The sequence below is a fragment of the Marinobacter sp. NP-4(2019) genome (assembly GCF_003994855.1).
In the GTDB taxonomy this organism is placed as follows: domain Bacteria; phylum Pseudomonadota; class Gammaproteobacteria; order Pseudomonadales; family Oleiphilaceae; genus Marinobacter.
Genome location: NZ_CP034142.1, coordinates 1,787,134 through 1,844,804, shown reverse-complemented (window position 1 = coordinate 1,844,804; position 57,671 = coordinate 1,787,134). Strand labels below are relative to the sequence as shown.

Here is a 57,671-nt window from a genome sequence, read left to right as displayed (position 1 = left end):
GGTGTCGTATACCGCGGAGTCACCGTGAGGGTGATATTTACCGATAACGTCACCCACCACACGGGCGGACTTCTTGTAGGCCTTGTTCCAGTCATTGCCCAGTTCGGACATGGCGAACAGAACACGACGGTGGACCGGCTTGAGGCCGTCACGAACATCCGGAAGGGCCCGTCCGACGATAACGCTCATGGCGTAATCAAGGTAAGACTGTTTCAACTCATCTTCAATATTTACCGGCAGGATCTCTTTGGCTAACTCACCCATCGAGAAAGGTTCCTTTGCGTTTGCTGGAAGTCGTTTCAGGGCTATTTCTATGCCCCATAGTTATTCTTTAACAAGCGGCCAATACTAACACAGTCAGCCCCTTACCGGGGCATACAGCGACCTGGCGTTAGTTAAAAACCACTGTCTTGTTTTCGTAGGTGATGACCCGATCCTCAATATGAGACCGCAAACCGCGGGCCAGAACGTTCTTTTCCACGTCCTTGCCGAGGCGGACCATGTCCTCAATGGAGTCGCTATGGCTGATGCGGATGACGTCCTGCTCAATGATCGGGCCTTCGTCCAGATCCTGGGTCACGTAATGGCAGGTCGCACCGATAAGTTTGACCCCACGACTGTAGGCCTGATGATACGGCCGCGCACCAGCGAAAGACGGCAGGAAGCTGTGGTGAATGTTGATCACCTTACCGGCGTACTTTTCACACAGACTCGCCGGCAGGATCTGCATGTAGCGGGCAAGCACCACTACATCGGCGTCATACCCCTCGACCAGCCCCTCGATTTCACCAAAGGCCTCGTCACGATTGTCCCGGGAAACCGGGATATGGTGATAAGGTATCTCATGCCATTCGACCATGCGGCGCAGGTCCTCATGGTTGGAGATCACCGCAACAATCTCGGCATTGATCTCGCGGCTGTGCCAGCGATGCAGCAGGTCTGCCACACAATGTGATTCCTTGCTGCACATCAGGACCACCTTCTTGGGTCGGGCCGAATCTGCAATGTGCCAGTTCATGCTGAACTCGCGGGCAATCGGCTCAAAGGCTGTCCGGAACTGGTCCAGGCCGAAGGGAATCGAGCTGGCCTTGATCTCGTGGCGCATGAAAAACCAGCCGGTCTGTGTATCCGAGTGGTGGCTCGCCTCGGTAATCCAGCCATTGTAGGTGGATAGAAAGTTACTCACCTTGGCGACAATTCCGACCCGGTCCGGGCAGGAAATCACAAGACGATAAGTATGCTCCATGAAAGCCTTTCCTTAACTGAAATACGGGAAAGCAGGTGCGCCGGGGAATCACCACCGACATTAACGGCACGCACCTATTAAAATGACCGGCTATCATAGCCTATCTGAACGCCAGAAACGAGGAATGGAGATATGGACAGAGGCCTCTACCACCACACAAAACAAAACCTCGCCAGTGCGCGCTCAGGCCGCCTTTCGGTTGTGGCAGCCCTGGCTTTTCTGATGGCCATCGGGCCCGCATTCGGGCAAGCCATTCTCGAGGGCGAACGTTTTCATCCGGTCACTGCAAAACAGGGCATGGTAGCCACCAGCCACACCCTTGCCACCGAAGTCGCCCTTGAGGTATTGAAAAACGGCGGCAATGCCGTGGATGCGGCCGTGACGGCCGGTTTTGCCCTGGCGGTCACTCAACCCCGCTCCGGCAACATTGGCGGTGGCGGTTTCATGCTGATTTCCAAAGGGGATGGCTCGGAGCCAGAAGCCATTGATTACCGTGAGAAAGCGCCCGCCGCAGCCACGGAAACAATGTTTCAGGATGAATCCGGAGACGTCGTCCGTGACCGCAGCCGCTTTACCCACCTGGCTGCCGGCGTACCAGGAACCGTGGCGGGCCTCGCCCTGGCGCTGGAGCGTCATGGCAGCATCTCCCTGAAACAGGCACTGGCACCCGCTATCCAACTGGCCCGGGAAGGTTTTATTGTGCCCCTGCGCTTCACAGAAGGTCTGGAACAGGCCCGGGAAAGGCTTCAACACTGGCCTGCCACCCGCAACACCTTTTATAAAGAGAATGGCGGTGCCTGGCAACCCGGCGAGCGGTTTCGCCAACCCGAACTGGCAGCCACTCTTCAGCGGATTGCCGATAACGGTGTGAAGGGCTTTTACGAGGGCGAAACCGCCACGCTCATTGCTGAAGAAATGGCCCGGCACGGCGGCTTGATCACCCGGGAAGATCTTAAAGACTACCGCCCGGTGGTCCGTACGCCGGTCCAGGGTAGCTATCGGGGCTATGACATCTTTTCCATGTCTCCGCCCTCCTCCGGCGGCACCCACATTGTCCAGATCCTCAACATCCTGGAAGGCTTCCCCATGGCTGACTACGGGCACAACTCGGCCGAGGCGATTCATCACATGGCGGAAGCCATGAAACTGGCCTACGCAGACCGATCCCGCTACCTGGGCGACACCGATTATGTGGATGTGCCGCTGAAAGGGCTCACCAGCAAAGGCTACGCCGAAGAACTCCGTAAAGGTATTGATCCCGACAAAGCCCGCCCCGCCAGTGACATCAACCCCGGCCAGCCGGCTGCCTGGGAGAGCCCGGAAACCACCCACTTCTCGGTGGTGGATAAATGGGGCAATGCGGTGTCCAACACTTACACCATCAACTTCAGTTACGGCTCCGGTATCACGGTGGAAGGCGCCGGCTTCCTGCTCAACAATGAAATGGACGACTTCAGCGCCAAGCCCGGAGTACCCAACGCTTACGGGTTGATCGGCGGTGAAGCCAACAAGGTGGAGCCGGGCAAACGGATGCTAAGCTCGATGTCGCCAACCATTGTCAGAAAAAATGGTCAAAATGTTCTGGTAACAGGCAGCCCGGGTGGCTCACGAATCATTACCACGACCTTGCAGGTTATCCTGAATGTGATTGATCATGGCATGAACATCCAGACCGCAGTGAGTGCACCACGCATGCACCATCAGTGGCTGCCGGACGAGATTCGGATTGAACAGGGCATCAGCCCGGACACAATCCGCCTGCTGGAAGATCGGGGCCACAAAGTGGTCCAGGGTTCGGCCATGGGGGCCATCCAGAGTATTATGGTGGGTGAAGATGGCGTTTTGCATGGTGGCGCAGATCCGAGGCGAAGCACATCATCAGCCATGGGCTATTGATAACGGTAATTGACCAGGATCACTGACCGGACCGGAGGCATTATGTACCTTTCTGTACAACTGAGCTGTTATCCACTGAAAGACGACTACAAACAGCCCATATGGGATCTCATTACCCGACTGGAGCAAACCGGGCTGGAAGTCCACCCGGGGCGTATGAGCACGGAAATTTTTGGCGACTATGATGAGGTTATGAAGGTACTATCGGATACCATGAAGTGGTCATTCGAGACGTACGGTAAATCCGTCTTCGTGGCGAAGATCATGGAGGGAGACCGGAGACCCAAATGACAGCACCGAACGGGCCAGGCAACCAGCAAAAGCCGGAGAACAATCCACAACCGACTCTTCCCGACCGGTACTCGTTCCTGTGGCTCAGCGCCGCCATATTCCTGATGATGCTCTGGCTACAGGACAACGGGCAGCCCCAGCTTCAGGACCTGGCCTATTCCGACTTCAAGACGGCGGTGGAGAACAATCAGGTCGCAGAGGTCACGCTCAAGGAAGAATCGGTTACCGGCCTGTTCACAGACAGTGGCGCTGCATCGTTCAGCTCGGACAGCGCTGCCCGGCCCGGCAGTCCAGGGTTCCGCACCATACTTCCGCCCATGGAAGATCCGTCATTGCTGACTCTGCTGGAAGAACACGAAGTGACCATCAAGGCCACGCCCTCGGGGCTGCCCTGGTGGCAGGAGATGATTCGGGGCTTCCTGCCCTGGCTCCTGTTACTGGCGTTGATGTTCTGGTTCTGGGGTGCGGCGCAAAAGAAGATGATCCAGGGTGGCGGCGTCTTCGATTTCAGTCGCTCGAAAGCCCGGAGGGCCCGCAGGGAAACCTCCACGACCACACTGGACGATGTGGCCGGCATTGAGTCCGCCAAACGTGAAATTGCCGAGATCATCGATTTCCTCAAATCCCCCCAAAAGTACCGGGCCCTGGGTGCTGTGATGCCCAAAGGAGTCCTGCTGGTTGGTCCGCCGGGAACCGGCAAGACCCTCTTGGCCCGGGCCATTGCCGGTGAAGCGGAAGTGCCCTTTTACAGCATCAGCGCGTCGGAATTTATCGAAATGTTTGTGGGTGTCGGCGCTGCCCGGGTGCGGGATATGTTCCAGGAGGCACGCAAGGAAGCACCTGCGCTGATCTTCATCGACGAACTGGATGCCATTGGTCGCTCACGGGGTGCCGGCTTGGGTGGTGGCCACGATGAACGGGAACAGACCCTGAACCAGATCCTCACCGAGATGGATGGCTTCGAAGCCCATGAAAATGTCCTGGTGCTGGCCGCCACCAACCGGCCGGATGTTCTGGACAGCGCCCTGCTCCGCCCAGGACGGTTCGACCGAAAAATTACCCTGGACCGTCCCCACAAGGATGCACGCACGGCCATCCTGCAAGTCCATGTGCGCAAGGTACCACTGGCCGAGGATGTGGACCTGGAGCAACTGGCGGCCCGGACTATCGGATTCTCCGGCGCGGACCTGAAAAACCTGGTGAATGAGGCAGCACTGACAGCGGCCCGGGAAAATCTCCATGAGGTGAATGCACACTGTTTTGAACTTGCCCGGGACCGAATTATTCTTGGCGAAGAGCGGGATGCCCACCTCACTCCGAAGGAGCGGGAAGCCGTGGCATACCATGAATGCGGCCACGCCATCATGGCCTACTACATGCCGAATGCGGATCCGCTGACCAAAGTGACCATCATCCCCCACGGCATGGCTATGGGCGTGACCGAACAAACCCCGAGAGAAGATCATTACACTTACACGGAAAGCTACCTGAAGGACCGTATCAAGGTGATGCTCGGTGGGCGGTGTTCCGAAAAGCTTATCTACGGCGAAGTAAGCACCGGAGCCCAGAACGATCTGAAGGAAGCCACGACCCTGGTGCGCCGGATGATTGGTCAGTGGGGCATGAGCGAAAAAATCGGCCCCCTGGGCCTGAGCATTGGCGAGGAGCATGTGTTTCTTGGTCGGGAAATGGGGCTGCCAAGGGAATTCAGCGAAAAGATGGCCGAACTGATCGATGCGGAAATACAGTCCCAACTGTTGGCACTGGAGAAAGAAACCCGTGACTTCCTGAGTGAACACCGTAACCAGTTGGAAGCTCTGGCAAAGGCTGTACTGAAGAAGGAAACCCTGTCAGCCGAGGAAATCGATGAAATTCTGCGTAAGGAAGACAGCCGTAAAATTGCCTGACCAGTTCAGCCCCCTGCCCCTCAGGGAGTGATGGTAATGGGTAAGTTGAGGGCAATCAGCAACTGGTCTGCTTCCGGATTACTAAACAGCGAACATTCCCGGCTGACCACCAGTTGGGCGGCGCATTCTTCGCGCAACACTCTGGCGACAGTGGCCGGATCCGTAGCAGGCAATACCCTTAATCGGGTGCCCGCGCCAGAAAAATCCAGATCTTGCCTGATCGTCTCAAGCTGCACCGCCGATACATCGCCCTCAGAGCGCAACAACACAGTGACCGGCAAATGATGATAACGGGAGGCTTCTGTGGCTGCCTGGATAGCCCGGCGATTGGCATCGGCATGATCATTCAGCAGCACAACAATCCGATTTTTGTCCGATACGGCACCTTCAGACCATAGCAGAACCCTGGAGGGCGACTTGCGAATCAATCCCCGGGCAGTGGATCCAAGACGAGATCCTGGTACCGACGACCAGCCGACACGACCAAGCACGAGCAGATCCTGCGGGCTTACCAGAGTGAGCACTTCATCCACGACCCGACCTCGGGCAACGCTCAGTTCGTGAGATCTGCCACGGCTGCTTACCGCACGTGCCAGTGCTTCTTTCACTTCCATTGCCAGGCGTTGCATGCGGCGCTCCAGTATGGTGACATCCAAAGGCCGGCTGATACCTGAGGCTGCGCCTACTTCCCTGGCAAATCCATAGCCCGCACTGCGTAACAGGTTCTGCTCTTCAACGAAAACACCCAGCACATCCGCTCCTGTGCACGCTGCAATATCTGCGGCCGCATTCAATGCGGCGTAACTCATTCTGGAGCCATCCAAAAGCACCAATACGCGTCCCGCTGGTGTGTCTGAGCCGACCTGCTTTTCGGGTGCGTCAGCCACTGTCACCGCTCCCGCTGTTATTGTTCGCTTTTCCGTTGTCATCCTGCTTCTTGCTGGCCTCGGCGAACTGCTTTAATCGCTCGGCAACCTTCCGGTTAAAGCTGTTTTCCGGGAACTCACCATTGCTGTCAGGTTCGCCAGCTTCAAGCCCCGTTAAAAGCTCAATAGCCTGATTGATATCTGACACCGGATAAATCCGGAACCGGTCGTCAACGATGGCCTGACGCACATCGGTTCTGAGCATGAGGTGTTCCACGTTGCTGGCCGGCATTAGTACTCCCTGCTCCCGCACTTCACCAGCCTCCCGGCAAACATCAAAGAAGCCCTCTATTTTTTCGTTGACCCCACCTACCGCCTGAACCTCACCATGTTGATTCATCGAACCGGTAACGGCAAACGACTGTTTCAGTGGAATCCGGGCAATCGCCGAAAGCAGCACGCAGGTCTCTGCAACTGAAGCAGAATCACCTTCAACGCCGCCGTAAGACTGCTCAAAAGCCAGACTTGCAGACAGGGACAACTCCCCTTCTCCTGCATAACGACTTGCCAGAAATCGGGAGAGAATCATTACAGCCTTGCTATGTATGGGGCCACCAAGTTTGGCCTCACGTTCGATATCCACGACCTGCCCCTTGCCCGGACGAGCTGTCGCGGTAATCCGCGTAGGCTGCCCGAACATAGAGGCGCCAAGCCTTAGCACCGACAAGCCGTTAACCTGCGCCACTTCCTCACCTTCCGTGGCAATCATCACAACGCCCCGGCTGATCTGTTCCCGACTTTGCTCTCGAACCCGGCTGGCACGGTATTCCCGCTCATTGATGGCCTGTTGGATGTGTTCGGCTTCAACCGTATCCGCGCCGGACTGACCAGCCCAGTGATCTGCCTCGCTCAGAATATCCCGGAGCACGCGATCATGGGCGGTCAACTTGCGCTGGTCCGCCGCCAGGCGGCTGGCATGTTCAATTAGCCGGGCCACCGCATCACGTTCCAACGGGCGCATTTTCAGAGCCCTGGCCATGGTAGCGATCATCCGGGAGTAGAGTTCGTAGCAGTCGTCATTTCGGTCGAGATCATCCTCGAAGTCCGCTTCTACCTTGAACAGGTCCAGAAAGTCAGGATCGTAATGGGAAAGGAGGTAATACAGCATTCGATCCCCGAGCAACACCACCTTGACCGATACCGGTATCGGCTCCGGCTGTAGACTCACCGTACTGACCAGACCATAAAGATGCTCCAGCGACTCAATGCGGATCTCACCTGAAAACAGAATCCGTTTAAGGCTCTCCCACGCCATTGGCTGGGTCAGCACCCGCCGGGCATCAATAATCAGGTAACCTCCGTTCGCCCTGTGCATGGAACCACCACGAATAAGGGTGAAATCGGTGTAGAGATTGCCCTGGTGGGCCCGGTGCTCAATTTGCCCCGCCAGATGCTGGTGATTGGGTAGATCCTCGTAGATCACTGGTGCACCCACGGTATCCGCGTTATCGACCAGCAAGTTGGCCCTGTAGCGGGCCAGCAAACCAACAGGGGGGCCGTTATCGCTGTCCTGGAAAGCCTCCGCGTGTTCAACCACGTCTTCACGAACCGCATCCAGATAGTCGACAACGTGCGAAAGGTGCAACCACTTTTCCCGCAGCTCACCAATGGGGCCACCGAGGGTCAACTGCACCATTTCCTCATTCAGGGCGTGAATCCGTTCCCGTACTTCCTTCCGCAACCTGGGAATCTGCTGGATAGTTTGTTGGAGTTTCTTCTGCAGGTCTTCGACCTTGGACTCAATCAGTTGCTTCTCTTCATCAGAGAAGTTTTTGTATTCCTCAGGGTCGATCACTTCACCTTTTCGCATGGGTGCAAAGGTAAAGCCGGCCGGCGTGGTGATCATCGCTATATTATTGCGGTTCGCCTCTTCCTGGATATCAGACAGGCCCTGGTGCTGGCGCTTAGTCATTTCTTCCTGCAGCTCTTGGAGCCGGGCCTGGTACTCCTCACTCTCAAAAGTCGCCGGGATGGCCGTGCGAAGCTCCTCGGCCAAATCACTCAGGTCTTTCTTGAACTGCCGTCCTTCACCCGCCGGCAGTCGTATGGCCTTCGGACGATCTGAGAACCGGAAGTTATAAACGTGGCACCAGTCGGGGGGTTCTGGCTGTCGGGCAGCGTGTTGAGACAGGAAGCGTTCGACCAACTCGTGTTTGCCTGCACCGGATGGCCCCAGTACAAAGAGATTGAAGCCGCCAGCCTGTACACTTGCCCCGAACTCCAGGGCTCTCAGAACACGGTCCTGACCGCAAGGCCGCTCCAGGTCTTTGAGGTCGTCCGTGGTAACAAAATCCAGCCTTTCGACTGGACAACCGTGGTAGACCTGGGCTTCTGTTAAAGGGGCAGGTAACGGCATTACATCCTCCTGACGGCTTCAATGGCATAGCGAAATGTCTTGATGCCAGACCAATTGATAAGCTCTCATGAGGAAACTATAGATTATCCCGTGCACATCTAAAGCGAATTTGCGGAATCACTTTGTCTGTAACAAGTTATGCGCACGTCCACGGTGACTGTCAGGGAATCCAGCGCAGAAGCCCGCTCAATTCCTTCCGCACTGGCCCGGTACAGGTGTGGCGTCATTGCCAGAAGGTTGGCAATCTGAGCCTGACTTGTCAGCACCAGAGGAAAGCGCTCCATGGTGATCGTCAGGGCGGTAAATCCGCCAGGGGTGACGGTTCCCTCATTTTTTTCTGGTTTCAGCGCAGGGTAGATAATTTCACGCAACTCCTGCAGGTGCCGGGGGCCGGCATCCACCTGCAATAGCTGCCCCCCCGGTTTCAGAACCCGGGCAAACTCGGAATACACCGGAAACCCGAACAAGCATAGTACCCGATCTACCGAGCCGGACAGCACCGGCAGCCTGGCGTTGGTGCCCACCGCCCAGGCCGGCCGTTTATCCTGTTTTGCCGCTGCCAGCACCGCCCACTTGGAAATATCCACCCCCAGAAGCTCCAGGGTTTGCCGCTCTCCGGCGGCATTCGCTAGCTGCCTCAGGTAATACCCTTCGCCACATCCGGCGTCCAGGCAGCTGAGCACTCCCTCACCGGGTGCATCCGCCAGAATAAGCCGATTCACCGCATCAGCGATGGGTTGATAAAACCCGGCGTTCAGGAACGTGCGGCGCGCCGCAACCATATCCTTGCTGTCACCAGGATTGCGGGAACGCTTGTTCTGCACCGGTAGCAAGTGTGTATACCCCTGGCGGGCGATATCAAAACTGTGACCCACAGGGCAGCGCCAGACTCTGCTGTCACAAGTCAACGGATCACCGTCCAGTGGGCAGGCCAGGGCCTGAAACGGAGTAATGGGCATACAGTATCCGCCTGAGTTCATCTATTTACGGGGATGCAAGGCTAACCCAAACGCTCCCAATGGTCTAAATTGAAGGCCATATGCCTCATGAAACCAGCCCGTTGCCTGTTTATGAGCAACCCATTCGCCAAGCTGTTTAACATCCACCGCGACGAAATCATCCCGGTCATGCTTGCGGTGTTCTTCTTTTTCTGTGTACTGACCGCACTGATGGTACTGCGTCCCGCGCGGGAAGCCCTTGGTATCCAGGGTGGCATCGACACAGTGCGCTGGCTGTTTATCGGCACAGCGGTTATTACCCTGCTGGTTAACCCGGTGTTCGGATTACTGGTCAGCCGCTTGCGCCGTCTGACCTTCATCACCACAACCTACGCTTTTTTCGGGATCAGTCTGATGACATTCTATCTGGTCATGACGCAGGCCCCCAGTGTCATTGGTGTCACCACCGGACAAATATTCTATGTCTGGTTCAGTGTGTTCAATCTGTTCATTACCATGGTCTTCTGGGCGGTGATGGCGGATCGCTTCACCCTCGATCAGGGCAAACGCTTTTTCGGTGTGATCGCCGTGGGTGGCACCTGCGGGGCCATATTCGGGCCATGGTTAAGCTCCGTATTGGCTGAACCATTGGGAACCCCGGCACTGCTTCTTGTCAGCACCGGCTTTCTGGCACTGGCACTGGTTGCTTGCTGGGCGACTACCTACATAAAGCCGGACCGGGTCAGGCGCATTCACGACACCCGACCAGCCATAGACGAGCGCGAGCTGATCGGTGGCAGAGCCTGGGAGGGATTTCGGGCGGTGTTTCGTTCCCGCTACCTGCTGGGCATTGCCACCTACGTCATCATCCTGGCGATCGTGGTTACTTTTATTTATTTCACGCGGTTGCAAATGGTGGCCGAACTCGGTGAAAGCACGGATCAGAGAACCACCCTGTTTGCCAGGATCGACCTGATCACACAACTCGCCACGCTGTTCATGCAGGCCCTGGTCGCCGGCCATCTGATGAAACGACTCGGCGTACATATCACCCTGGCTCTGCTACCTTTAACTACAGTCCTGGGCTTTATTGGCCTTGCCGTGATCGGCTCTCTGACAGCGCTGATTACTCTGGAAGCTTCCTTCCGTGCGGTACAGCGCGCCATCATGCGCCCGGCCCGGGAAACCCTGTATACCGTGGCAAGCCGGGAGGACAAATACAAAGCCAAGGCCTTTATTGATACCTTCGTCTATCGTGGTGGTGATGTGGTGGGCGCTCAGGTAGAAGGCCTGCTCGGACGCCTGGGGATGGGGCTGGTCGCGGTGGCCAGCGTCGCGGTCCCCCTGGCATTAATGTGGGCCCTACTGGGGCTGTGGCTGGGCAGGACGCAACAGTCAATCGCGGCTGCTCAGGAATCGGGGGACACCACCGAAAAGAGGACATCACCATGATTTCCCGCAGAGATTACCTGAAACTCGCCCTGGCCGCCGGCGCCACAATGGCCCTGAACCCCGGCATGCTCTGGGCTGAAAACAGACAACTGGAACTGATCACCCGTCCCATCCCATCGTCCGGCCAGCACCTGCCAGTGGTGGGGTTGGGCAGTGCCGCCACCTTCGCCAGCGTTGCCAGCAGCGAGGACCGGGATGCCTTGCGGGGCGTTCTGAAAACACTGGTCGAGAAAGGCGGCAAAGTCTTCGACACGGCCCCGAGCTATGGCGCTTCGGAAGAAGTCGCAGGACAAATAGCCAGCGAACTGAACATCACCGATGACCTGTTCTGGGCCACCAAGGTGAATGTTGCCGGATGGGGTGGCGGCAAGGCTGACCCCGACGCCGCAAGAGAGCAGATAGAAACCTCTTTCCGGCGCATCGGCAAACCGGTCATTGACCTGATACAGGTCCATAACCTCGGGGACGTACCCACGCAACTCGGCATTCTCAAGGAAATGCGGGAAGAACAGCGAGTGCGTTATATTGGTGTGACCACCACTTTCCCTAGCCAGTATGAAAACCTGGAACGCACCATGATACGGGAACCCCTGGATTTCATCGGCATCGACTACGCCGTCGACAACCTCACGATGGAACAACGGATACTGCCACTGGCCAGGGAAAAAGGCATCGGTGTACTGGTCTACGCTCCCTTTGGCCGGAGCCGGCTCTGGAACAAAGTGAAAGGCAAACAAGTACCCTCCTGGGCGGCGGAATTCGACGCCCACTCGTGGGGCCAGTTCTTCCTGAAGTTCGTCGTCGCCCACCCGGCAGTCACTGCGGCAACACCGGCAACCAGTAAGGCTCGTCATATGGCGGACAACATGGGCGCCGCCATGGGGGCGTTACCCGACGAGGCCATGCGACAGAGGATGATCCACCACATCGCCGGCCTGTGATCACAACGGACCGGAGCGTTCCCGATCAGCCCGCGTAGGCGGCATCGGTCCGCGCCGCCATGATGAAGTCATTCCGGTGCAAACCACCGATCTTGTGGGTCCACCACCGTACCGTCACCTTGCCCCATTCCAGCAGGACGGCAGGGTGGTGGCCTTCCGCTTCAGCCAGGTCACCGACCTTGTTGGTAAACGCCAGCGCCTCGGCAAAATTCCTGAACTTGAAAACCCGTTTCAGTTGCTCTTCACCATTCAGTTCAGTGACTTGCCACTCCGGAATTTCTCCCAGCAGGCTTTGTTTCTCGTCTTCGGTTATTTTCGGGGCATCCGCACGACAGGCTTCGCAGGATTGCGTGGTCAGTGAACTCATGGCTCCCCCTTCCTTCCTGACTGATGACTTGTATTACAAGCGTGGGTGCCCGCTCCCACATTATCAAGCCCGCTATTGAAATCCGCCCCCTTTCGGAATACTGTATATTTAAACAGTATCCCGAAAGAAACAAGCCACGAGCCTACTCATGAACGAACTTATAAATACCCTGATGCAGGACGCCCGTGTATGGCAAGGGGATCGTCACACCCGGACCAGACAGCCGGCGGAACCAACCGGCTATCCAGTGCTGGATAACCAGCTGGGCGGGCTGGGGTGGCCCCGGGGGGCATTAAGTGAATGCCTGTTGGATGCCCCCGGAATTGGTGAACTGCAACTGGTACTGCCGCTGATGCAGCGCCTGACCTGCGCCGGCAGGACCGTGTTCTGGCTGAACCCGCCACACACGCCCTATGCCCCGGCTTTGGCACAGGAAGAGGTGGACCTGAATCAGGTGGTCATGATTCATACAGACAATGACAATGACCTGCTGTGGACCCTGGAAAACTGCCTGCGCTCCCCCGTCACCGGACTGGTACTGGCCTGGCCCCGCAGGCTGGCGGCCCGGGATATCCGCCGGCTGCAACTGGCCGCCGAGGCCGGTAGCAACGTATGCGTACTGTTCCTCAGCCGCAAACTGGCCAGGCAAAGCTCACCTGCGGCCCTGAGGCTTGAGCTGGAGGCGGGAAAACACCAGGACTTACAGATCAACGTGTTGAAACGCAGGGGTAGCTGGCCGGGACAACGCTGCACCCTCGCCATGTCACAGCGGACGCATGTGCCATTTCCCGAACCCAGCCGGATAGTTCAGGGGCCCTGGCCCCAATCCGGCTTATAACAGAGGCAAAGGCACGTCATCATGCTCTGGGTTTACCTGCATTTTCCTCACCTGCTGCTGGACCATATTCTCCGTTCCCGAAGAAGCGGCGGAGAAAGCGGCAGAGCGAACAGTAGAGAAGAAGCGCTGGTGGTTGTGGAAGCAACCGGTCAACGAATACTCCAGGCCTGCCCGGAAGCCCGGGACCAGGGCGTGCAACCCGGCATGGCCCTGAAAACCGCCATCAGCCTGGTACCGGAGCTGGCTATTGCCCGTGCGGACACCAGCCGGGAACAGCAGATTCTGGCAGAACAGGCCCGCTGGCTGTATCGCCATGCCGCCAACATCACTCTCTACCCACCGGACGGATTGCTGGTGGAAGCAGGCAGCCTGCAGAAACTGTACGGCGGCCTGACCGCCATCCGGCAAACGTTCGAACAGGCACTGTCACAAAGACAGTTAACCGCCTGGATGGCCACCGGACACACTCCCCTGGCCGCCCGCTTGTGCGCCCGCGCTGGTCAGGGCCAATGCACCACTAACCGGGAGCAAATGACACAACAACTGTCCTGTCTGCCACTGACAGCCGTGGAGCTTGACGACCGCACCCTCACCCGGCTGCAGCGGCTGGGACTGACCCGACTGGGAGAAGTCATGCAGTTGCCAGCCAGGGAGCTCGCTCACCGGCTATCATCGGACACCCTCGCCTACCTACAGAGAATCCAGGGCACCCGGCCAGACCCACAACAACCCTGGCGCCCCCCTCATCACTTCCACCAGCAGGCGGATTTTGCCCAGGACATAGAGCACTCCCAAGGGTTGCTGTTTCCCCTGCACCGCATACTGGGAGAGCTGGAAGAGGATCTGTGCTGGCGCCAACAGGATACCGACAGCCTGCAGTTGGTACTGAACCACCGCCATCACGAACCCACGCGTCTGCGAATTCGCACTTCGGGAGCGGAACATCGGGCCGAAGCGTTTCTGGAGTTACTCCGTATACGTTTTGAACAGCACCCGCTGAAAGCACCCGTTACCTCCCTCGTGCTTTCGGTACGTCGCTTCCTGAGACGGGATGCGAGTCACAGTAACGATCTACTGGGAGAAACTCCGAACTCGAACGAAGCCTGGCATACCCTGATCAGCCGCCTGCAGGCCCGGCTGGGGGAAGATGCCCTGCAGCAACTGTCGCCCCGGGCAGACCATCGCCCGGAACATGCCTGGACCACGGCAAGCCTTTCGCGCCGGGCGTGCACCACCGGCACAGAGGAAAGTGGCCGGCCCCATCGGCCTTTGTGGTTACTGCAAAGCCCATACCCCCTGCAGGAAACACCCAACGCCTGGTTTTCCGGCCCGGAACGCATCAGCGGTGGCTGGTGGGATGGACAACGGGTTCACCGGGATTACTACATTGCCCAACTGGCCAGTGGTCAACTGGCCTGGGTATTCCGGGATGTGCGGGATGGCTGGTTCGTACACGGCTGGTTTGGGTAACAACCATGTCCTACGCCGAACTCCATTGCCTGAGCAATTTCACTTTCCTGACAGGCGCATCGCACCCTCATGAGTTGGCGGAGCAGGCGGCGGAACTGGGTTATCACGCCCTGGCGATCACCGATGCCTGTTCGGTTGCCGGTATCCCACGGGCCTGGGCGGCCCTGAAAGACAGCCCGGTCAAGCTGATTACCGGCAGTTGGTTTGAACTGAGCGACGCACCGGCCAACGGCGCCACTCCGCGCTTTATCCTGCTGGCCCGCACCCGCACCGGCTATGGCCAGTTATGCCAACTGATCACAACGGGGCGCCGGCGGGCGGAGAAAGGCCAGTATCAGCTATTCTGCCAAGACATCGAAAATCACACCCTGGACGATTGCCTGTGCCTGTGGTTACCCCCCTCATCTGCCTGCACCGTTTACGACGACGCCCTGGCCTGTGGCCAGTGGCTACATCCGCTGTTCAAGCATCGCCTGTGGCTGGCCGCAGCCCGCACCCTGGAATCCGGCGAGGAGCAACACCTGGCCCGGGTGCGTCAGCTCGCCACCGAACTGCACTGCCCGATTACCGCCACCGGACAGGTCCACATGCACTGCCGTGAGCGCCAGCCCCTGCAGGACGTACTCACCGCCCTGCGCCACCACACCTCACTGGAGAACGCCGGCCATCACCTGTTCCAGAATGGCGAGCGCTACCTGAGACCACTGCCGGTGCTGAAGCGACTGTTCCCCGAACACTGGCTCAGGGAAAGCCTGACCATTGCCGACCAGTGCAGCTTCGAGCCTGGCAGCCTGCGCTACGAATACCCCGGGGATCTGGTCCCTGAAGGAGAAACCCCCGCCTCATACCTGCAGGCACTGACCCGGCAGGGGGAGCGCCGTCGCTACCCCGAAGGCACGCCGCTGGACGTCCAGGCCCTGGTTCGTAAGGAACTGGCGCTGATCGCAGAGATGCGTTATGAGCATTACTTCCTGACCATCCACGACATCGTGGCCTTTGCCCGCCAACAGGGCATCCTTTGCCAGGGGCGGGGCTCCGCCGCCAACTCGGCCGTCTGCTACTGCCTGGGCATCACCGAAGTCGACCCCGCCCACAGCGAGTTACTGTTTGAACGCTTTATCTCCAAAGATCGGGGCGAGCCGCCCGACATCGATGTGGACTTTGAACACGAACGGCGGGAAGAAGTGATCCAGTACATCTACCGGCGCTATACCCGGGAGCGGGCCGCCCTGGCCGCCACCGTCATCCGCTATCGTCCCAAAAGCGCCATCCGCGATGTCGGCAAAGCCCTCGGGTTCGATCCGGCCCTGGTGGAACAACTGCTGGAAGGCATTGACTGGCGGGACAGCAACACCAACTGGCGACACCAGATCCTGGACAAGCGTCTGACCCGCAATCCCCGGGTGGCTGACCAGTTCTTTACCCTGGTCAATACGCTGCTGGGTTTTCCCCGCCACCTCTCGCAGCATGTGGGTGGCTTTGTCATCAGTGCCGGCCCCCTGGCGGAACTGGTCCCGGTGGAGAACGCCGCCATGACCGACCGCACGGTGATCCAGTGGGACAAGGATGACCTGGAAAGCCTGGGACTCATGAAGGTCGACATACTCGCCCTGGGCATGCTCTCCGCCATCCGCAGGGCTCTGGAACTGATCAGTGAAGAGCGCGGACAACCGTTTGCCATGCCCGACATTCCCGCAGACGACCCCCTAACCTATGACATGCTCCAACAAGGAGACAGCATCGGCGTTTTCCAGGTGGAATCCCGCGCCCAGATCAACATGCTGCCAAAACTGAAACCGGAGTGTTTCTACGACCTGGTGATCGAAGTCGCCATCGTTCGCCCCGGCCCCATACAGGGAGATATGGTGCGCCCATACCTGCGCCGCAAGCACGGCCTGGAACCGGTGGAGGATTACCCAAACGCCGAAATACAGAGCGTGCTGGAACGCACGCTGGGTGTGCCAATTTTCCAGGAACAGGCCATCAAGCTCGCTATGGTGGCCGCCGGTTTTACCGCCGGCGAGGCCGACCGGCTCCGCCGTGCCATGGCCGCCTGGAAATCCGGCGGCGACCTCAGCCCGTTTCATGACAAACTCATCAACGGCATGCGGGCACGGGGCTACGAAGCGGATTTTGCCGAGCGGCTGTACCAACAGATTTGCGGTTTTGCTGGCTACGGCTTCCCGGAATCCCACTCCGCCAGCTTCGCCCTGCTGGCTTACGTGTCCGCCTGGATCAAACGCCACTACCCGGCGGCCTTTTACTGCGCCCTGCTCAACAGCCAGCCCATGGGGTTCTATTCCCCGTCGCAGCTGGTCCAGGATGCCCGCCGCCACAACGTCACCGTATTACCGGCGGATGTGAACCACAGCCGATGGGAGCACATCCTGGAAGGCCCCGAACGCCACCTCCGACTGGGGTTACGACTGATACAGGGCCTGTCCGCCAGCGGTGCCGAACGCCTCTGCCAGAACCGGCCTGCCCTGGGGTACCACTCCAGCAACGAACTCCGCCGCCTGGCCGATCTCAGCCAACGGGACATGGAACTCCTGGCACGGGCCAACGCCATGCCGGACTTCACCGCCAACCGTCACCAGGCTTACTGGCAATTGCTGGGCCACGAGCAACCGGCCGCACTCTTTGCCGCCGAAGACAACGAAGACTACACACCGGACACCTGCGACCAACTGCCGGAACCCACGGAAGGTCAGAACGTTCTCGCCGACTACGCCAGCCAGGGCCTGACCCTGCAGCGCCACCCTCTCGCCCTGCTGCGGGAACAAGGTCATCTCCGGTTTTGCCTGACCTCGGAACAACTGAAAGACACCAAAGCCGGCATCCCGGTCCAGGTCGCCGGCCTGGTCACCGGCCGCCAACGCCCCGGCACCGCCTCCGGCGTCACCTTTGTGACCCTTGAGGATGAAACCGGTAATGTCAACGTGATTGTCTGGCAGGAAACCGCACGGCGGCAGCGGAAACCGTTATTGACCGCCCGGCTGCTGCATGTGAAGGGCGTACTGGAAAGAGAGGGGGAGGTTATTCATGTGATTGCGGGGAAGCTTTCGGATCTGAGTCACCTGATCCATTCATTGCCGGTCAGTTCCAGAGACTTTCATTAGTTTGTCGGATTACGGCTTCGCCTAATCCGACCTACGGGAGGGCAACTCAGAAGTCTGAAGAGACAGTGTAGGGCCGCCTTTCAGGAATGTCGGAGGCCATGGATGGCCGGAGATCAAGCGCACATGGATGTGCTTGTAGCGTTTCCTGAAAGGCGGCCCTACACTGGCTCAAACTCCGAATTTTCGGTCTTACAAAAAAGAAAACCCCGCTTAGGCAAAAGCCCGGCGGGGTTTTCGGTACTGAAAGCGTGAGATCAGCCCAGAAGCTTGATCATCACACCGGCAGCAACCGCAGAGCCGATAACACCAGCCACGTTCGGACCCATGGCGTGCATCAGCAGGAAGTTCTGCGGGTTAGCTTCAAGGCCTACTTTGTTGGATACCCGCGCCGCCATCGGCACCGCAGATACACCGGCAGAACCGATCAACGGGTTGATCTGCTCCTTGCTCAGCTTGTTCATCAGCTTCGCCATCAGGATACCCGAAGCGGTACCAACACCGAAGGCTACAATGCCCAGTCCGAGGATACCCAGAGTCTGGCCGTCCAGGAACTTGTCCGCCATCAGCTTGGAGCCAACAGACAGCCCCAGGAAAATGGTCACAATGTTGATCAGTGCGTTCTGGGCTGTGTCACTCAGACGCTCAACCACACCACACTCACGCATCAGGTTACCGAAGCAGAACATACCCAACAGAGGCGCCGCATCCGGCAGGAACAGTACCACTGCAATCAATACCACCAGCGGGAAGATGATCTTCTCTTTCTTGCTCACCGGACGCAGTTGGGACATTTTAATGGCCCGCTCTTTATGACTGGTCAGCGCCTTCATGATCGGCGGCTGAATCATCGGTACCAGAGCCATATAGGCGTAGGCAGAGACTGCGATAGCACCCAGAAGATGCGGAGCCAGAACACTGGACACGTAAATGGACGTCGGACCATCCGCACCACCAATGATACCGATGGCAGCCGCTTCAAGGATGTTGAATTCCAATACACCCGTCCAGTCCAGCAGCGCCGCACCAATGACAGTACCGAAGATACCGAACTGAGCGGCAGCACCCAGCAGCAGGGTCTTGGGGTTGGCAAGCAGAGGACCAAAATCGGTCATCGCACCCACGCCCATGAAGATCAGCAGAGGCCCGATGGTGCTGCCAATAACCACAGAGTAGAAGTTATACAGCATGCCATTGCCATAACCGAAATCCTGCGCGAGGGAGTTTGCCATCGCCATTTCGGAGTAGCTGGCCTCTTTAACTGCAACCTTGAAGGCTTCTTTCAGCTCAGGTGTTACTGCCTGGCCAGCCTGATAAGCCACATCCAGCGGCGCGGCCAGCGCGGCCAGAACCTGCGTTGCATCGTTCTTCAGAGCAAAGTGGATTGCATTTTCCGCCGCAGTCAGGGCAAGCCCTGCCTCCGGAATATTCGCCAGAATACCGCCGAACCCAATGGGTACCAGCAGCAGCGGCTCAAAGCCCTTGCGAATCGCAAGGAACAGCAGAAGAAGGCCGATGGCAATCATCACCACCTGACCAATCTCTATATTGAACAGACCACTGCCTGTCCAGAGCGTCATTAATTTTTCCATGGAATGCTGGCCCTTATGCGATTGTCAGCATTTCATCATCAGGGGATACGGCATCACCGACCTTGATGAAAACTTCACCGATGGTACCGCCCTTCGGTGCACGAACTTCGGTTTCCATCTTCATGGCTTCCAGGATGATCAGCACATCGCCTTCTTCAACGACGTCACCCGGAGATACCAGGACCTTGAAGATATTTCCGCCCAGCGGCGCAACAACCGGTTCACCCTCACCCGCGGCAGGCGCCGGTGCAGCAGACGAAGTTGCTGGTGCGGAAGCAGCACCGCCTTCGCCCTGGATCTGGGTAATTTCACCGCCTTCGGAAACAGCAACAACAAACTTCTTGCCGTTAACTTCGACAGTGTAGGTCTCGGGTCCACCGGCCTTCTTCGCGGGTGCAGCATCTTCCGCAGTCGGAACTGGCTCAAACGCATCCGGGTTGCCCCGGTTTTCCAGGAACTTGAGGCCAATCTGCGGGAACAGGGCGTAGGTCAGCACGTCGTCAACAACGTTGTCCGCAAGCTTGATGCCCTTCTCGTCCGCGAGCTTCTTCAGCTCGTCGGTCAGCTTGTCCATTTCCGGCTCAAGCAGATCGGCAGGACGGCAGGTAATCGGCTCTTTACCATCCAGGACCCGCTCCTGCAGTTCCTTGTTGAACGGAGCCGGCGCGGAACCGTACTCGCCCTTCAGGATGGCCGATGTTTCCTTGGAGATAGACTTGTAACGCTCACCAGTCAGAACGTTCAGTACCGCCTGGGTACCTACGATCTGGGAAGTCGGTGTTACCAGCGGGATGTAACCCAGGTCTTCGCGGACCTTGGGGATCTCGGCCAGAACTTCATCGAACCTATCGCTCGCGTTCTGCTCTCGCAGCTGGTTTTCCATGTTGGTCAGCATGCCACCGGGCACCTGAGCAATCAGAATGCGGGAATCGGTGCCCCGGAGGCTGCCTTCAAACTTCGCGTATTTCTTACGAACTTCGCGGAAGTAACTGGCGATTTCTTCCAGTAGGTTCAGGTCAAGGCCGGTGTCACGGTCTGTACCCTCAAGAATGGCAACAACCGCCTCTGTGGGCGAGTGACCATAGGTCATACTCATTGAAGAGATGGCCGTATCCACGTTATCGATACCGGCTTCCGCTGCCTTGATGGCGGTGGCGGTAGACATTCCGGTCGTCGCGTGGCACTGCATGTGAATCGGGATGTCCAGCTCTTTCTTCAGGCGGCTCACCAGATCAAAGGCCACGTAAGGCTTGAGAATACCAGCCATGTCCTTGATGGCAATGGAGTCCGCGCCCATGTCTGCGACTTCCTTCGCCAGCTCTACCCACATATCAATGGTGTGCACGGGGCTGGTGGTATAGGAAATAGTGCCCTGTGCGTGCTTGCCGGTCTTGCGAACGGCCTTGATGGCAGTTTCCAGGTTACGCGGGTCGTTCATCGCGTCGAAAATCCGGAACACGTCCACGCCGTTCTCGGCGGCACGGTCAACAAACCGCTCTACCACATCGTCTGCATAATGACGGTAACCCAACAGGTTCTGACCACGTAGCAACATTTGCTGCTGCGTGTTGGGCATGGCTTTTTTCAGTTCGCGGATACGCTCCCAAGGGTCTTCGCCCAGGTAACGGATGCAGGAGTCGAAGGTAGCTCCACCCCAGGATTCCAGAGACCAGAAACCGACTTTGTCGAGTTTCTCGGCAATGGGCAGCATGTCGTCAAGCCGCATACGGGTGGCGAGCAGGGACTGGTGGGCGTCACGCAGGACAACGTCCGTAATCCCCAGCGGTTTCTTTGTATCAGTCATCGTGTCAGCCTTCTGTTTAAAGGTTCTATCTTTTACCGGGTCACTTCTTGTGGCGCGACCGGAATTGTGCAATCGCCTTCTTGATGGCCTCGGCGGTGTCAGGGTCAACCGACGTTGGCGCCTTGGGCTTGGCACGTGGCGTTCTGGCCGGGGTTGCCGGCTCTGGCGGCGCAAACCGTGAAACGAGCTTGGACATGAGCAGCGTTGCGAACACCAGCACTACCAGGAACGCAAACACGAATCCCATGCCTGCAATCATCAGATCTACGGCTTGTGACATCAGGTCATTCATATCGAATAGCTACCTGTATTGGTTTGTGTGATTTCCCCGAACTGCCTGATCTAATCCACTGGACCAGGAGTTTCGCATCCAGCGGAGACAATCCGGGAGGCAAAATCCTGCGTAATTTACAGTTTTAGATTGCCTCGGGCAACCTGAATGCGAATTACTATACGCGCTTTCCGAGCCTCAAGACCCATTATGACAGACATCAGGCCTGCCCGAATCCGCCCACACTCAGGCGTATCGAACGCGCATTTTACGGCCTTTTATCCTGCCACTCTCCAGCCTTTCAAGCGCCTCTGCGGCGACACTGCGGTCAACTGCCACAAAGCACTGGAAGTCAAACAGATCAATCTTTCCAACGGCCTTGCCGGGAATACCGGCTTCTCCGGTAAGCGCTCCCAGCACATCCCCCGGCCGGATCTTGTCTTTGCGCCCGCCGGAAATACATAGGGTGCGCATAGCCGGCACGACCGGCCTGTCAGGATTTGCCAGCAGTTTTTCCGTATCCCCCCAATGCACCTCCTCATCACGCTGGGATTCCAGTCGGGAGATCTTGTGCCCCTGGGACGGTGTACACAGTGTCACTGCCAGGCCCGCTTCACCCGCCCGGCCGGTTCGACCAACCCGATGAGTATGAACCTCCGGATCCCTGGCTGGCTCAACGTTCACCACCAGCGGTAACGCCTTGATATCCAAACCGCGGGCAGCAACATCCGTTGCCACCAGCACCGAGCAACTCTGATTTCCGAAGCGAACCAATACGCTGTCGCGATCCTTCTGCTCCAGATCTCCGTGCAAAGGCAAAGCCGAGAAACCGCGATCACCCAACGCCGCGGCTAGCTCATCGCACTGTTGCTTGGTGGTGCAGAAGGCAATACAGGAGGTAGGCTGAAAATCCGATAGCAGCGCCGCCAGAGCATCCACTTGCTGACCGGAGGCAATCTCATAGAACAATTCGCGGATATCGGGCTTTTCAACATGCCCTGTCACCCGTATATCCACCGGCTGATGCTGGTACCGCTCGCTGAGGGTGCGAATGGCATCCGGCCAGGTTGCTGAAAACATCAGGGTCTGACGCCGCGACGGTGCCTGACTGATAATATCTTCCACCGCATCCTGAAAGCCCATGTCCAGCATGCGATCGGCCTCATCCAGCACCAGTGTTTGCAGCCGATCCAGGGTCAGAGTCCCCTTACGAAGGTGGTCCTGGATGCGGCCCGGCGTGCCGACAACGATATGGGCACCATGGCTCAGTGAACCAATCTGCGGCCCGATCGCAACACCACCACACAGCGTCAACACTTTTACATTGGTCTTTGCCCGCGCCAGCTCCCGCAGCGCTTTGGCCACCTGATCAGCGAGCTCCCGGGTGGGGCATAAAATCAGCCCCTGAACCGAAAACTGCCGCGTCCTGAGCTTCTCAACCAGCCCGATACCAAACGCCGCGGTTTTACCACTGCCGGTTTGCGCCATGGCAATAACATCCTTTCCAGCGATCGCAGCAGGCAACGCCCTGGCCTGTATCGGCGTGGGTTGCTGGAATCCCAACTGTGCAAGATTGGAGATCATGGCCTGCGACAGGCCAAGCTGGTTAAAGGAAGACATAAGTAGAAAATCCTGAAATGAATAATGCTGGTTATGGCGGAGTTTGCGGTGCGCGTATACTACCTTATCAGTGCGTGTTCCGTCTGGTTAATTCGCAAACAGCGCGGGACGCCAGAGTCAGCAACTATTTACGGAGTCGTAGATGGCATCACTTCAGGACCAGTTATTGAAAGCCGGACTTGCCGATGAAAAAAAGGCCAAGGCCATTCGCAATGAAAAGAAGAAGCAACGGAAGCAACAACCCAAAGGAACGGTGCAGGTCAGCGAGGCTGAAATCCGCGCTCGCAAGGCCCGGGAAGAAAAAGCCGAGCGTGATCGCCAGCTAAACCTGGAACGTCAGAAGGAGGCCGAGAAGAAAGCCATTCAGGCACAGATTCGTCAATTGGTGAATACCAACCGCCTGGACCGCTCCCGGGGCGAGACCTCCTATCAGTTTGTTCACGACAAGAAGATCAAAAAGATCTTTGTTGACGACAAAATGGTTGACCAGCTATCCCGCGGACGCTTGGCTATTGTCTTTGTCAACGACCAGTACGAGATTGTTGCCGAAGGCGTTGCACGGAAGATTCAGGAGCGGAACGAAAACGCCGTTGTCGTACTCCATGATCGACACAAAGACGATGTCGGTGAGGATGACCCCTATGCCGGGTACGAAATCCCTGACGATCTGATGTGGTAATCACCGGCATGTTCTCCCGGGCCAAAATTGCTGTTTTTCGCTGTGAAGTGCATCTGATTGGCCACTTCATGCGAATACCTCTATGCGGCTTACCGCTTAAAACAGCAATAACCAAGGAGAACACCGATGAAATCATCCAGCGTTAAAACCCTGATGGCGGCAACTCTTACCTGTGCCGCCATGGGCGTATCGACTGCGGCCATGGCGGGTCACACTAACCATGTTCTGACCACCCAGTTAAGCGCCAAGGAGATGGTAGGTAGCAAGGGCGACCCCAATGGCAAAGGGCATGGCCACGTTTTCGGGGTCGATGGTGACCCGAAGACACTGTGCTACATCCTTCAGGTGGAAGGCATTCAGACCGTACCGGTAGGCGAAGGCATGGCCGCCCACATCCATGAAGCGGGCAAAGGCATGAATGGCGCCCCGATTGCCATGCTCGCCGGCCCTGAAGACGGTGACGCGGCGGATTGCCTGACAGAAGGTGAAGAAGGCAAGTTCCCGACGGGTGAAAGTGGCATCGTGAAGCGCATTCTCGAGAACCCGTCCGACTTTTACATCAACGTGCACAACCCGGAATATCCCGATGGCGCTGTTCGTGGACAGCTGATGGGCGCGGATCATAAAGGCAAGATGTAAGAAGGACCAAATCCTCCCAGCTATACAAAGCAAAACGCCTCAGCCTGTGGGGTGCACAAACTGAGGCGTTTCGATCTTGATATGGCGCGGCTGGGAGGATTAGGCGGGCCTGCGGCCCTTCCCCTTCGGGGCCGCCGTCGCTGCGCTCCCGCGTTCCTCCGCACACTTCGTGTGCTACGGTCGAACCTCTTTCGGTTCAAATCCTCCCAGCTATACAAAGCAAAACGCCTCAGCCTGTGGGCTGCACAAACTGAGGCGTTTCGATCTTGATATGGCGCGGCTGGGAGGATTCGAACCTCCGACCGCCTGGTTCGTAGCCAGGTACTCTATCCAGCTGAGCTACAGCCGCTTAAACTGTGAATCCTTGTCCAATTTGGCAATTAGCCTAATGGTAGGATTATTCGGGCCTGAGGCCCCTCAATTAAATGGCGCGGCTGGGAGGATTCGAACCTCCGACCGCCTGGTTCGTAGCCAGGTACTCTATCCAGCTGAGCTACAGCCGCGCATCTTATCGCTTGTGGTTGAGTGCCAGATCAACCTGTTCTCTTTTCCGGTGAAGGAAAATGGCGGAGAGGGAGGGATTCGAACCCTCGGTACGATTGCTCGTACGGTTCCTTAGCAGGGAACTGGTTTCAGCCACTCACCCACCTCTCCTTGAGAACGGGGCGTATACTACCATAATTTTTCTGTTTTCATAGGGTTGACACAAGATTTTTGCATCTCATTTTAACCGGGCAGAAAAAAGGCCGCTCAGGTTCCCCTTGAGCGGCCTTTTAAAAGCTCTCAGCTGTTGCCAGGTTCTGGCTCATCAGAGTCTTTTTCACTCTGAATGCGCTGATAAATCTCTTCACGGTGTACCGCCACTTCTTTTGGAGCGTTAACACCAATACGTACCTGATTCCCCTTAACTCCGAGCACGGTAACGGTGATTTCGTCACCCACCATCAGAGTTTCGCCAACGCGGCGAGTCAAAATCAACATATCCTGTTCTCCCTTGTCCAGAGCTACCTGTTCCGAAAATAACGTTCTACTTTTATGTAGTCACTTTTATAGTGGGGCCACTTGCTGCTCAAAAGACGCATAATCCCTTATACGGAACAACTGCGCTAACGGGGACAACAAATAACACCCTTTTTTCAGACAGCCTGAGCGAACCGACCTGTGCTTCGCTTGATCAGGCTTCTTCAACCCCGGACTTGTCCAGCTCGAATGCACTGTGAAGTGCGCGAACCGCAAGCTCGAGATACTTCTCATCAATCACCACGGAAATCTTGATTTCGGACGTGGAGATCATCTGAATATTGATACCCTCGTGGGAGAGAGCTTCGAACATCCGGGTTGCAACACCGGCATGCGAACGCATGCCTACACCGACGATGCTCACCTTGGCAATTTTACTGTCACCACCAACTTCCCGGGCGCCCAGTTCCTCTGCGACACCCCGCAGCACTTCCTGGGCCCGCTTGAAATCATTGCGATGAACCGTAAAGGTGAAGGACGTGTGGTTATCCTCCCCCACGTTCTGCACAATCATATCAACTTCGATATTAGCGTCGCTAACAGGCTTCAGTATACGCAAAGCACTGCCAGGTGTATCTGGCACACCGGAAATAGTGACCTTGGCTTCATCACGGTTGAAAGCGATGCCGGAGACGACCGGTTGTTCCATGGCGTTATCATCCTCAAGAGTAATCAGGGTGCCTTCACCTTCCTCGAAGCTGGAAAGAACCCTTAACGGAACATTGTACTTACCTGCAAACTCAACGGCACGGATCTGCAATACCTTTGAGCCCAGGCTGGCCATTTCCAGCATTTCCTCAAAGGTAATTCGTTCGAGCCGCCGCGCACTGTCAACAACACGGGGATCGGTCGTGTAGACCCCATCCACATCGGTATAGATCTGACATTCGTCGGCTTTCAGTGCCGCCGCCAATGCAACGGCTGTGGTATCCGAACCACCACGGCCAAGCGTGGTGATATTACCGTTGTCATCAATACCCTGAAAACCGGCAACTACAACCACCCTGCCCGCATCCAGATCTTCGCGCATACGCTGCTCATCAATCTGTTTAATGCGGGCCTTGGTATGGGAGCTGTCTGTCACGATACGGACCTGCGAACCGGTATAGGATCGCGCGGTGCACCCCAATTTCTGCAGCGCCATGGACAGCAATGCAATCGTGACCTGCTCGCCGGTAGAGACCAACACATCCATTTCCCGGGGCGTGGGCTCTTCCATAATGTCGTTTGCCAATGCGATCAGGCGATTGGTTTCGCCGCTCATGGCGGACACCACCACAACCACCTCATGCCCCTCACGGCGGAAGCGAGCCACTTTCTCGGCCACCGCCTGAATACGCTCGGTCGTCCCTACCGACGTGCCACCGAATTTCTGAACCAACAGAGCCATTTTCTTCCCGGTATCCTGAAGAGGACAAAGGCGAAGCCAAAGCCCCGCCGGTTAAAAGTCAAACGGGCAGGATTATAAACGTCTGCCCGCTATCACAACAGTTGCTTATGCAATATTTTCTTTAACCCAGTCAGGAACACCTGCCAGGGCGTCAGCCAATCGAGAAGGATCGTTGCCGCCGCCCTGAGCCATATCCGGACGACCGCCGCCTTTACCATCAACCTGGGCCGCGAGATGCTTCATCAGGTCACCGGCTTTGATCTTGCTGGTGGCCGACTTGGTGACACCGGCTACCAACGTCACTTTGCCGCCCTCGACACTGGCAAGCACCACAACCCCTTCACCAAGCTTGTTCTTCAACTGATCCGCTGTTTCCATTAATGCCTTGCGGTCAGCGCCTTCCAGCTCGGAGGCCACGATTTTCAACCCGCCCACTTCGACAGCGGAACTGGCCAGATCGGTTCCGGCAGAGCTGGCCAGCTTGGCTTTAAGGGCAGTCACTTCTTTTTCCAATTGACGATTACGATCCACGGTTTGCTGAATTTTCTCGATCAGCGATTCCCGGGTTCCTTTCACCAGCCCGGCCGCTTGTTTCAACGTTCGCTCGGTTTCATCCACCCACTCCAGAGCACCGAAACCGGTGACCGCCTCAATACGACGCACCCCGGAGGAAATACCGCTTTCCGAGGTGATCCGGAACAGACCAATATCTCCGGTGCGTGCCACATGGGTACCGCCGCACAACTCGACGGAAAAGTTATCGGACCCCATGCTCAACACTCGCACAGTATCTCCATACTTTTCACCAAACAGGGCCACGGCACCTTTGGCCTGGGCCTGCTCCATATCGGTAACTTCCGTCTGTACCGGTGTATTGGCAAGAATCTGCTCGTTTACCTGACGCTCGATTTCCTTCAACTGTTCCAATGTAACAGCCTCAAAGTGCGAGAAATCGAAACGCAATTTATCCGGATCCACCAACGAACCTTTCTGGGTGACATGCTCGCCCAACACATTACGCAGTGCGGCATGCAGTAGATGAGTGGCAGAATGGTTGCGCTTGGTGCGCTCACGGCGGGCGTGGTCGATACGGGCATCCACTTCCAGTCCCGGGAATAACTCGCCTTCAATAACGGTACCGATATGCAAGTGGTTATTTCCTTCCTTGCGCGTATCGGTCACCTGAAAACGGCCGCCACTCCAGGTCAACAGGCCGGTATCACCCACCTGACCACCGGATTCCGCATAGAACGGCGTACGCTCCAGCACCACAACGGCCTCGTCGCCGGCTTCAGCTGCTTTTTCTTCACCACCCACGATCACAGTGCGAATCGTTTCGTGGCCATCGATTTGCTCGTAACCGGTAAACTCGGTTTTGCCGTCAATAGACAGACCGGCGGCATTGTAATCAATGCCGAACTTACTGGCGGCACGTGCACGCTCACGCTGGCTTTCCATGGCCTTTTCGTATCCTTCGTAGTCCAGGGTCAGGCCACGCTCACGGGCGATATCATTGGTGAGGTCCACCGGAAATCCATAGGTGTCATACAGGGTGAAAATCGTCTCGCCCGGAATAACACTGCCCTTGAGCCCGGCAATGTCCTGTTCCAGCAGGCGCAGTCCTTTGTCCAGGGTCTTGGCAAACTGCTCTTCTTCCTGCAGCAGCACCTTTTCAATCTGCTTGCGACTGCTGACCAGCTGCGGATAGGCATCGCCCATCAGCTCCACCAGAGCACCGGTGAGCTTGTAGAAGAACGGTTGGGTAGCGCCCAACTTGTTGCCATGGCGAGCGGCACGGCGAATGATCCGACGCAGCACAAAGCCACGACCTTCATTGGAAGGCATAACGCCGTCGGAAATAAGGAACGCACAGGACCGGATGTGGTCAGCCACCACGCGCAGCGACGCTTCGGTAGTGTCAACACCGCCCAGAATCCCGGAAGCGGCTTCCAGAAGATCCTGCATCAGGTCGATTTCGTAGTTGCTGTGCACACCCTGCAGAACAGCGGTGATGCGCTCAAGCCCCATCCCGGTATCCACCGAGGGTTTGGGCAGATCCAGCATTTCACCATCCGCCGTGCGGTTGTACTGCATGAAGACCACGTTCCAGATCTCGATGTAACGGTCGCCGTCTTCTTCCGGGCTGCCGGGAGGGCCACCCGCCACATCAGGACCGTGATCATAGAAAATTTCGGTACAGGGACCGCAAGGCCCGGTGTCACCCATCTGCCAGAAGTTGTCGGAAGCGTAAGGTGCGCCCTTGTTATCGCCAATACGCACAATGCGCTCTGCCGGAACGCCGATCTCCTTATTCCAGATATCGTAGGCCTCGTCATCCGACGCGTAGACGGTGACCCACAACTTGTCTTTTGGCAGCTTCAGCCAGTCATCACTGGTCAGGAAGGTCCAGGCGTAATTGATCGCTTCGCGCTTGAAATAGTCACCAAAGCTGAAGTTGCCCAGCATCTCAAAAAAGGTGTGGTGACGCGCGGTGTAACCGACATTCTCCAGGTCGTTGTGCTTGCCGCCGGCACGCACGCATTTCTGGGAGGTGGTCGCGCGGGTGTAATCGCGCTCTTCGCGGCCAAGGAACAGATCCTTGAACTGGTTCATCCCCGCGTTGGTAAACAACAGGGTGGGATCGTCCGCCGGCACCAGCGAACTGCTCGGCACAATGGTGTGACCCTGCTGCTTGAAATAGTCCAGAAACGCCTGTCGCAACTCTGCGGTTTTCATAGCCCTTTGATACCCTTCTATAAACCCGTCGGGGTCCACGATTGAGAACACATACTTACATGCGTGTGCAAATCCGCTACTCTAGCACACGCCGAGAACAGGAAAAACGTGAAACATTACAGGAGACCCCATGCCCCGACGCTTTCATGACGCCGAGGAATTGCCGCCCCCCGCCACGTTTATTAAACGACTTCTGAGCATTATTTACGATGGCTTGATCTGCATAGCCGTGCTGCTGGTGGCAACCTGGATTTACACCCTGATAGCCGGGTGGCTGACGGGGTGGGATCGTTATGAGGAAATGGCCGAAAGCGGCGCCCTGGGTGGCGATCCGCTACTGACGTTTATCCTGTTCCTGGTGCTGTATCTGTTTTTCGCCTATTTCTGGACACGCACCGGCCAGACACTGGCCATGCAGGTGTGGCGGATTCGCATCGAAAACCTCGATGGCACCTCGGTGAGTTGGTCCCAGGCCTTGCTCCGCTATGCCACAGCCGCTGCGGTATTCTTTGTAACGCTGCTGGCCTCGCACTACCTCGGAGCCATTACCCTGGTGATCACCCTACCTGCGGTGCTGTCCCTGTTCTGGCCCATTAACGGCTTGTCCGTCACTGACCGGATTTCCAACAGCGTGGTGGTACAGGTGCCCAAACCGGACAAGAAATAGAGCTTTTTTTACCCCGCCCGTCGCATCAACACCGCACCAACAGCGGCATTGATGGCGATGGGCAACAGGATAGCCAGAACCGGATTAAAACCGAACACAAGACTCATCGGACCAAGCAGGTCCTGCATGTATTTGAACAGCAACCCGACAATCAGGCCAGTAAAGACCCGGAACCCCATGGTCACTGAGCGCAGAGGGCCAAAGATAAAGGAAATGGCCACCAGCACCATCACGGCCGTGCCGAGAGGCATCAACACCTTCTTCCAGAAAGCCAGCCAGTAGTTGGCCGAACTCAGTCCCTGCTCGTCCAGGTAACTGGCGTAGGTGTACAAGCCGGTTATCGGCAGGTTTTCCGGCTTGACGATAAGCACACTCAGGACGCCGGGGGAAAGTCCTGTTTCCCAACGCAGGGTTTCGTGGGTCTCCTGAGTCAGTTGCTCTTCCCCCAACACGGTGGTGGCCACGTGCTGCAATCGCCAGTAATCACCCTGATAGGTCGCACGTTCAGAAAAACTGGCCGAGAGCATCCAGCGGTCGGCGTCGAAACGAAAGAGTGAAACGCCCTGCAATTCGCCATCCGGACTGACGGCGTTAAAATGCATGAACACATCCCCCTCACGATGCCAGACCCCCGATGCCGTGGCTATGTTTTCCCCAGCTCCCTGAGCAATAGCCTTCTGGCTTTGGGCCATACGCTCAGCAGGCGGAGCCACATATTCACCGATCACCAGCCCAATCATCACCACAATTAGCGCCGGCTTCATGGCCGACCACACAATACGCTTGAGGGAGACGCCAGCGGCACGGATAACCGTCAGTTCCGAGGAACTGGCCATCGCCCCCAGCCCCACGAGGCACCCCATAAAGGCACCCAGGGGTAAATAATCGTAGATGCGGCGAGGCAGCGTCATGAATACGTACCACAGCGCCTGGAGCGTCTGGTAATCGTTCCGGGCGTCCTCCAGCTCGGCGATGAAGCCGAAAATGAGATCCAGCGACAGCACCACCACCATGACCAGGAACATTGCTCCGCCCACGGTGCGCATGACGTATTGATCAATCTTATACATGAGCCCGGCCCTCCCTGGTCAGACGCCGCTTGTATAGCCAGGCAGGACCAAACTGGAGCCACAGCCCCAGGGCCAGGAAAATGGCATGGACCCACAACATCCCGATCCATTCCGGTACTTTGCCACTGGCAAGGGCGTCCCGGGCAACAATCAACAGGCCAAGATAGGTGACGTAGACCAGCATTGCCGGCAACAAATGAAAGAAACGGCCCTGACGGGGATTCACCCGGCTCAGCCGGACCGCCAACAAGGTGACGATGGGCACGATAAGTGGAAGGGTAAAGCGCCAGTGCAGCAATGCCCGGTCTTCCAGGTTGTCGGACGCCATCAGATCCAGGGTACTGATACCCTCTTCCAGCTCTTTGTCACGGCCACCACCACTCTGAATTTTCAGTCCGTAGGCATCAAATCCGGTCACCTGATACTCAAGTTGACCGGGCAATCCCTCAAAACGCCCGCCCTCTTCCAGTATCAGGAACCGGCTACCGGTTTTCTGATCAATCAACTGGGAACCGGACTCCGCCGTGATGATCGTCAGTCCCTCACGACCGTATTCCGCAATGAACACACCCTCAAGCACCCGCTTGTCATCACTCAGGCCTTCCGTATAAGTAACCCGGCCGCCGGACGCCAGGTCCTGAAAACGCCCCGGAGCCAGCATTTCAAACTCCGTCGCCTTGCGCTGCTCGTTAAAAATGGCCTCCACCTGTTTCATACCCCAGGGCGAAACATACAGACTCATGGCTCCAACGGTCAGCATCACCGGGATGCTGGCCAACAGGGTTTTCCCGAGCACCTGGCGGTCACTCATGCCACAGGCAAAGAGCACTGTCATTTCACTCTCAAGATACATTCGCCCATAGGCGAGCAGGATACCGATGAAGAAACCAAGCGGCAGGATCAGTTCCAGAAAACCGGGAAACCGGTATGCCATGATCTGGAACAGCACGTCCCCGGCCAGTTCCCCTGCGGCTGCTTCGGCCAGATACTTTATAAACCGGCCACTCATAAACACCAGCAGCAAAATACCGGAGACGGCGAGCATGCTGATCATAGTCTGGCGGGTAAGGTATCGGAAAACGATGCTCAAAACGTTGTCTCTGGCCGGAACGAATCGTAGTCAATGGATGAAAAACGACGGGGCTATTCTATGTAACCTTGGGGATGAATGACAGTACCGAAGGTTAAGGAGCTGTCAACGCTTGATAAATCCGTCCGAAACCTCAATCCTAGGGACATTGTTCGCAAGGTTATACCACCTATTCGCACTCACAACAGAATCAAACAAGGGAGTTGCCATGAACTTCAGCCTGAGCAGTAAATCAATCACCAGCACCAAGGCCGACTGCCTCATCATCGCCGTTCCTGAAAAAGGTAGCTGGCCTGAAACCACCACCCAGGCGGATGACGCGCTTGGTGGGCTGATAAAGAAACTGCACAAGGCCGGCGACGTCACTGGCAAAAACGCGACCACCACACTGATCCCAGTGGATGACAAGCCATGGGACCGGGTTCTGGTGGTTGGCACCGGCAACGACAATGACCGCACACCGGCAAATTACCGAAAGGCGCTGATCGCGATGATGGGCCAACTGAAAGACGGAGCCTCAAAGAACGCTCTGATTGCCCTGACCGACACGCCTGTGACCGGCGAAGAAAGCGTAAGCTCCGAAAGCGCACGCCTGAATCTGATTGGCCGTACCCTGGAAGAACAGCTGTATACGTTCAATGAGTTCAAGAGCGAAAAGCCCAGCGCGCGAAAGCTGAACAAGGTAATCGTCTCTGCCTCTTCCGCGGGCAAGGCCCTGAAAGATGCCTTCAACCTGGGCCTGGCAACCGGAAGAGGCATGAACTTCACCCGCGATCTGGGCAACACACCACCGAATATTTGTCACCCCACCTGGCTGGGCGAGCGCGCCGAACAATTGGCCAAGGACCATGACGTCATCAAGACCGAGATTCTTGACGAGAAACAAATGAAAAAGCTTGGCATGAACAGCCTGCTGTCTGTGTCCGCAGGCAGTGCGCAGCCGGCCAGGCTCATCGTCATGGAATACCGGGGCGGCAAGGCCAAGGACAAGCCCTACGTCCTGGTGGGCAAAGGCATCACCTTCGATACCGGCGGCATCAGCCTGAAGCCGGGGGAAGGCATGGATGAAATGAAATACGATATGGGCGGCGCCGCTGCTGTGTTCGGTGCCATGCAGACCATTGCCGAAACCAAACCGAAAATCAACGTCGTCGCGGTCATCGCCGCCGCCGAAAACATGCCCAGCGGCACCGCAACCCGCCCTGGCGACATTGTTACCTCCATGTCCGGCCAGACCATCGAAATTCTCAATACCGACGCCGAAGGCCGCCTGGTGCTGTGCGACGCCCTCACCTACGTGAAAAAGTTCGACCCGGAAGTGGTTGTCGACATGGCCACCCTCACCGGCGCCTGCATCATCGCCCTGGGCAACCACGCCACCGGCCTGCTGAGCAACAACGACGAACTGGCCAACGAACTTCTGGCCGCGGGTGAACGCGCCGGCGACCGCGCCTGGCGCCTGCCGCTGTGGGATGAATACCAGAGCCAGCTCGACAGCAACTTCGCCGACATGCAGAACATCGGCGGCCGCCCCGCCGGCACCATCACCGCCGCCTGCTTCCTGTCCCGGTTTACCAAGGAATATCGTTGGGCCCACCTGGACATCGCCGGCACTGCCTGGAACTCCGGCAAAGCCAAAGGCTCCACCGGTCGCCCGGTCCCCATGCTGGTCGACTACCTGATGTCCCATGCAGGAAAATAACCCCGAAAACCGCCCGGAACCCGGCAGCACCGCTGCCGGATCTTCCGGACAGAACGACCAGAACCAGCGCTACTGGTTCCACATCCTCGCCCAGAACACCCCCGCCGCCCGCAACCTCCACGCCGCCAAACTCGTGGACAAAGCCTGGCAGCAGGGCGACCGCGTCTGCGTCGTCTGCGACACCGCAAGACAGGCCGAAGAACTGGACGACCTGCTTTGGAACTTCAGCCCGGACGCCTTCATTCCCCACAGGGTGGTGCCCGACTCCGCCACTACCTGCACCGATCCGGTTGGCATCCTGTTATGCCCGCCAGTGGCTGAAGACTGGGACACAGTGATCATCCTCTCGGCGACGTTGCCGGCGGATGCGGACCGGTTCAAGCGGCTGGCTTTGGTGGCGCATAATGACCCGAATGTTCTCAATCAGGCGCGGTCGCATTTCAAGCAGCTGAGGGCTCTGGGGATTGAACCGAGGGTGCATGATCAGAGGAAGCGGGGGTAGGTTCGGGTTGGGTTGTCGGGTTACGCTTCGCTAACCCGACCTACGTTTGCAGCTGCCCTTGAAATCCGGCGGACTCCACAAGGTCTGACCGGCGGGGTTGGGGACAGCTTTCCAAAACTCTTGAGGGCCAGGGACGGCCCGAAAGAAGCGCACATGGATGTGCTCGTAGCGTGTTTTGGAAAGCTGTCCCCAACGCCGCCTGGCACCGAACCAGCAGGCTACGAGCAGAACCCAACCTCAAGGTTCGCTGCACCCCCGGCGACCATGTATAATCAGGCGTCTCAATTTTCCCTTGTGAATCAACCAAACGGTCACCAGCAGAAACCCATGGAAAAAACCTACCAGCCAGAAAACATCGAGCGCCAGTGGTACGAAAACTGGGAATCCAAAGGGTACTTCCGCCCCAGCGGTGAAGGCCAGTCCTACAGCATCGCCATCCCGCCGCCCAACGTTACCGGCAGCCTCCACATGGGCCATGCGTTCCAGCACACCATCATGGACACCCTCACCCGCTACAAACGCATGCAGGGCAACAACACCCTGTGGCAGGTAGGCACCGACCACGCCGGCATCGCCACCCAGATGGTTGTTGAGCGAAAACTGGCGGCCGAAGAAGGCAAAACCCGCCACGACCTCGGTCGGGAAGAATTCATCAAACGCATCTGGGACTGGAAAGAACACTCCGGCGGTACCATCACCCGCCAGATCCGCCGCCTCGGCAACTCCGTGGACTGGGACAACGAACGCTTCACCATGGACGACGGCTTCTACAAAGCCGTACAGGAAGTGTTTATCCGCCTGTACGACGAAGGCCTGGTTTATCGCGGCAAGCGCCTGGTCAACTGGGACCCCAAGCTGCACACCGCCATCTCCGACCTGGAGGTGGAAAACAAGGAAGAAAAAGGCTTTTTCTGGCACCTGCGCTACCCGCTGGCTGACGGCGCCAAAACCCAGGACGGCAAAGATTACGTGGTGGTCGCCACCACCCGCCCGGAAACCATGCTGGGCGATACCGCCGTGGCCGTACACCCGGACGACGAACGCTACCAGCACCTGATCGGCAAGCATGTCCTGCTGCCGCTGGTGAACCGAAGAATCCCGATCGTGGCCGACCACCACGCCGATCCGGAAAAAGGCTCCGGCTGTGTGAAGATCACCCCGGCCCACGACTTCAACGATTACGCCGTTGGTAAACGCAATAACCTGCCAATGATCAACGTCATGACCCAGGATGCCAACATCCGGGCCGTGGCCGAGGTCTTCAACAGCGACGGCACCGAGAATAACGAACTCGATGGCACCATGCCGGCCGCCTATGCCGGCCTGACCCGGGAAGATGCCCGCAAAGCCATCGTCGCGGATCTGAAAGAAGCCGGTCTGCTGGAGCGCGAAGAGGACCACGTGTTGAGCGTGCCTCGTGGAGACCGCTCCGGCCTGATCATTGAGCCCATGCTGACCGACCAGTGGTTTGCCGACGCCAAAACTCTGGCCAAACCTGCCATTGAAGCGGTGGAAGACGGCCGCATCCAGTTCGTGCCCAAGCAGTACGAGAACATGTATTTCGCCTGGATGCGAGATATCCAGGACTGGTGCATCTCACGCCAGCTGTGGTGGGGCCACCGGATTCCGGCCTGGTACGATGCCGAGGGCAACATCTACGTCGGTCGTAGCGAAGAAGAAGTGCGCCAGAAACACAAGCTGGCCCCAGACCTGGCACTGAATCAGGACGACGACGTACTGGACACCTGGTTCAGTTCCGCCCTGTGGACCTTCGGCACCCTGGGCTGGCCGGAAATCACCGAGCGCCTGAAAACCTTCCATCCCACCGACGTGCTGGTGACCGGCTTCGACATCATCTTCTTCTGGGTTGCCCGGATGATCATGATGACCATGCACTTCATGAAAAACGACGACGGCAGCCCGCAGGTACCGTTCAGGACCGTTTACGTCACCGGCCTGATCCGCGACGAACACGGCGACAAGATGTCCAAATCCAAGGGCAACGTCATCGACCCGCTGGACATGATCGACGGCATCAGCCTGCCTGACCTGCTGGAAAAGCGTACCGGCAACCTGATGCAGCCCAAGCTGGCCGAAAAGATAGGCAAACGTACCAGGAAGGAATTCCCGGAAGGCATCGCCGCCCACGGCACCGACGCGCTGCGTTTCACCCTGGCCGCCATGGCCACCACCGGTCGCGACATCAACTGGGACATGAAGCGCCTGGAAGGCTACCGCAACTTCTGCAACAAGCTGTGGAACGCCGCCCGCTATGTGTTGATGAACACCGAGGGCGAGGACTGCGGCACCAACAACGAGCCGGTGGAACTGTCCCTGGCGGATCGCTGGATCATCAGCGAGCTACAGAAGTGCGAGCAGGACGTCATCCGATACCTGGAACAATACCGTTTCGACCTGGCGGCCCATGCCCTGTACGAGTTTATCTGGAACGAATACTGTGACTGGTATCTGGAACTCTCCAAACCGGCGCTGAACGATGACAACGCCAGTGCGGAAGCCAAGCGCGGCACCCGTCGCACCCTGGTGAGGGTACTGGAAGCCGTCCTGCGCCTGGCCCACCCGATCATGCCGTTCATTACCGAGGAAATCTGGCAACGTATCGCTCCGCTCGCAGGCAAGGCCGGCGACAGCATCATGCTGCAGCCCTTCCCGCAGCCGGACAGCAGCAAACAGGACGCGACCGTGGCTGCGGACATTGAGTGGCTGAAGGGCGTTATCGTTGCGGTCCGTAATATTCGTGGCGAGATGAACATCTCCCCGGCGAAGAAAATCCCGGTACTGCTGCGCGGCAAAAATGCAGAAGACAAGCGCCGTATGGATGACAATCGCCAGTTCCTGGGATCACTGGCCAAGCTGGAGAGCCTGGAATGGTTCGAAGGCGACAAGGCGCCCATGTCCGCTACTCAGCTGGTGGGTGAAATGGAAGTGCTGGTCCCCATGGCAGGCCTGATTGACAAGGATGCCGAGCTCAAGCGTCTGGACAAGGAGCTGGAACGCCTACAGAAAGAGATTGGACGCCTCGAAGGCAAACTTGGCAACGAGAAATTCACCGCCAAAGCCCCTGCGGAAGTGGTTGAAAAGGAACAGGAAAAGCTGAGAGATGCGCAGGGAAGCCTGATCCGTCTCAGTGAGCAGCGGGCCGATATCGAGGCCATGTAAGTCATGGCCGATGCCCGGCATCACGCACAAAACGGCAACGGGAATGGCCTGATCGCCATTCTCGGGGCCGGGTCCCTTGGCCGGCTCTGGGGCGCCCTGCTCCCTGCGGGGGCTGCGGCCTATATCCCGCGGCCGAACCCCGATGAGAAAGCCACGCCGGACCTGATCTATCGTTTTCAGGATTGCCAGGGCCGCCAGTACCCGGTGACCCTGCCGGCACTGGACCGAATCCCCCGGAAGCCGGAAGTGTTGATGGTCACCACCAAGGCTGGTGACACCCTGGCTGCACTGGAGGCTACCCTGCCGCACATGGAGCCATCCATTCCCGTGGTGCTGTTCCAGAATGGCCTGGGCAGCCAGCAGGCGGTGGCTGAACGGTGGCCGGATCGTCCGATCATGGCCGCCAGCACCACGGAAGGCGCCAATCGCCCAGATATCGACACAACCGTTCATGCCGGCCAGGGCGAAACCTGGATTGGAGCCCTGACCAACAGCGCTTCCTCACTCGTTGGCCCTACCGTCAGCCGACTGGAAACCTCGGGTTTGACCATCCATGAGGAACCAAACATTCTGAACCGGCTCTGGGGCAAACTGATCATCAATGCCGGGATCAACCCCTATACCGCCATTCTCGATTGCGCCAACGGAGATATACTTAATGCCCCCCTGTTCCGGGACACCATCCGGCAACTGTGCCTTGAGCTGGCCGAGGTGATGCATCACGAAGGCCTGCCACCCCGCTCTCCGGAAGACATGCTATTGCAGATAGAGGCGGTTGCCAGAAAAACCGCGAAGAACACCTCCTCCATGTGCAGCGATGCGCGCCGGGGCAAACCGACGGAAATCGATTACATTAACGGCTATATTGTCCGCCGTGCATGTGCCCACAACCTTCCGGCACCGGTGAACCAAATGCTGACGGAGCAGGTAAAACGTCGAACACCGGCATCACAACAACCTCAACCAAACGGTCCAGGAGTAACCTGATGGGTAACCGCCTCTCCAAAATCTATACCCGCACAGGCGACGACGGCTCTACCGGCCTTGCTGACGGCAACCGCATTGCCAAGAATGCGCAACGGGTCGAGGCCATGGGCACCGTCGATGAGCTGAACTGCCATATCGGCCTGCTGATTGAGTGTCTGGACGCCGATGACAGCCTGCGGGAAACCTTGCGACGAATACAGCACCACCTGTTTGACCTGGGCGGGGAATTTGCCATTCCGGGCAGTCAGATGATTGGCAATGAACACATCGAGTGGCTGGAGACAACCCTTGATCAACATAACGAGAACCTGCCGCCACTGAAAAACTTCATCCTGCCCGGCGGCACATCGGCAGCCGCCCAGTGCCACCTTGCCCGTGCGGTTTGCCGCAGGGCGGAGCGGATCGTCGTCGCCCTCGGTCATGAGGACTCGATCAATAGCGCATCCCGACAATACCTCAACCGATTGTCTGATCTTTTGTTCGTGGTTGCCAGGGTTCTTGCGCGCCGGGATGGCGGAAAGGAAATTCTTTGGGAACAGAAAAAGTCCGGCCTCTGAGGCCGGACTTGAGTATCAGACCTTGAACGCCTCCACCAGGCGCTGCAGGGACGCGGTCAGCTCCGACATCTGCCGCGCCGAGCCCAGAGTCTCATCCGCATTCTCTGCTGTCGCCTGCCCCAGGTCGCTGATTTTTTCCACATTGGTGTTCACGTTCCTGGCAACCGCCGATTGCTCCTCCGCCGCCTGGGCAATCTGATGACTCATATCCACGATCGTGGAAATCCCCCCGGCAATGCGATCCAGCGCTTCGGTGACCTCTGAAGACTTGCGAACCGTTGTTTCAGTCACCTCGTGACTGTTGGTCATGGCCCCGACAGCATCTTTCACACCGCTCTGCAAACGGGAAATCATGCCTTCAATTTCCTCGGTCGACTTGTGGGTTCGCTGGGACAGGGAGCGGACCTCGTCAGCCACAACCGCAAATCCACGCCCATGTTCACCGGCGCGGGCGGCCTCAATCGCGGCATTCAACGCCAGCAGATTGGTTTGTTCAGCGATTGCCTTGATCTCAACCAGAACCTGACTGATGTTGTCGCTATCCGCACTCACGCGGTTGATCACGTCCACCGCACCGGAAATCTCGGTCGCCAGGCGATTGATGGTTTCCACCGTGTCCGCCACCACCTGACGACCGGCCTCCGTGTCCCGCTCAGCGGTGCCCGCGCTGTCAGAGACCCTGTGAGCGCTCTCGGTAACCTCATGAACCGCTTCCACCATCTGGGTCATGGCCTCATTGATCTGGCCCGATTCGTCCATCTGACGGGCGACAGCCTCACTGTTGGCCGTAGCTGTATCTTTCACCCGGACCGCCTGCTGGTCTACATTCAGGGTGGTGCGACTCACCGAACGAATCAGATCCGCGATGCGATCCGTCATGTTATTGAACTCGGTCGTCAGCTCTCCCAGTTCATCACGGTTCTCAAGCTGGATATGTGCCGTCATATCACCGGCAGCTACGGTCCGTGCGGCCTCGCTGAAGCGGTTAATGGCCGTACGCACCGACATGAAAAATCCTACGTACAGGTAGACCACGACCAACAAAACAAGAAACAGAGCCACTATGATCAGGTGCCGCTGACGCATTTCCCCCTGCAGTCTGGCCGACAGGTTGTTCCCCACCACGTCGAAGATAGTCTCGGTCAAAACGTCATAGTGAGCGAGCTCCTCCGCCACGAGGGCATCAAATTCCTGCCAGGGCATTTCAAGACGCATGGGGGTGATAATATTGGCGTCCAGTGTATCCCTGACAACCGACAAGCTGTTGTTGATGCTGTCCACGGTATCACCGGCGTCTTCTGATAGTTTCGGAGATGCAGTCCGGGCAACCGACAAAGCAGGGGCCAACAATGAGGCACGGTTTGTCAGAGCATCGTATATCTCATTAAGCCCCTCACTCAGATTATATCCTACCTGTCCGTCTACCAGCGCAAACGTTCCGTAGGCCCTGGCGCGCCCAATGACGTGCCGTGCTTCCGGCAGCGATTCCCTCAAAAGCCCCAGCAGCAACAGGTTTTCCCGGGACGAATCCTGACCAATGCCGGAAATCTCAATGGTTGCCGACAGCATGGCACGGACCTTCTGGACAAATTCCTGATAGTACTTGAACTGTGGGTCAAGGTTGCTCTGATAGCTGTCCTCACCGCGCAATGCCTCCCACTCTTCCTGTAACTGAACCACCTGCTGGTTCCAGTTGCCCGAAACATCAAACGCCAGCTCGCGGGCAGCCAGCTCCTGCAGAATACTGCTGATGGTTTCGGCAGCCTGATCGGATTTTGCCAGAAGCTCGGACTGGTCCCGGACCTTTCCGGGAGCACGATAATCCCGGTAATCGAATGAGGCTTTTAGCAGACGATCCACTTGCTCCAGCTGCTCCAGCCCCTCAACACCCCGGGTCATGGTTTCCACGGAACGGTTCAGTTCGCCGATGACAAGCCAGGAGAGACCACCGATGGGAAGGAGAAACAGCACACTGATCAGACTGAATTTGTAGAACATCGGCAGTCGGTTCATCAGCGCGACTGCAGGCTTGATTAATTGCTTCACTGTTTGGCCCCTGCCCGGTGTTTCAAAGAAAATATGTTTATTCTTTGCCTATACTATCGACTAAAGTCTTAAAAACTTTAGGACTTATTGTTGTTATCTCGTAACATTTTTTAGGGACCGGATTTTCAAACCACTCCGGCAATGACCAGCAGGGCAATGCCACACACCCACACCAGCATGCTTCGGTTGAGCAAATCACGAATAGCTTTCAGGCTCCTGCCACCGAATGCGGTCCACTCATCCGGATGAACCCTGGCAAAACGTGCAGGATCCAGTGCATATCCAGTCAGCGCCCCATTTGCAGCCCGGATCAACACCTGATCGGTTGACAGCCCGGAGGAAAACAGCACGCTCCGCGACTCCTTCAACCAACCCGCGAGATCTCCCGCCAGGCCAAAAGTACAGGCCAGAAGCCGCGCGGGTATCCAACTGGCCAGCCCAGCGATGCGGGCGTAGCGGGGTCGCGCCGCCGCCTGCGGCCAATGCTCCTGCAATGCCACCAGCCCCCTCGCCAAAAAGGCGAGTCCAATACCACCCACCACATACCAGAACGCCACCAGGAAAAAGCGCTCAAACACGGCGACCATCAGTTTTCTGGACAACGCCAGATGCATTTCATCCGGCGAAACCGCCTGCCCCCGCTCGTCAGCGGGCAGGCAATCCTTGATATGATGCCAGGCTGCCTGCATATCCCCCGGCTCCAGGCCTCACTGTAGGCCCTGAGAAGCGGCTTCCAACCCGGCGCGCCCATCAGCACCAACAACAACAGAAACTCCAGGGGATACAACGACATGCGCCAGCCATAGACCGACGCCGTCCAGACCAGCCCCGCTAGCAGCAATGCCGGCCCAATGACCCGCACCAATCCCCAGCGGATCTCCACTTCCCGACCAGCCTCCGCCGACCGGCCAGAATGAAACCACACACGCCATACCTGGTCACCGGACAAGGTACCGGAAAGGTCCAGCCGGCGACGAACCAGCCAGGCAAACAGAAACACAACCAGCACCATCAGGGCATCTCCCGTGTCGTTGCATCCAGATCGGACAACTGCTGACGGTAATGATCCCAGTCAAACACCGGGCCGGGATCGGTTTTCCGGCCCGGCGCTATATCACAGTGGCCGGTAATCCGGTCTCCGGTGACTTTCGGCCACGCCTTCATAATCAGCTTTGACAGCTCTGCTAACCGCTGATATTGCGCCAGTGTGTAAGGAATATCATCGGTACCCTCCAGTTCGATACCGATAGAAAAATCGTTGCACTCCTCTTCACCGCGGAAACAGGAGCGCCCCGCATGCCAGGCCCGGTCCAGCAAACTGACAAACTGTACAACCTCGCCGTCACGCCGAACCAATGCATGAGCAGATACCTTGAGCTCAGCAATGGTTTCAAAATACGGGTGTTCCGAGGTGTCCAGGCAATTACAGAAGAACCGTTCGATAGCATCTCCACCGAACTGTCCCGGGGGCAGGCTTATGTTATGAACAACGAGCAGTGAAATATCGGCGCCCTCGGGTCTCGGACCGAAATTGGGCGAAGGGCACCAGCGCACGCCGGAAATTCGCCCGGTCTTGCGCAAATGGTCAATGGAGTCATGGTTACAGGCGATAGCGTTCTGGCTTTGAATCGAGTCAGGCAAGGTAAATCCAGCAGGTTGTTGCTGTTAATATCCGCACTGATTGAAGCACAAAGTTGCCCGGGTTGCTACGGCAGGTTAATCCTTGCGACTACTACGAAGGTTATCAATGATGGATTCCAGCGCCCGATCAAAAATCAGGCCATCGTCCAGCATCGTGATCTCATCGCAAGCCATTGCCTGCGCCAGGGATTCCCTGTAATACTCGGCCACTTTCGCGCCACTGCGGTTAACAAAGATGTACTTGCCTGTTGCCTTGATAAAGGCCGCCAGCTTGCAACGGGTTTTAGTGGTATCCCTGGTCAACTCAATCCAGGACCCCACACGCAGACTATCCGCACGATCCAGCCACGCCCGCTCAATCTCTGATTCAGGTGCGGGTTCTGTTCCAGCAACAGGCTCATCGACTACAGGCCGGCTCTCCACTACCTCAGATGCTTCCAGGTCATTGACGGCCTCTCCAGCCTCCACAACGCTGGGTTCATCGTTATCAGCAGCAGACGTTTCATCCAGGGCTCCAGTGTTGCCGTTCCGGGACGAGGACACCCTGGAGGTCACTAACCGCTGGAAAACATCAACATGGGCCAGCTCCAGATCACGAATCGCCGCGTCCGTGGCAAACGGATCCCAGGAGATTTCCTGAAGCGCCTGGCGAAGGTCGTCCACGATCGACGGAATCGACCGCAACAACTCGGTACGGGTGCTGTCAGTCACCGGTCGCGGGTCCACACTCCAGACAAGTTTGCGCGTCAACTCCACGGCAGACGCCCAGCTTTCACTGTCCTCCCCCTCTCTTAACACCGTCCACTGAAGATATTTGCTCCAGGCTTCCCGCATCAGGCTGTTGACCGAATCCGGCAACTCCCGTCCTGTAGTCACCTCATCCAACATCTGGCGGGCTGCCCGGGCTGCCCGCTCCTGTTTCGCCCGCCCTTCTTCCGCATCCCGAAGACGCTGCTCTACCAATTCCCGGCGCCGACGATCAAGATCCATGAAGTGGCTGAAATCCGTGAGCAGCTCGCTAAACAGGTCGACATTATCGGTAAACTCGTTCAGAACCCGATCAACCACGGATTCGATTTTCTCCCTCAAGGGATCGCGCTGACCATTCTGCTTTTCCGTCCAGCCAATAGCAGACATAGCCAACTCATTGAGAAGCTTACGAACAGGGTGTCCACCACGGTTAAAAAAGTTTTTGTCACTGAGGGCGACTTTCAGAACCGGAATCTGCAATCGGCCAATCAGGGCCTTCATGACCGGGTGCAGCTGACGATCTTCCAGAATAAAATCAAACAGCATGGACACCAGGTTGATGACGTCGCTGTCCACCTGGCCGACGTTGTAAGCTCTACCATTATCGGTCCGGAGTACGGGCTGCAGCTGCTCCGCCAGCGATATCACTCGTCCCTGCCCCCATTCCCGGGGTAACGACTGAATATCGTTCAGCCGGGCCATCAGAGCACTGGTATCCAAAAAACCATTACCGCCGGCGGTTACGTTTTCGCCGTCGCCAATGCGCCCCTGATGTAGCAGGGCGCTCAGTTCGGAGAAGGTGCCATCCGACTGGCCACCTGGTGAAGGGACAGTGTTTACTGCAGCACTCCGGAGGTCATTAACATCGGTTGCCCGCACTGGCTGAGACGTTTCTGCGGACTTCGACGGGGATGGGGCCGGACGGTCCCCAACCGGTGGACGCTTCATATCCGGCAACACGCCCTCGGCAATCAGGGTACGGTTCGCTTCCTGATAGAACTCGCCAAGGGTATCGGCCAGCAATCGGTCAAACAGCTTCAGCACTACCAGCTTGGCACGGATATCTATGTCCAGATCTGAGCAGGCCTCCGCCAGACCACCACAGATCACCTCCGGACTCAGAGGCATCTGACTGTCGCTGAGTTGGACGGACGGCACCAGATGATTGACCCGGGCGTTCAGCATCCGAATGGCATTCGAATGCCGGTTTCGTAACTTGTTGATCAGGTTGTCAATGGCTACCCGTTGCTCCAGCTCTGAATGGTCCAGCAGGCTCAGCGAATCCTGATCCACCTCATCCAGATTGGCGCTGGCGCTGCCGGGTTGGAATCTGCCAATATCATTGAAGGCCCGACTGATGTACTGAAGAATGGACACGGTCATCAGCTTGCGGCGCAGCCGCAATTCACGCATGGCATCAAAGTAGGTGGTCTGGTCCTGATTTGAGCCGGCTTTATCCGCCAGCTCAAACAAAGCGTCGTCCGAATTGTCGAAAAAACCTGCCAACACCGACTTCAGTGACTGACCTGATGCGTCACGCAGCCGTACCAGAGCATGGGGTAAGGAAAACTGGCCTCCGGATATCCGGGCTGAGAAACTGACCACCTTGCTGTCCTGCGCCATTAGGCTGCTCCGGGTAATAAGTGACAAACCAATCGGGTTCTACTCCACTGCACATCCTATGTCGTTTCAACGTCACCTTGTGTCAGAATTTGTCACCTTTTGTGACCAGTAGATGCAGTTCACATTTTAGCAGGCAACCAGGTTGCCGTTTGGCGAATCCGCTGCCTGGCTATAGAATCACGCCCCAGATCCCAGATAACTCTCTTAACCGGACCGCTACCATGATCCCAGCCGAACTGCTTCGCCAATCCCGTGTTGAATCCGTCGCGCACAGCCTGCGAGAAGACATTGGCGATGGCGATATCACGGCACAGCTGATACCGGCGGACAAAATCAGCACTGGCCGCGTCATTACCCGTGAATCCGCAGTCATTGCAGGGTGCGAGTGGGTCGACGAAGTGTTCCGACAGGTCGACCCATCCCTTAAACTGACCTGGCACGTGAAAGATGGCGACCGTGTCGAACCCGACCGCGTTCTGTTCAGTTTCCGGGGGCCGGCACGTGGCCTGCTTACCGCCGAACGGGCTGCTCTGAACTGGCTGCAGACCCTCTCGGGAACAGCAACTGCCTGTGCCGCTTTTGCGGACAAGGTCGCTCACACTGGCGTCAAATTGCTGGACACGCGCAAAACGCTTCCCGGTCTACGCTTGGCGCAGAAATACGCCGTCCGCTGCGGCGGCTGCTACAACCATCGTATCGGTCTGTGGGACGCTTTCCTGATCAAGGAGAACCATATCGCGGCCTGCGGCTCCATTGCCCAGGCCATCGGCGAAGCCCGGCGCATTGCCCCCGGACGCCCGGTAGAAGTGGAAACCGAGAACCTGGAAGAGCTGAACCAGGGACTGGAAGCCGGTGCCGATATCATCATGCTGGACGAGTTTTCATTGGAGGACATGACCAGGGCCGTTGCCCTTACCGCCGGTCGAGCAAAGCTGGAGGCATCTGGCGGAATTAACGCCAACACCCTGGTGCCCATTGCGGAAACAGGGGTCGACTATATTTCCATTGGCGCACTGACGAAGGACATCCAGGCCGTCGACCTCTCCATGCGCCTGGACTGAGACCGGCTCAGGACGATTCTGACAACAACTGATCGATGACTTTCAGCTCCCGAATCAGCCCCTCGCCGGATTCGGGACGCGTACGGAAATGCTCCTCGGCCATGGGCGCAATACCTGATACCGATGGCAACGCACGATCATCCTCTATCAGAATTTTCAGGCGAGCGACAAATACGAACTGCAGCCACTGGGTAAACTCGAGGGTGTCGATGCAAAATGGCTGGGCGCTTTGGAAGGCCTCAGGGGGCGGCGACTCGCTCTCCCACAGCCCCAGCTGACGGAGTTCCATTTCGATTCTGAGCAAGCTGTCCGCAACTTCAGCAATCTGGCTCGATGACTGTGACATAAACTCCTCGAAATCAGTCCGCAAGCGGCTCCAGTTCTACCGTCTCGCCATGAAGAACCCGGAACAGGTCTTCGTATTGCCGGGTCAATGCGTGTTTTGGGGCCATGTGAACCAACGGCTGCCGACTTTGATGGGATTCTTTCATCTTGACGGAACTGGACAGCCGCACTGGCAATACTGGCAGCCCCTCCTCAATCAATTCACGAACCAGTTGCTTCGGCAAGCTCGCGCGGGGCTGGAACTGGTTGGCGATAATACCTTCGACCACCAGATCCTCATTATGATCTTCCTGGAGGTCGTGGATTTCATTGAGAATATTGTAAAGCGCCTGACGGGAGAAATCATCGCAATCAAACGGAATCAGACATCGCTGGGCGGCAATCAACGCTGATCGAGTATAAAAGTTCAGGGCCGGCGCCGTATCGATATAAATGGCATCGAATGTCTCCCCAAGCTTTTTCAGAGCTTCCCGGAGCTTGTATATCTTGTGCTTGGCTTCCAGTTTGCGCTCGAGGAAGTCCAGCTCGGGACTGGAGGGCATGACAAACAGGTTATCGAACGGTGAGGCATGAACGAACTCGTCGGGGCGACGGTTGAATACTGTAAAAGCAACTGTTTGCTCCAGCATATCGGCCACGGTATCTTTCAGCTCAGCCGCAGGTTTGCCCAGCAGATAGTGGGTCGAGTTACCCTGCGGATCCAGATCCACAACCAATGTACGCTTGCCCCGGGCTGCACTGATAGCCGCCAGGTTACAGGTAATACTGGACTTACCGACACCACCTTTCTGATTGAAAACGACTCGTCTCATCTCTTCCCCCTGAGGTATCTCTGCGCTACCCGACTTCCGTCGAACCTGCTGTTTCTGATGTTATTGTCAAAGTTTTAAACCCTTCACCAGCCCATGGCGGACTTGACGAAGGGGATGGTCAACCTGCGCTGGGCCTGCAGGGAATTCTCATCCAGGCGATCAAGTATCGCCAGCAGCTCGCCCAGCCTGCGCGGTGCACGGCGCAGGATAAAGCCCGCGACGTCGTCACCCATGACCAGTCCGCGCTTCTCCGCCCTCGCCATCAAGATTCTCATCCGGTCATCGTCCCGGTATATCCCCAGCTGGATCAGCAGGCCATGAGCAAGCCGTGATACCAGATCCGGCAACACAAACGGCAGGGAACCGGGCACTTCCGACAGGCTGACGAGCAACAGGTGGCCATTATCAAGCACGCGATTGTACAGATGAAAGACCGCTTCTTCCCAGTCTTCGCGGCCGGCGATCAGATCAACATCATCAAGACAGATCAGAGCCTGATTCTCAAGGCCCGACAAGGCTTCTGGCCCAAACGGCAACAGTTCCCCGATACTGACACAGACAGCCGTATCGCCATGGTTCTCCAGGAAGTGACAGGCTGCCTGTAACAGATGACTTTTACCCGTATCCGAATCACCGCAGACCACGACCACAGGAACGTGGCTCAAATCACGGCAAACGGCTTCCAGCCGTGCCGCAGCCTCGGCATTCCTGTCGCCGTGAAAGTTATCAAACCGTGCATCATCCCGGAGCTTGATCCCCAAGGCCATTTGTGACGAACTCACTGCCGCTTTGCCCTCCAGGCCCGGACACTCCAGACGACCAGATAGTGCCCTCCGCTGAAAATTGCCGAAACCGCCACAACAAGAATACCCACTTCCAACGCCCATGGCGGCATGGGCAACCCTCCGAGCAGGACAATGATAGCAAGCACCACCAGAATCTGGATCAGTGTATTGAGTTTCCCCGGGATGCTGGGCTCCATGTCAAAGCGACCAACACCGTAGTGGAAGGCCAGCCCGCCAATAACAATCAGGATATCCCGACCGAGGACCAGGGCGAAGAGCCAGAGAGGGAGCACACCAGTCAGTGTCAACATCAGGTAGGCTGTGATGAGCAGAGCCTTGTCTGCCAGGGGATCGGCTATGGCTCCCAGACGGGATTTCCAGTTGAACTGCCGGGCGAGGAAGCCATCAAAGGCATCTGAAGCGGCCGCTATAAAAAATATCCCCAGAGCCATGCGATATTCACTGGCCAGCAGCGCGGCGGCGAACGGAACAATCAGCACAAAGCGCAAAAACGTCAGGGCATTGGGTATCCAGCGCCACCGTTCTGACATTAGCAGGCTCCCTCTACCCTTGAGTTAATCGGCATCATCCGAACTGATTACCGACGCTGGCTGCCAGCGATAATGGAGAATTTCATAAAGCGATTCAAAGGCCTCCTCCGCCTCTTCACTGTCCCCTAGCAGCGGCTGATAGGCGTACAGCGGATCTGACAAAGCCTCATCCGAAGATTCCTGCACCGTTGCAACCGGAGGCTCCTCCGGACTCGCTTCCGCAGAAGTCTGCTCGGGAGGTGCATCATTGCTCGAAACCTCTGCATCGGATAACGGTACAAAGCGGGGATCCAGCGCAATGTATTCCCGAAGTTGCTCAAGTTCGCCTGAAAACGCAACCCTGAGGGTGAGCTGCTCCCCCGCAACCCGGGAGGCTCCCACATCCTGCACCGGAGTCAGGTCGTCCAGCACATTGATGATGTTGCCATAGTCCTTCAACGTACTGACACCCCGCACCACGATCTCAACCCTGGGCAGGTCTCCCACATCGCCGGCAGCGACAGCGTAGCGGCTGGCAAAAGCATCCGCCCAGCGGCCAATGACTTTCTCTGCCAGCTCCCTCTGATTTCCGGCGGTCACAGACTGTTCGCCTTCGTCCATTCCCATGCCGTCGAATATCCAGCCGGCACGCCATTGACTCCCGGAGCGACTCACCCGGACCAGTGCCATCAAATCATGATCGAGACTCTCTGAAGCCGATTTCACGCGGTTGGTAAACTGCCCCCAGATATCTGACAGCAGCTCACGGTCCCCCGCCATCGACTCAGGAGGAAGATTGATTGGTAATCCGCGATCAGCAGCGGCCTGGCGGAAGGCCACTGCCCACTGACTGCGAGTGTCGTCAGCACCTGCGCCGGAGGTTAGCAACGCCCGGGAGCCGCGATCCTCAACCGCAATCCAGGCCAACGTCAGGGGCCGGTTTGCCCCCCATACCGGGGCATCAACCGACGCCAGAGCCCTGTTAACGCCCACCGCACCAAAGCTCATCCGGAGGCGATCGCCCTCTTCCCCGCGAAGCAGTTGATAGGACTGGAGCAGGGATTCGGCATCCTCGAGGAGCGATTGCACACCCGCCTTACCGCGAATGCCGCTGCTTCCGGATACCCGGATAAAGACCTGTTCGAGACCATCGGCGTAGCCTTGACGGAGTTCCTCGGGCTGTCCCCCTGCGACCGGCACCTCCACCGTGTACAGTCCGGTCACGGTCACCGCTCCGGCGGGAAAGGCCGCCAACAGCGCCAGGGCACCGGCTAACGGCAAGATACGCCTGAACATACGCGTGGCCCGTGTCGAAATTCGTCCTGATAATGACATGAAACACCCTGCAATTCGCCTGAATGGCGCATAGGATACACCAAGGCCCAAGTCGTGAGTAGCTAACGGGGATTTCGGAAAATCAATTTGGAGCGCCACCCCTCACCTGTTAAAATCCGCCGCCTGACCCACTGGCCAAACGGTTAAGTACACCATGAGCGAACAGAAGCCCTCCCTCACCTATCGCGATGCCGGCGTTGATATCGACGCAGGTAACGAACTCGTCAACCGCATCAAGGACACCGCAGCCCGCACGCGGCGCCCGGAAGTGCTTGGAGGGCTGGGCGGTTTTGGCGCCATGGTTTCCATTCCCGCCGGCTACCGCGAGCCTGTACTGGTATCCGGCACTGACGGCGTTGGCACAAAGCTGCGGCTGGCCATGCAACTGCAAAAGCACGACAGCATCGGCATTGATCTGGTCGCCATGTGCGTGAACGATCTCGTGGTCGGCGGAGCCGAACCCCTGTTTTTCCTCGATTACTACGCTACCGGCAAGCTGAATGTCGATGTCGCTGCCCAGGTGGTGGCCGGCATCGGTGAAGGCTGCGAACAGGCAGGCTGCGCACTGGTGGGCGGAGAAACCGCGGAAATGCCGGGCATGTACGAAGGTGACGACTATGACCTGGCGGGCTTCTGTGTCGGCGTAGCCGAACGCAGTGAGATCATTGACGGTAGCCGGGTACAGAATGGTGATGCACTGATCGCATTGGGTTCCTCGGGACCGCACTCCAACGGCTACTCGCTCATTCGCAAAATCATTGAGGTCAGCAAGGCCAACCTGAACCAGCCTCTGGGCGACAGCACCCTGGCCGACGCACTGATGGCCCCCACACGCATCTACGTCAAGAACCTGCTGCAACTGTTCCGTGAAGTGGACGTGCGGGCACTGTCACACATCACCGGTGGAGGTCTGCCAGAGAACATTCCCAGGGTACTTCCGGATGGCTCCGTCGCCGCAATCGACACCTCAAGCTGGACACTGCCAACGGTCTTCCAGTGGCTTCAGGATGCCGGCGGCGTTGCCATTGAGGAAATGTATCGTACCTTTAACTGCGGCGTCGGCATGATTGTCTGTGTACCGGCCAACCAGAAAGACCTCGCTCTCGACACACTGAACTCCATGGGCGAAAAGGCCTGGCAGATTGGCGTGATCGAAAGCGCGGACGACGCCTCAGCAAAATCCGTCGTTCGCTACGCTCCGGGACTGCTTGCAGAATGAATGCCGATCCAGCACCAAAACCCCGTATTCTGGTTCTCGCTTCTGGCAGCGGGACCAACCTTCAGGCGTTGATTGACGCCAGCCGCGAACGGGACTTCCCGGGACAAATTGTGGCGGTTGGTTGCAACAATCCACAGGCGTTTGCGTTGGAGCGGGCAGCCCAGGCCAACATTGATACGTTCGTGGTGAACCATAAGGATTACGGATCACGGGAAGAGTTTGATGGCGCGCTAATGGCGGAGATTCGCCGCCACAACCCGGATCTCGTCGTCCTGGCGGGATTCATGCGCATCCTGACGACTGATTTCGTGCGGGCATTGCGGGGCACCATGCTGAACATCCACCCCTCCCTGCTGCCCAAATACACTGGATTGAACACTCACCAGCGCGCCCTTGAGGCGGGTGACAAGATCCACGGCGTTTCCATCCATTTCGTCACCGAGGAACTGGATGGCGGCCCCGTCGTCGCCCAGGCGGAAGTCACGATCGATCCGGATGACACACCGGAATCCCTCGCGGAGAAGGTCCGGGAAAAAGAGCACCTGCTGTACCCGATCGTGGTGCGCTGGTTCTGTGAGGGACGCATCCAGCTTGGCAGCGACTATGTGCTGTTTGACGGCGAGTTGCTGAAGCAACCCATGCGACTACCCGATGAGCGGGTTGCTCACTAAACAGATTGTCATCCTCCCGCGTGACCGGACAGGCTACACTGGCTGCATCATGTAGCCATGCGCAACAGGAGTGACACCATGACTGCGTCCCTTAGGGGCAGATTTCCCGCCATCGTTTTCGCTTGGGCGACCCTGACACTGCCAGCCATCTCCGCGCTGGCAGAGGAGGCACGGCAGCATACCGGCGACTCACAGCAGCAAACACAGCAAACTCGCACCCAGGAACCCGAATACCCCCCTCTCCTGCCACTGAAGGCCAGCTACAGCGCGTCCATGGACAAGGGCATCTCTCTCAGCGGCAGCGCCACCCGAAGCCTGGCAGAGCGCGAGGACGGCACCTGGATCTACAGAACCGATGTGGACTCGTTCATTGCGGATATCGAGGAGTCACTGGTCCTGCGCTGGGAAAACAATCAGGTGGTGCCCCTCAGGTACCGTTACAAGCTGTCGGGTTTCCTGATCCGCGATCGTGAGGAAGCCATTGATTTTGACTGGGACAACCGGGTGGCAACCGGCCACCATGAGGGAGACAGCTTCTCTGTGGCGCTGGAGGATGGCGCACTGGATCCAATGGGCTATCAGCTCCAACTCCACCAGGACATACGCGCAGGCAAGAGAGAGATGGTGTATCGCGTGATTGACGAGGGTGACTTTGACACCGACCGTTTCGCGGTGATTGATGAGGAGACACTGCAAACCGACCGGGGCAAGATCACTACCGTCAAGGCTGAGAAAGTTCGCGACGCTGACAGTAAACGCCAGACCCTGATGTGGTTCGCTCCGGATCAGGAATACCTGCTGGTCCGGCTGTTACAGGTTGAGCCGGACGGCAGCCGCTACGAAATTACCATTGATGAAGCGGAAATCCGGCGCTAGCCCCGATGGGTCGCCCACACCGCCCTGACCTCTTCCGCAATAATGCGCAGGCCTTCCGCCACTCTGTCATCATCCTGTGAGTAGGTGACCCGCAGGCACTCGTGGCGGTGTTTCCAGCTTTCGTCCGGCAGACCGGGGAAGAAGTAATGACCGGACACTACCAGCACACCCCGGGCCTTGAGACGCTGATAGAGTTCCAGACTGCTGATCGGCAAATCCGGGAACCATAACCACAGGAACATGGCCCCCTCGGGCTTGTGGACATACCAGTGGCAGCTGTCCTCGCCCATGGCTTCCCGGAAAACAGCCACCGCTTTCTCCATCTTGGCCTTGTAGAACGGGCACACCACATCCCGACTCAGGGACAGAATCTCACCGGAACGCACCAGTGGGTCTGCCAGCATCGCGCCAAAGCTGCCAGTGGCCAGGTTCATGATGGCATTGATTCCGGAAAGTGCCTTGATTACTGGTTCAGCGGCAATAACAATCCCGGTGCGGGCCGCTGGCAAACCGAGCTTGGACAGGCTCAGACAGAGAATGATCTGCTCGTTCCAGGTCGGCGTCGCATCGACAAACAAAAGGCTCGGGAACGGCGTGCCATAGGCGCCATCCACGATCAGCGGCACATCATGCTGGCGAGCCAGTTGCTCAAGCCGCGCCAGTTCTTCATCGGTGATGACGTTGCCGGTCGGGTTGGTGGGCCTGGATACGCAAATGGCACCGGTTTCGCCCGTGACTTCGACTGCGTCGAAATCCACCCGGTATTTGAATTCATGGGCGTCGGTAAACGAGATATCCGGCTGTACGGCATGGAACAGGCCTGGCTCGATGCCGGCATCCGCGTAACCGATGTATTCCGGCGCCAGCGGCAGCAGTATGTGCTTTCGCAGGCCGTCGCCATATTCTCCGCCAAACATGTTGAAGAGCATGAAAAAGGCGGCCTGGCTGCCATTGGTAAGCGCGATGTTCTCGGGGGTGAGCCCCCAGCCATACTCACGGTTGAGCAGATCCGCCAGGGAGGCGATAAACTGCTTTTCACCCTGGGGCGGATCGTAGATGCCCACAAGGCGGCGCATATCGGCCGGTGTCTGACAGATATCCGCCAGTATTTCCTGAACCCTCTGTTGAATCTCGGGAATATGTCCGGATTGCCTCCTCCCATCATGATCATGTCGTCACCGGAGGCCAGCGCATTACCCAGGTCATCCATCAACGAGGTGATGCCGGCATCGGCGGTAAATTTCCGACAAAAGCTGAAAGTTTCATGAAGCTTTCCAATTCAACAAGGGGTTACGGGTTCAGTGTAGGACAGACGGGACACCAGCGATTCAGCCTTCCAGAGAAACACCCAGGTTGCTCACGCCTTCGTTGGCGGCTTGCTGGCGCAATCGCTCGACAAACTGGCTGGTGGGTGTGCGCTGGCGCTTGAGGTCAAGTACCAGATCCCGCTGGAATGCCTTGTCTTCTTTCATCAGCGGGTGCTGGTCCAGCAGCCTGACCAGCTCGTCCTCATCGAGGTCTTCACCTTCGGACATTTCCACGAAGTTCATGACCGTCGTGGTGGCAATTCCGGAGGCTTCCGTTGCCCGATGCTTGCCCGGATTGAGTCGGTTCAGCAGCGCCTGTTCCAGCAACTGGCAGAAATCGAATGCCGGATAGACTCCGTAGGCGTCGTAGGCGTTCACGTCCGGCGACAGGGTCTCCAGCTTGGCCAGTAATTGTGGAATGGCGGCTTCGGAGGCGTCCTTCTGCAGCATCTCCCAGCCCAGGTCCATGAGCTGGCGCATCTTGGCGCCGGTTTTCAGTCCGACGGCATCGGCAAACAATGCGTAGTTGGGGAACGAGCGCTCGGCCAGCGCCAGCAGGAAGGCGCATTCCCGCCAGCCCTGGAGTTGTGACACCGCTTTTAGAAACTGATTGGCGTTCAAGTCAGCCTCCGGTATTGCTCGGGAAATCGGCAGGATTTCCTCATGTCTTGGCAACGTGACGCCGGTCTGGCCAAGGTATTTGCCGCCCCGGTCCTTGTAAGCTGTCCGCAACTTCAGCAATCTGGCTCGATGACTGTGACATAAACTCCTCGAAATCAGTCCGCAAGCGGCTCCAGTTCTACCGTCTCGCCATGAAGAACCCGGAACAGGTCTTCGTATTGCCGGGTCAATGCGTGTTTTGGGGCCATGTGAACCAACGGCTGCCGACTTTGATGGGATCTTTCATCTTGCGGAACTGGACAGCCGCACTGGCATATGGCAGCCCTCCTCAATCAATTCACGAACCAGTTGCTCGCAAGCTCGCGCGGGCTGAACTGGTTGGCGATAATACCTTCGACACAATCTCATTATGATCTCCTGGAGGTCGTGGATTTCATTGAGATATTGTAAGCGCCTGACGGGAGAAATCATCGCAATCAACGGAATCAGACATCGCTGGCGGCAATCACGCTGATCGAGTATAAAAGTTCAGGGCCGGCGCCGTATCGATATAAATGGCATCGAATGTCTCCCAAGCTTTTCAGAGCTTCCGAGCTTGTATATCTTGTGCTTGGCTTCCAGTTTGCGCTCGAGGAAGTCCAGCTCGGGACTGGAGGGCATGACAAACAGGTTATCGAACGGTGAGGCATGACGAACTCGTCGGGGCGACGGTTGAATACTGTAAAAGCAACTGTTTGCTCCAGCATATCGGCCACGGTATCTTTCAGCTCAGCCGCAGGTTTGCCCAGCAGATAGTGGGTCGAGTTACCCTGCGGATCCAGATCCACAACCAATGTACGCTTGCCCCGGGCTGCACTGATAGCCGCCAGGTTACAGGTAATACTGGACTTACCGACACCACCTTTCTGATTGAAACGACTCGTCTCATCTCTTCCCCCTGAGGTATCTCTGCGCTACCCGACTTCCGTCGAACCTGCTGTTTCTGATGTTATTGTCAAAGTTTTAAACCCTTCACCAGCCCATGGCGGACTTGACGAAGGGGATGGTCAACCTGCGCTGGGCCTGCAGGGAATTCTCATCCAGGCGATCAAGTATCGCCAGCAGCTCGCCCAGCCTGCGCGGTGCACGGCGCAGGATAAAGCCCGCGACGTCGTCACCCATGACCAGTCCGCGCTTCTCCGCCCTCGCCATCAAGATTCTCATCCGGTCATCGTCCCGGTATATCCCCAGCTGGATCAGCAGGCCATGAGCAAGCCGTGATACCAGATCCGGCAACACAAACGGCAGGGAACCGGGCACTTCCGACAGGCTGACGAGCAACAGGTGGCCATTATCAAGCACGCGATTGTACAGATGAAAGACCGCTTCTTCCCAGTCTTCGCGGCCGGCGATCAGATCAACATCATCAAGACAGATCAGAGCCTGATTCTCAAGGCCCGACAAGGCTTCTGGCCCAAACGGCAACAGTTCCCCGATACTGACACAGACAGCCGTATCGCCATGGTTCTCCAGGAAGTGACAGGCTGCCTGTAACAGATGACTTTTACCCGTATCCGAATCACCGCAGACCACGACCACAGGAACGTGGCTCAAATCACGGCAAACGGCTTCCAGCCGTGCCGCAGCCTCGGCATTCCTGTCGCCGTGAAAGTTATCAAACCGTGCATCATCCCGGAGCTTGATCCCCAAGGCCATTTGTGACGAACTCACTGCCGCTTTGCCCTCCAGGCCCGGACACTCCAGACGACCAGATAGTGCCCTCCGCTGAAAATTGCCGAAACCGCCACAACAAGAATACCCACTTCCAACGCCCATGGCGGCATGGGCAACCCTCCGAGCAGGACAATGATAGCAAGCACCACCAGAATCTGGATCAGTGTATTGAGTTTCCCCGGGATGCTGGGCTCCATGTCAAAGCGACCAACACCGTAGTGGAAGGCCAGCCCGCCAATAACAATCAGGATATCCCGACCGAGGACCAGGGCGAAGAGCCAGAGAGGGAGCACACCAGTCAGTGTCAACATCAGGTAGGCTGTGATGAGCAGAGCCTTGTCTGCCAGGGGATCGGCTATGGCTCCCAGACGGGATTTCCAGTTGAACTGCCGGGCGAGGAAGCCATCAAAGGCATCTGAAGCGGCCGCTATAAAAAATATCCCCAGAGCCATGCGATATTCACTGGCCAGCAGCGCGGCGGCGAACGGAACAATCAGCACAAAGCGCAAAAACGTCAGGGCATTGGGTATCCAGCGCCACCGTTCTGACATTAGCAGGCTCCCTCTACCCTTGAGTTAATCGGCATCATCCGAACTGATTACCGACGCTGGCTGCCAGCGATAATGGAGAATTTCATAAAGCGATTCAAAGGCCTCCTCCGCCTCTTCACTGTCCCCTAGCAGCGGCTGATAGGCGTACAGCGGATCTGACAAAGCCTCATCCGAAGATTCCTGCACCGTTGCAACCGGAGGCTCCTCCGGACTCGCTTCCGCAGAAGTCTGCTCGGGAGGTGCATCATTGCTCGAAACCTCTGCATCGGATAACGGTACAAAGCGGGGATCCAGCGCAATGTATTCCCGAAGTTGCTCAAGTTCGCCTGAAAACGCAACCCTGAGGGTGAGCTGCTCCCCCGCAACCCGGGAGGCTCCCACATCCTGCACCGGAGTCAGGTCGTCCAGCACATTGATGATGTTGCCATAGTCCTTCAACGTACTGACACCCCGCACCACGATCTCAACCCTGGGCAGGTCTCCCACATCGCCGGCAGCGACAGCGTAGCGGCTGGCAAAAGCATCCGCCCAGCGG

General features: G+C 57.4%; 49 protein-coding genes, 3 tRNA genes and 2 pseudogenes (2 of these 54 only partly in view). 20 read left to right on the top strand and 34 right to left on the bottom strand.

The window, feature by feature from the left end:
* Both gyrA and purU read right to left on the bottom strand, forming a co-directional pair.
* A protein-coding gene (gene gyrA, locus EHN06_RS08415) for a DNA gyrase subunit A (protein ID WP_127331919.1) crosses the window boundary here: on the bottom strand, positions 1–264 show its 5' end (the start). Its footprint begins 2,343 nt before the window's first position; the window shows 264 of its 2,607 coding nt (coding positions 1–264); it begins with the start codon at positions 262–264; its stop codon lies off the left edge, out of view.
* Between the two features lie 127 nt (positions 265–391).
* Positions 392–1,246, bottom strand: coding sequence for a formyltetrahydrofolate deformylase (gene purU / locus EHN06_RS08410; protein ID WP_127331917.1), 855 nt, complete (start codon positions 1,244–1,246; stop codon positions 392–394).
* 132 nt (positions 1,247–1,378) lie between these two features.
* Between purU and ggt the strand changes: the two genes are divergently transcribed.
* The 3 genes from ggt to ftsH are packed head-to-tail and all read left to right on the top strand — an operon-like array spanning position 1,379 to position 5,340.
* Positions 1,379–3,142, top strand: a complete 1,764-nt coding sequence (gene ggt / locus EHN06_RS08405) for a gamma-glutamyltransferase (RefSeq protein ID WP_127331915.1) — start codon at positions 1,379–1,381, stop codon at positions 3,140–3,142.
* Positions 3,143–3,184: 42 nt separating this feature from the next.
* Positions 3,185–3,433 (top strand): YkoF family thiamine/hydroxymethylpyrimidine-binding protein, encoded by a 249-nt coding sequence (locus tag EHN06_RS08400; protein WP_127331913.1) that lies wholly within the window; start codon positions 3,185–3,187, stop codon positions 3,431–3,433.
* Entirely contained in the window at positions 3,430–5,340 is a 1,911-nt protein-coding gene (gene ftsH, locus EHN06_RS08395) for an ATP-dependent zinc metalloprotease FtsH (protein WP_127331911.1), read from the top strand. The genes EHN06_RS08400 and ftsH overlap by 4 nt, the downstream gene beginning before the upstream one ends.
* A gap of 20 nt (positions 5,341–5,360) precedes the next feature.
* On the opposite strand, the gene EHN06_RS08390 is transcribed toward ftsH, so the two are convergent.
* From EHN06_RS08390 to EHN06_RS08380, 3 genes are all read right to left on the bottom strand, one after another.
* A complete protein-coding gene (locus EHN06_RS08390) occupies positions 5,361–6,227 on the bottom strand; it encodes a universal stress protein (protein WP_228257441.1) in 867 nt (288 codons plus the stop codon).
* Positions 6,220–8,622, bottom strand: a complete 2,403-nt coding sequence (locus tag EHN06_RS08385; protein WP_127331907.1) for an ATP-binding protein — start codon at positions 8,620–8,622, stop codon at positions 6,220–6,222. The genes EHN06_RS08390 and EHN06_RS08385 overlap by 8 nt, the downstream gene beginning before the upstream one ends.
* A gap of 98 nt (positions 8,623–8,720) precedes the next feature.
* On the bottom strand, positions 8,721–9,581 hold the full coding sequence (locus EHN06_RS08380; protein ID WP_127331905.1) for a putative RNA methyltransferase: 861 nt from the start codon (positions 9,579–9,581) through the stop codon (positions 8,721–8,723).
* Between the two features lie 87 nt (positions 9,582–9,668).
* Between EHN06_RS08380 and EHN06_RS08375 the strand changes: the two genes are divergently transcribed.
* Together EHN06_RS08375 and EHN06_RS08370 are read left to right on the top strand one after the other, a co-directional pair.
* Positions 9,669–11,012, top strand: coding sequence for an NTP/NDP exchange transporter (locus EHN06_RS08375; protein ID WP_206075740.1), 1,344 nt, complete (start codon positions 9,669–9,671; stop codon positions 11,010–11,012).
* Entirely contained in the window at positions 11,009–11,953 is a 945-nt protein-coding gene (locus EHN06_RS08370) for an aldo/keto reductase (RefSeq protein WP_127331903.1), read from the top strand. The genes EHN06_RS08375 and EHN06_RS08370 overlap by 4 nt, the downstream gene beginning before the upstream one ends.
* 25 nt (positions 11,954–11,978) lie before the next feature.
* On the opposite strand, the gene EHN06_RS08365 is transcribed toward EHN06_RS08370, so the two are convergent.
* Positions 11,979–12,320, bottom strand: a complete 342-nt coding sequence (locus EHN06_RS08365) for a 4a-hydroxytetrahydrobiopterin dehydratase (protein ID WP_127331901.1) — start codon at positions 12,318–12,320, stop codon at positions 11,979–11,981.
* Between the two features lie 148 nt (positions 12,321–12,468).
* Between EHN06_RS08365 and imuA the strand changes: the two genes are divergently transcribed.
* Genes imuA through EHN06_RS08350 form a run of 3 tightly spaced genes read left to right on the top strand, consistent with a single transcriptional unit; the run spans position 12,469 to position 17,747 of the window.
* The gene (gene imuA, locus EHN06_RS08360; protein ID WP_127331899.1) at positions 12,469–13,158 is read left to right on the top strand and encodes a translesion DNA synthesis-associated protein ImuA; all 690 of its coding nucleotides are present in this window, start codon (positions 12,469–12,471) and stop codon (positions 13,156–13,158) included.
* A 21-nt stretch (positions 13,159–13,179) separates the two neighbouring features.
* Positions 13,180–14,628 carry a Y-family DNA polymerase gene (locus EHN06_RS08355; RefSeq protein ID WP_127331897.1) on the top strand — a complete coding sequence of 483 codons (1,449 nt, stop codon included), beginning with the start codon at positions 13,180–13,182 and terminating at the stop codon, positions 14,626–14,628.
* 5 nt (positions 14,629–14,633) lie between these two features.
* The gene (locus EHN06_RS08350) at positions 14,634–17,747 is read left to right on the top strand and encodes an error-prone DNA polymerase (protein ID WP_127331896.1); all 3,114 of its coding nucleotides are present in this window, start codon (positions 14,634–14,636) and stop codon (positions 17,745–17,747) included.
* Positions 17,748–18,001: 254 nt separating this feature from the next.
* Here the strand turns inward: EHN06_RS08350 and EHN06_RS08345 are convergent, their stop codons facing one another.
* The 4 genes from EHN06_RS08345 to dbpA all read right to left on the bottom strand — a co-directional run bounded on the left by EHN06_RS08345 (position 18,002) and on the right by dbpA (position 23,031).
* The gene (locus EHN06_RS08345) at positions 18,002–19,336 is read right to left on the bottom strand and encodes a sodium ion-translocating decarboxylase subunit beta (protein ID WP_416332546.1); all 1,335 of its coding nucleotides are present in this window, start codon (positions 19,334–19,336) and stop codon (positions 18,002–18,004) included.
* A 13-nt stretch (positions 19,337–19,349) separates the two neighbouring features.
* Positions 19,350–21,140: a sodium-extruding oxaloacetate decarboxylase subunit alpha gene (gene oadA / locus EHN06_RS08340; protein ID WP_127331892.1), complete on the bottom strand. Its 1,791-nt coding sequence runs from the start codon at positions 21,138–21,140 to the stop codon at positions 19,350–19,352.
* Positions 21,141–21,180: 40 nt separating this feature from the next.
* Positions 21,181–21,432, bottom strand: coding sequence for an OadG family protein (locus EHN06_RS08335; RefSeq protein ID WP_127331890.1), 252 nt, complete (start codon positions 21,430–21,432; stop codon positions 21,181–21,183).
* 225 nt (positions 21,433–21,657) lie between these two features.
* A complete protein-coding gene (dbpA, locus tag EHN06_RS08330) occupies positions 21,658–23,031 on the bottom strand; it encodes an ATP-dependent RNA helicase DbpA (RefSeq protein ID WP_127331888.1) in 1,374 nt (457 codons plus the stop codon).
* Between the two features lie 142 nt (positions 23,032–23,173).
* On the opposite strand from dbpA, the gene EHN06_RS08325 reads away from it, so the two are divergent.
* On the top strand, positions 23,174–23,710 hold the full coding sequence (locus tag EHN06_RS08325) for a DUF2058 domain-containing protein (protein WP_127331886.1): 537 nt from the start codon (positions 23,174–23,176) through the stop codon (positions 23,708–23,710).
* A 126-nt stretch (positions 23,711–23,836) separates the two neighbouring features.
* Positions 23,837–24,349 (top strand): CHRD domain-containing protein, encoded by a 513-nt coding sequence (locus EHN06_RS08320; protein ID WP_228257439.1) that lies wholly within the window; start codon positions 23,837–23,839, stop codon positions 24,347–24,349.
* Between the two features lie 272 nt (positions 24,350–24,621).
* Here the strand turns inward: EHN06_RS08320 and EHN06_RS08315 are convergent.
* The 6 genes from EHN06_RS08315 to alaS all read right to left on the bottom strand — a co-directional run bounded on the left by EHN06_RS08315 (position 24,622) and on the right by alaS (position 29,495).
* Positions 24,622–24,698 (bottom strand) — tRNA-Arg (locus EHN06_RS08315).
* A gap of 77 nt (positions 24,699–24,775) precedes the next feature.
* Positions 24,776–24,852, bottom strand: a tRNA-Arg gene (locus EHN06_RS08310).
* 61 nt (positions 24,853–24,913) lie between these two features.
* Positions 24,914–25,003 (bottom strand) — tRNA-Ser (locus EHN06_RS08305).
* A 129-nt stretch (positions 25,004–25,132) separates the two neighbouring features.
* Positions 25,133–25,330 carry a carbon storage regulator CsrA gene (gene csrA, locus EHN06_RS08300; RefSeq protein ID WP_012139455.1) on the bottom strand — a complete coding sequence of 66 codons (198 nt, stop codon included), beginning with the start codon at positions 25,328–25,330 and terminating at the stop codon, positions 25,133–25,135.
* 193 nt (positions 25,331–25,523) lie between these two features.
* Positions 25,524–26,759 (bottom strand): aspartate kinase, encoded by a 1,236-nt coding sequence (locus EHN06_RS08295; RefSeq protein WP_127331884.1) that lies wholly within the window; start codon positions 26,757–26,759, stop codon positions 25,524–25,526.
* A gap of 105 nt (positions 26,760–26,864) precedes the next feature.
* Entirely contained in the window at positions 26,865–29,495 is a 2,631-nt protein-coding gene (gene alaS, locus EHN06_RS08290; protein ID WP_127331882.1) for an alanine--tRNA ligase, read from the bottom strand.
* Between the two features lie 130 nt (positions 29,496–29,625).
* Between alaS and EHN06_RS08285 the strand changes: the two genes are divergently transcribed.
* Positions 29,626–30,162: an RDD family protein gene (locus EHN06_RS08285; RefSeq protein WP_127331880.1), complete on the top strand. Its 537-nt coding sequence runs from the start codon at positions 29,626–29,628 to the stop codon at positions 30,160–30,162.
* Between the two features lie 8 nt (positions 30,163–30,170).
* Here EHN06_RS08285 and lptG read toward each other — a convergent pair whose 3' ends face one another.
* Positions 30,171–31,232 (bottom strand): LPS export ABC transporter permease LptG, encoded by a 1,062-nt coding sequence (gene lptG, locus EHN06_RS08280; protein ID WP_127331878.1) that lies wholly within the window; start codon positions 31,230–31,232, stop codon positions 30,171–30,173.
* The gene (gene lptF, locus EHN06_RS08275) at positions 31,225–32,322 is read right to left on the bottom strand and encodes an LPS export ABC transporter permease LptF (RefSeq protein ID WP_127331876.1); all 1,098 of its coding nucleotides are present in this window, start codon (positions 32,320–32,322) and stop codon (positions 31,225–31,227) included. The genes lptG and lptF overlap by 8 nt, the downstream gene beginning before the upstream one ends.
* Before the next feature lie 208 nt (positions 32,323–32,530).
* Here lptF and EHN06_RS08270 point away from each other — a divergent pair, with 208 nt between their 5' ends.
* The 5 genes from EHN06_RS08270 to EHN06_RS08250 all read left to right on the top strand — a co-directional run bounded on the left by EHN06_RS08270 (position 32,531) and on the right by EHN06_RS08250 (position 39,250).
* On the top strand, positions 32,531–34,024 hold the full coding sequence (locus EHN06_RS08270) for a leucyl aminopeptidase (protein ID WP_127331874.1): 1,494 nt from the start codon (positions 32,531–32,533) through the stop codon (positions 34,022–34,024).
* Positions 34,011–34,526: a DNA polymerase III subunit chi gene (locus EHN06_RS08265; protein ID WP_127331872.1), complete on the top strand. Its 516-nt coding sequence runs from the start codon at positions 34,011–34,013 to the stop codon at positions 34,524–34,526. Before EHN06_RS08270 ends, EHN06_RS08265 begins: the two co-directional genes overlap by 14 nt.
* 327 nt (positions 34,527–34,853) lie before the next feature.
* Positions 34,854–37,706, top strand: a complete 2,853-nt coding sequence (locus EHN06_RS08260) for a valine--tRNA ligase (protein WP_127331870.1) — start codon at positions 34,854–34,856, stop codon at positions 37,704–37,706.
* Between the two features lie 3 nt (positions 37,707–37,709).
* On the top strand, positions 37,710–38,693 hold the full coding sequence (locus EHN06_RS08255) for a ketopantoate reductase family protein (RefSeq protein ID WP_228257438.1): 984 nt from the start codon (positions 37,710–37,712) through the stop codon (positions 38,691–38,693).
* Positions 38,693–39,250 (top strand): cob(I)yrinic acid a,c-diamide adenosyltransferase, encoded by a 558-nt coding sequence (locus tag EHN06_RS08250; RefSeq protein WP_127331868.1) that lies wholly within the window; start codon positions 38,693–38,695, stop codon positions 39,248–39,250. The genes EHN06_RS08255 and EHN06_RS08250 overlap by 1 nt, the downstream gene beginning before the upstream one ends.
* Before the next feature lie 15 nt (positions 39,251–39,265).
* Here the strand turns inward: EHN06_RS08250 and EHN06_RS08245 are convergent, their stop codons facing one another.
* From EHN06_RS08245 to EHN06_RS08230, 5 genes are all read right to left on the bottom strand, one after another.
* On the bottom strand, positions 39,266–41,263 hold the full coding sequence (locus tag EHN06_RS08245) for a methyl-accepting chemotaxis protein (protein WP_416332555.1): 1,998 nt from the start codon (positions 41,261–41,263) through the stop codon (positions 39,266–39,268).
* Positions 41,264–41,421: 158 nt separating this feature from the next.
* The gene (locus EHN06_RS21435; protein ID WP_228257437.1) at positions 41,422–41,985 is read right to left on the bottom strand and encodes a hypothetical protein; all 564 of its coding nucleotides are present in this window, start codon (positions 41,983–41,985) and stop codon (positions 41,422–41,424) included.
* Positions 41,883–42,308, bottom strand: a complete 426-nt coding sequence (locus EHN06_RS21430; RefSeq protein ID WP_228257436.1) for a hypothetical protein — start codon at positions 42,306–42,308, stop codon at positions 41,883–41,885. The genes EHN06_RS21435 and EHN06_RS21430 overlap by 103 nt, the downstream gene beginning before the upstream one ends.
* A complete protein-coding gene (gene ampD / locus EHN06_RS08235; protein WP_416332554.1) occupies positions 42,308–42,907 on the bottom strand; it encodes a 1,6-anhydro-N-acetylmuramyl-L-alanine amidase AmpD in 600 nt (199 codons plus the stop codon). Before ampD ends, EHN06_RS21430 begins: the two co-directional genes overlap by 1 nt.
* A 105-nt stretch (positions 42,908–43,012) precedes the next feature.
* Complete coding sequence (locus EHN06_RS08230; RefSeq protein ID WP_127331864.1) at positions 43,013–45,310, bottom strand: DUF1631 domain-containing protein; 2,298 nt, start codon at positions 45,308–45,310, stop codon at positions 43,013–43,015.
* Between the two features lie 221 nt (positions 45,311–45,531).
* Between EHN06_RS08230 and nadC the strand changes: the two genes are divergently transcribed.
* Positions 45,532–46,371: a carboxylating nicotinate-nucleotide diphosphorylase gene (gene nadC, locus EHN06_RS08225; protein ID WP_127331862.1), complete on the top strand. Its 840-nt coding sequence runs from the start codon at positions 45,532–45,534 to the stop codon at positions 46,369–46,371.
* A 7-nt stretch (positions 46,372–46,378) separates the two neighbouring features.
* On the opposite strand, the gene EHN06_RS08220 is transcribed toward nadC, so the two are convergent.
* From EHN06_RS08220 to EHN06_RS08200, 5 genes are all read right to left on the bottom strand, one after another.
* Positions 46,379–46,717 carry a YqcC family protein gene (locus EHN06_RS08220; RefSeq protein ID WP_127331860.1) on the bottom strand — a complete coding sequence of 113 codons (339 nt, stop codon included), beginning with the start codon at positions 46,715–46,717 and terminating at the stop codon, positions 46,379–46,381.
* A 13-nt stretch (positions 46,718–46,730) separates the two neighbouring features.
* Complete coding sequence (locus tag EHN06_RS08215; RefSeq protein ID WP_127331858.1) at positions 46,731–47,528, bottom strand: ParA family protein; 798 nt, start codon at positions 47,526–47,528, stop codon at positions 46,731–46,733.
* An 83-nt stretch (positions 47,529–47,611) separates the two neighbouring features.
* Complete coding sequence (gene hda, locus EHN06_RS08210; protein WP_416332553.1) at positions 47,612–48,295, bottom strand: DnaA regulatory inactivator Hda; 684 nt, start codon at positions 48,293–48,295, stop codon at positions 47,612–47,614.
* 11 nt (positions 48,296–48,306) lie between these two features.
* A complete protein-coding gene (locus EHN06_RS08205; RefSeq protein WP_127331854.1) occupies positions 48,307–48,864 on the bottom strand; it encodes a CDP-alcohol phosphatidyltransferase family protein in 558 nt (185 codons plus the stop codon).
* Positions 48,865–48,888: 24 nt separating this feature from the next.
* The gene (locus EHN06_RS08200; RefSeq protein ID WP_127331852.1) at positions 48,889–50,139 is read right to left on the bottom strand and encodes a DUF2066 domain-containing protein; all 1,251 of its coding nucleotides are present in this window, start codon (positions 50,137–50,139) and stop codon (positions 48,889–48,891) included.
* Positions 50,140–50,332: 193 nt separating this feature from the next.
* Between EHN06_RS08200 and purM the strand changes: the two genes are divergently transcribed.
* The 3 genes from purM (at position 50,333) to EHN06_RS08185 (ending at position 52,944) form a co-directional block, all read left to right on the top strand.
* The gene (gene purM / locus EHN06_RS08195; RefSeq protein ID WP_127331850.1) at positions 50,333–51,397 is read left to right on the top strand and encodes a phosphoribosylformylglycinamidine cyclo-ligase; all 1,065 of its coding nucleotides are present in this window, start codon (positions 50,333–50,335) and stop codon (positions 51,395–51,397) included.
* Positions 51,394–52,068 carry a phosphoribosylglycinamide formyltransferase gene (gene purN / locus EHN06_RS08190; RefSeq protein WP_127331848.1) on the top strand — a complete coding sequence of 225 codons (675 nt, stop codon included), beginning with the start codon at positions 51,394–51,396 and terminating at the stop codon, positions 52,066–52,068. The genes purM and purN overlap by 4 nt, the downstream gene beginning before the upstream one ends.
* 78 nt (positions 52,069–52,146) lie before the next feature.
* Positions 52,147–52,944, top strand: coding sequence for a DUF3108 domain-containing protein (locus EHN06_RS08185; RefSeq protein ID WP_127331846.1), 798 nt, complete (start codon positions 52,147–52,149; stop codon positions 52,942–52,944).
* On the opposite strand, the pseudogene EHN06_RS08180 reads toward EHN06_RS08185, so the two are convergent.
* The 6 genes and pseudogenes from EHN06_RS08180 to EHN06_RS08155 form a co-directional block, all read right to left on the bottom strand.
* A pseudogene (locus tag EHN06_RS08180) lies at positions 52,941–54,210 on the bottom strand (valine--pyruvate transaminase). The gene EHN06_RS08185 and the pseudogene EHN06_RS08180 overlap by 4 nt on opposite strands.
* Positions 54,211–54,272: 62 nt before the next feature.
* Positions 54,273–54,872: a YjaG family protein gene (locus EHN06_RS08175; RefSeq protein WP_127331842.1), complete on the bottom strand. Its 600-nt coding sequence runs from the start codon at positions 54,870–54,872 to the stop codon at positions 54,273–54,275.
* Between the two features lie 155 nt (positions 54,873–55,027).
* Positions 55,028–55,800 (bottom strand): annotated as a pseudogene (locus EHN06_RS21690) (ParA family protein).
* Positions 55,801–55,883: 83 nt separating this feature from the next.
* Complete coding sequence (gene hda / locus EHN06_RS08165; RefSeq protein ID WP_416332553.1) at positions 55,884–56,567, bottom strand: DnaA regulatory inactivator Hda; 684 nt, start codon at positions 56,565–56,567, stop codon at positions 55,884–55,886.
* Between the two features lie 11 nt (positions 56,568–56,578).
* The gene (locus EHN06_RS08160; protein ID WP_127331854.1) at positions 56,579–57,136 is read right to left on the bottom strand and encodes a CDP-alcohol phosphatidyltransferase family protein; all 558 of its coding nucleotides are present in this window, start codon (positions 57,134–57,136) and stop codon (positions 56,579–56,581) included.
* Between the two features lie 24 nt (positions 57,137–57,160).
* On the bottom strand, positions 57,161–57,671 hold the 3' portion of the coding sequence (locus tag EHN06_RS08155; protein WP_127331852.1) for a DUF2066 domain-containing protein. 740 nt of this gene lie beyond the right edge of the window; 511 of the gene's 1,251 nt are visible here — the last part of the coding sequence; the start codon falls outside the window, past its right edge; its stop codon occupies positions 57,161–57,163.

Coding starts and splice junctions, on each gene's coding strand:
- hda (WP_416332553.1), bottom strand. CDS start 56,567: ATGGCCTTGGGGATCAAGCTCCGGGATGATGCACGGTTTGATAACTTT.
- hda (WP_416332553.1), bottom strand. CDS start 48,295: ATGGCCTTGGGGATCAAGCTCCGGGATGATGCACGGTTTGATAACTTT.
- EHN06_RS08185 (WP_127331846.1), top strand. CDS start 52,147: ATGACTGCGTCCCTTAGGGGCAGATTTCCCGCCATCGTTTTCGCTTGG.
- EHN06_RS08255 (WP_228257438.1), top strand. CDS start 37,710: ATGGCCGATGCCCGGCATCACGCACAAAACGGCAACGGGAATGGCCTG.
- EHN06_RS08365 (WP_127331901.1), bottom strand. CDS start 12,320: ATGAGTTCACTGACCACGCAATCCTGCGAAGCCTGTCGTGCGGATGCC.
- EHN06_RS08320 (WP_228257439.1), top strand. CDS start 23,837: ATGAAATCATCCAGCGTTAAAACCCTGATGGCGGCAACTCTTACCTGT.
- EHN06_RS08260 (WP_127331870.1), top strand. CDS start 34,854: ATGGAAAAAACCTACCAGCCAGAAAACATCGAGCGCCAGTGGTACGAA.
- EHN06_RS08345 (WP_416332546.1), bottom strand. CDS start 19,336: ATGGAAAAATTAATGACGCTCTGGACAGGCAGTGGTCTGTTCAATATA.
- dbpA (WP_127331888.1), bottom strand. CDS start 23,031: ATGTCTTCCTTTAACCAGCTTGGCCTGTCGCAGGCCATGATCTCCAAT.
- EHN06_RS08265 (WP_127331872.1), top strand. CDS start 34,011: ATGCAGGAAAATAACCCCGAAAACCGCCCGGAACCCGGCAGCACCGCT.
- imuA (WP_127331899.1), top strand. CDS start 12,469: ATGAACGAACTTATAAATACCCTGATGCAGGACGCCCGTGTATGGCAA.
- EHN06_RS21435 (WP_228257437.1), bottom strand. CDS start 41,985: ATGCAGGCAGCCTGGCATCATATCAAGGATTGCCTGCCCGCTGACGAG.
- purN (WP_127331848.1), top strand. CDS start 51,394: ATGAATGCCGATCCAGCACCAAAACCCCGTATTCTGGTTCTCGCTTCT.
- purM (WP_127331850.1), top strand. CDS start 50,333: ATGAGCGAACAGAAGCCCTCCCTCACCTATCGCGATGCCGGCGTTGAT.
- EHN06_RS08350 (WP_127331896.1), top strand. CDS start 14,634: ATGTCCTACGCCGAACTCCATTGCCTGAGCAATTTCACTTTCCTGACA.
- EHN06_RS08220 (WP_127331860.1), bottom strand. CDS start 46,717: ATGTCACAGTCATCGAGCCAGATTGCTGAAGTTGCGGACAGCTTGCTC.
- EHN06_RS08205 (WP_127331854.1), bottom strand. CDS start 48,864: ATGTCAGAACGGTGGCGCTGGATACCCAATGCCCTGACGTTTTTGCGC.
- EHN06_RS08230 (WP_127331864.1), bottom strand. CDS start 45,310: ATGGCGCAGGACAGCAAGGTGGTCAGTTTCTCAGCCCGGATATCCGGA.
- alaS (WP_127331882.1), bottom strand. CDS start 29,495: ATGAAAACCGCAGAGTTGCGACAGGCGTTTCTGGACTATTTCAAGCAG.
- ftsH (WP_127331911.1), top strand. CDS start 3,430: ATGACAGCACCGAACGGGCCAGGCAACCAGCAAAAGCCGGAGAACAAT.
- EHN06_RS08160 (WP_127331854.1), bottom strand. CDS start 57,136: ATGTCAGAACGGTGGCGCTGGATACCCAATGCCCTGACGTTTTTGCGC.
- EHN06_RS08355 (WP_127331897.1), top strand. CDS start 13,180: ATGCTCTGGGTTTACCTGCATTTTCCTCACCTGCTGCTGGACCATATT.
- EHN06_RS08375 (WP_206075740.1), top strand. CDS start 9,669: ATGAAACCAGCCCGTTGCCTGTTTATGAGCAACCCATTCGCCAAGCTG.
- EHN06_RS08200 (WP_127331852.1), bottom strand. CDS start 50,139: ATGTTCAGGCGTATCTTGCCGTTAGCCGGTGCCCTGGCGCTGTTGGCG.
- purU (WP_127331917.1), bottom strand. CDS start 1,246: ATGGAGCATACTTATCGTCTTGTGATTTCCTGCCCGGACCGGGTCGGA.
- EHN06_RS08295 (WP_127331884.1), bottom strand. CDS start 26,759: ATGGCTCTGTTGGTTCAGAAATTCGGTGGCACGTCGGTAGGGACGACC.
- EHN06_RS08215 (WP_127331858.1), bottom strand. CDS start 47,528: ATGAGACGAGTCGTTTTCAATCAGAAAGGTGGTGTCGGTAAGTCCAGT.
- EHN06_RS08270 (WP_127331874.1), top strand. CDS start 32,531: ATGAACTTCAGCCTGAGCAGTAAATCAATCACCAGCACCAAGGCCGAC.
- EHN06_RS08400 (WP_127331913.1), top strand. CDS start 3,185: ATGTACCTTTCTGTACAACTGAGCTGTTATCCACTGAAAGACGACTAC.
- EHN06_RS08370 (WP_127331903.1), top strand. CDS start 11,009: ATGATTTCCCGCAGAGATTACCTGAAACTCGCCCTGGCCGCCGGCGCC.
- EHN06_RS08380 (WP_127331905.1), bottom strand. CDS start 9,581: ATGCCCATTACTCCGTTTCAGGCCCTGGCCTGCCCACTGGACGGTGAT.
- EHN06_RS08385 (WP_127331907.1), bottom strand. CDS start 8,622: ATGCCGTTACCTGCCCCTTTAACAGAAGCCCAGGTCTACCACGGTTGT.
- ggt (WP_127331915.1), top strand. CDS start 1,379: ATGGACAGAGGCCTCTACCACCACACAAAACAAAACCTCGCCAGTGCG.
- oadA (WP_127331892.1), bottom strand. CDS start 21,140: ATGACTGATACAAAGAAACCGCTGGGGATTACGGACGTTGTCCTGCGT.
- EHN06_RS21430 (WP_228257436.1), bottom strand. CDS start 42,308: ATGGTGCTGGTTGTGTTTCTGTTTGCCTGGCTGGTTCGTCGCCGGCTG.
- EHN06_RS08245 (WP_416332555.1), bottom strand. CDS start 41,263: ATGAACCGACTGCCGATGTTCTACAAATTCAGTCTGATCAGTGTGCTG.
- lptG (WP_127331878.1), bottom strand. CDS start 31,232: ATGTATAAGATTGATCAATACGTCATGCGCACCGTGGGCGGAGCAATG.
- EHN06_RS08325 (WP_127331886.1), top strand. CDS start 23,174: ATGGCATCACTTCAGGACCAGTTATTGAAAGCCGGACTTGCCGATGAA.
- nadC (WP_127331862.1), top strand. CDS start 45,532: ATGATCCCAGCCGAACTGCTTCGCCAATCCCGTGTTGAATCCGTCGCG.
- EHN06_RS08335 (WP_127331890.1), bottom strand. CDS start 21,432: ATGAATGACCTGATGTCACAAGCCGTAGATCTGATGATTGCAGGCATG.
- EHN06_RS08250 (WP_127331868.1), top strand. CDS start 38,693: ATGGGTAACCGCCTCTCCAAAATCTATACCCGCACAGGCGACGACGGC.
- EHN06_RS08285 (WP_127331880.1), top strand. CDS start 29,626: ATGCCCCGACGCTTTCATGACGCCGAGGAATTGCCGCCCCCCGCCACG.
- csrA (WP_012139455.1), bottom strand. CDS start 25,330: ATGTTGATTTTGACTCGCCGCGTTGGCGAAACTCTGATGGTGGGTGAC.